The sequence below is a fragment of the Natronomonas sp. EA1 genome (assembly GCF_051195035.1).
In the GTDB taxonomy this organism is placed as follows: domain Archaea; phylum Halobacteriota; class Halobacteria; order Halobacteriales; family Haloarculaceae; genus JBNTJV01.
Genome location: NZ_JBNTJV010000003.1, coordinates 281,767 through 337,878 on the forward strand (window position 1 = coordinate 281,767; position 56,112 = coordinate 337,878).

At 67.7% G+C, this 56,112-nt stretch carries 52 protein-coding genes and 2 tRNA genes (1 of these 54 only partly in view); 36 read left to right on the top strand and 18 right to left on the bottom strand.

Annotation, left to right across the window (positions count from 1 at the left end; translation table 11 throughout):
- Positions 1-132: 132 nt before the first annotated feature.
- The 3 genes from ACQUQR_RS11065 to ACQUQR_RS11075 are packed head-to-tail and all read right to left on the bottom strand — an operon-like array spanning position 133 to position 3,244.
- Complete coding sequence (locus tag ACQUQR_RS11065; RefSeq protein WP_435196538.1) at positions 133-1,218, bottom strand: DUF373 family protein; 1,086 nt, start codon at positions 1,216-1,218, stop codon at positions 133-135.
- Positions 1,219-1,242: 24 nt separating this feature from the next.
- Positions 1,243-1,893: a DUF6517 family protein gene (locus ACQUQR_RS11070; RefSeq protein ID WP_435196539.1), complete on the bottom strand. Its 651-nt coding sequence runs from the start codon at positions 1,891-1,893 to the stop codon at positions 1,243-1,245.
- 49 nt (positions 1,894-1,942) lie between these two features.
- Positions 1,943-3,244: an MFS transporter gene (locus ACQUQR_RS11075; protein WP_435196540.1), complete on the bottom strand. Its 1,302-nt coding sequence runs from the start codon at positions 3,242-3,244 to the stop codon at positions 1,943-1,945.
- A gap of 81 nt (positions 3,245-3,325) precedes the next feature.
- Here ACQUQR_RS11075 and ACQUQR_RS11080 point away from each other — a divergent pair, with 81 nt between their 5' ends.
- On the top strand, positions 3,326-3,853 hold the full coding sequence (locus tag ACQUQR_RS11080; RefSeq protein WP_435196541.1) for a YbhB/YbcL family Raf kinase inhibitor-like protein: 528 nt from the start codon (positions 3,326-3,328) through the stop codon (positions 3,851-3,853).
- Between the two features lie 64 nt (positions 3,854-3,917).
- The gene (locus tag ACQUQR_RS11085) at positions 3,918-4,910 is read left to right on the top strand and encodes a radical SAM protein (protein ID WP_435196542.1); all 993 of its coding nucleotides are present in this window, start codon (positions 3,918-3,920) and stop codon (positions 4,908-4,910) included.
- A gap of 561 nt (positions 4,911-5,471) precedes the next feature.
- Here ACQUQR_RS11085 and ACQUQR_RS11090 read toward each other — a convergent pair.
- Complete coding sequence (locus ACQUQR_RS11090) at positions 5,472-6,140, bottom strand: hypothetical protein (RefSeq protein ID WP_435196543.1); 669 nt, start codon at positions 6,138-6,140, stop codon at positions 5,472-5,474.
- Positions 6,141-6,269: 129 nt separating this feature from the next.
- On the opposite strand from ACQUQR_RS11090, the gene ACQUQR_RS11095 reads away from it, so the two are divergent.
- From ACQUQR_RS11095 to ACQUQR_RS11105, 3 genes are read left to right on the top strand one after another with little or no spacing between them, the layout of a single operon-like run.
- Complete coding sequence (locus tag ACQUQR_RS11095; protein ID WP_435196544.1) at positions 6,270-6,731, top strand: TRAM domain-containing protein; 462 nt, start codon at positions 6,270-6,272, stop codon at positions 6,729-6,731.
- The gene (locus ACQUQR_RS11100; RefSeq protein WP_435196545.1) at positions 6,731-7,189 is read left to right on the top strand and encodes a Tfx family DNA-binding protein; all 459 of its coding nucleotides are present in this window, start codon (positions 6,731-6,733) and stop codon (positions 7,187-7,189) included. The genes ACQUQR_RS11095 and ACQUQR_RS11100 overlap by 1 nt, the downstream gene beginning before the upstream one ends.
- 29 nt (positions 7,190-7,218) lie before the next feature.
- On the top strand, positions 7,219-8,001 hold the full coding sequence (locus ACQUQR_RS11105; protein ID WP_435196546.1) for an SDR family oxidoreductase: 783 nt from the start codon (positions 7,219-7,221) through the stop codon (positions 7,999-8,001).
- Between the two features lie 5 nt (positions 8,002-8,006).
- Here ACQUQR_RS11105 and ACQUQR_RS11110 read toward each other — a convergent pair whose 3' ends face one another.
- Both ACQUQR_RS11110 and ACQUQR_RS11115 read right to left on the bottom strand, forming a co-directional pair.
- Positions 8,007-8,972, bottom strand: a complete 966-nt coding sequence (locus tag ACQUQR_RS11110) for a mannose-1-phosphate guanylyltransferase (RefSeq protein WP_435196547.1) — start codon at positions 8,970-8,972, stop codon at positions 8,007-8,009.
- Entirely contained in the window at positions 8,960-9,247 is a 288-nt protein-coding gene (locus ACQUQR_RS11115; RefSeq protein ID WP_435196548.1) for a DUF7091 family protein, read from the bottom strand. The genes ACQUQR_RS11110 and ACQUQR_RS11115 overlap by 13 nt, the downstream gene beginning before the upstream one ends.
- Positions 9,248-9,410: 163 nt before the next feature.
- Between ACQUQR_RS11115 and ACQUQR_RS11120 the strand changes: the two genes are divergently transcribed.
- The 3 genes from ACQUQR_RS11120 (at position 9,411) to ACQUQR_RS11130 (ending at position 11,588) form a co-directional block, all read left to right on the top strand.
- Positions 9,411-9,977: a GNAT family N-acetyltransferase gene (locus tag ACQUQR_RS11120; protein WP_435196549.1), complete on the top strand. Its 567-nt coding sequence runs from the start codon at positions 9,411-9,413 to the stop codon at positions 9,975-9,977.
- A gap of 91 nt (positions 9,978-10,068) precedes the next feature.
- Positions 10,069-11,001: a replication factor A gene (locus ACQUQR_RS11125; RefSeq protein ID WP_435196550.1), complete on the top strand. Its 933-nt coding sequence runs from the start codon at positions 10,069-10,071 to the stop codon at positions 10,999-11,001.
- Entirely contained in the window at positions 11,001-11,588 is a 588-nt protein-coding gene (locus ACQUQR_RS11130; RefSeq protein ID WP_435196551.1) for an RPA family protein, read from the top strand. The genes ACQUQR_RS11125 and ACQUQR_RS11130 overlap by 1 nt, the downstream gene beginning before the upstream one ends.
- On the opposite strand, the gene hutH is transcribed toward ACQUQR_RS11130, so the two are convergent.
- The 4 genes from hutH to hutU are packed head-to-tail and all read right to left on the bottom strand — an operon-like array spanning position 11,585 to position 16,888.
- The gene (gene hutH, locus ACQUQR_RS11135) at positions 11,585-13,123 is read right to left on the bottom strand and encodes a histidine ammonia-lyase (RefSeq protein WP_435196552.1); all 1,539 of its coding nucleotides are present in this window, start codon (positions 13,121-13,123) and stop codon (positions 11,585-11,587) included. The two genes, ACQUQR_RS11130 and hutH, sit on opposite strands and share 4 nt — an antisense overlap.
- Complete coding sequence (gene hutI, locus ACQUQR_RS11140) at positions 13,120-14,301, bottom strand: imidazolonepropionase (RefSeq protein WP_435196553.1); 1,182 nt, start codon at positions 14,299-14,301, stop codon at positions 13,120-13,122. Before hutI ends, hutH begins: the two co-directional genes overlap by 4 nt.
- Positions 14,298-15,158 carry a formimidoylglutamase gene (hutG, locus tag ACQUQR_RS11145; RefSeq protein WP_435196554.1) on the bottom strand — a complete coding sequence of 287 codons (861 nt, stop codon included), beginning with the start codon at positions 15,156-15,158 and terminating at the stop codon, positions 14,298-14,300. The genes hutI and hutG overlap by 4 nt, the downstream gene beginning before the upstream one ends.
- On the bottom strand, positions 15,155-16,888 hold the full coding sequence (gene hutU, locus ACQUQR_RS11150; protein ID WP_435196555.1) for a urocanate hydratase: 1,734 nt from the start codon (positions 16,886-16,888) through the stop codon (positions 15,155-15,157). The genes hutG and hutU overlap by 4 nt, the downstream gene beginning before the upstream one ends.
- Before the next feature lie 87 nt (positions 16,889-16,975).
- Between hutU and ACQUQR_RS11155 the strand changes: the two genes are divergently transcribed.
- Both ACQUQR_RS11155 and ACQUQR_RS11160 read left to right on the top strand, forming a co-directional pair.
- Positions 16,976-17,620, top strand: coding sequence for a helix-turn-helix domain-containing protein (locus ACQUQR_RS11155; RefSeq protein ID WP_435196556.1), 645 nt, complete (start codon positions 16,976-16,978; stop codon positions 17,618-17,620).
- Positions 17,621-17,700: 80 nt separating this feature from the next.
- On the top strand, positions 17,701-18,111 hold the full coding sequence (locus ACQUQR_RS11160; protein ID WP_435196557.1) for a ribbon-helix-helix protein, CopG family: 411 nt from the start codon (positions 17,701-17,703) through the stop codon (positions 18,109-18,111).
- On the opposite strand, the gene ACQUQR_RS11165 is transcribed toward ACQUQR_RS11160, so the two are convergent.
- Both ACQUQR_RS11165 and ACQUQR_RS11170 read right to left on the bottom strand, forming a co-directional pair.
- Positions 18,108-18,560, bottom strand: a complete 453-nt coding sequence (locus tag ACQUQR_RS11165) for a DUF5814 domain-containing protein (RefSeq protein ID WP_435196558.1) — start codon at positions 18,558-18,560, stop codon at positions 18,108-18,110. The two genes, ACQUQR_RS11160 and ACQUQR_RS11165, sit on opposite strands and share 4 nt — an antisense overlap.
- A 39-nt stretch (positions 18,561-18,599) precedes the next feature.
- Entirely contained in the window at positions 18,600-19,085 is a 486-nt protein-coding gene (locus ACQUQR_RS11170; protein ID WP_435196559.1) for a redoxin domain-containing protein, read from the bottom strand.
- Positions 19,086-19,216: 131 nt separating this feature from the next.
- On the opposite strand from ACQUQR_RS11170, the gene ACQUQR_RS11175 reads away from it, so the two are divergent.
- From ACQUQR_RS11175 to ACQUQR_RS11190, 4 genes are all read left to right on the top strand, one after another.
- Positions 19,217-19,289 (top strand) — tRNA-His (locus ACQUQR_RS11175).
- 124 nt (positions 19,290-19,413) lie between these two features.
- Positions 19,414-20,175: an HNH endonuclease gene (locus ACQUQR_RS11180; protein WP_435196560.1), complete on the top strand. Its 762-nt coding sequence runs from the start codon at positions 19,414-19,416 to the stop codon at positions 20,173-20,175.
- Positions 20,176-20,224: 49 nt separating this feature from the next.
- A complete protein-coding gene (locus ACQUQR_RS11185; protein WP_435196561.1) occupies positions 20,225-21,979 on the top strand; it encodes an alkaline phosphatase D family protein in 1,755 nt (584 codons plus the stop codon).
- A gap of 33 nt (positions 21,980-22,012) precedes the next feature.
- Positions 22,013-22,747 carry a competence/damage-inducible protein A gene (locus tag ACQUQR_RS11190; RefSeq protein ID WP_435196562.1) on the top strand — a complete coding sequence of 245 codons (735 nt, stop codon included), beginning with the start codon at positions 22,013-22,015 and terminating at the stop codon, positions 22,745-22,747.
- Position 22,748: 1 nt separating this feature from the next.
- Here ACQUQR_RS11190 and ACQUQR_RS11195 read toward each other — a convergent pair whose 3' ends face one another.
- Positions 22,749-23,942 (bottom strand): CBS domain-containing protein, encoded by a 1,194-nt coding sequence (locus tag ACQUQR_RS11195; RefSeq protein WP_435196563.1) that lies wholly within the window; start codon positions 23,940-23,942, stop codon positions 22,749-22,751.
- 103 nt (positions 23,943-24,045) lie between these two features.
- Here ACQUQR_RS11195 and ACQUQR_RS11200 point away from each other — a divergent pair, with 103 nt between their 5' ends.
- A complete protein-coding gene (locus tag ACQUQR_RS11200; RefSeq protein ID WP_435196564.1) occupies positions 24,046-24,408 on the top strand; it encodes a cupin domain-containing protein in 363 nt (120 codons plus the stop codon).
- Here ACQUQR_RS11200 and ACQUQR_RS11205 read toward each other — a convergent pair.
- Positions 24,405-29,507: a multicopper oxidase domain-containing protein gene (locus tag ACQUQR_RS11205; RefSeq protein WP_435196565.1), complete on the bottom strand. Its 5,103-nt coding sequence runs from the start codon at positions 29,505-29,507 to the stop codon at positions 24,405-24,407. The two genes, ACQUQR_RS11200 and ACQUQR_RS11205, sit on opposite strands and share 4 nt — an antisense overlap.
- A gap of 220 nt (positions 29,508-29,727) precedes the next feature.
- Between ACQUQR_RS11205 and ACQUQR_RS11210 the strand changes: the two genes are divergently transcribed.
- From ACQUQR_RS11210 to ACQUQR_RS11220, 3 genes are all read left to right on the top strand, one after another.
- The gene (locus ACQUQR_RS11210) at positions 29,728-31,767 is read left to right on the top strand and encodes a DEAD/DEAH box helicase (RefSeq protein WP_435196566.1); all 2,040 of its coding nucleotides are present in this window, start codon (positions 29,728-29,730) and stop codon (positions 31,765-31,767) included.
- 64 nt (positions 31,768-31,831) lie between these two features.
- Positions 31,832-33,664: an SLC13 family permease gene (locus ACQUQR_RS11215; RefSeq protein ID WP_435196976.1), complete on the top strand. Its 1,833-nt coding sequence runs from the start codon at positions 31,832-31,834 to the stop codon at positions 33,662-33,664.
- A 39-nt stretch (positions 33,665-33,703) separates the two neighbouring features.
- Positions 33,704-33,776: transfer RNA gene (locus ACQUQR_RS11220), tRNA-Pro, on the top strand.
- 185 nt (positions 33,777-33,961) lie between these two features.
- Here ACQUQR_RS11220 and ACQUQR_RS11225 read toward each other — a convergent pair.
- Positions 33,962-34,378: a hypothetical protein gene (locus ACQUQR_RS11225; protein ID WP_435196567.1), complete on the bottom strand. Its 417-nt coding sequence runs from the start codon at positions 34,376-34,378 to the stop codon at positions 33,962-33,964.
- A gap of 331 nt (positions 34,379-34,709) precedes the next feature.
- On the opposite strand from ACQUQR_RS11225, the gene ACQUQR_RS11230 reads away from it, so the two are divergent.
- The 7 genes from ACQUQR_RS11230 to ACQUQR_RS11260 all read left to right on the top strand — a co-directional run bounded on the left by ACQUQR_RS11230 (position 34,710) and on the right by ACQUQR_RS11260 (position 44,058).
- Entirely contained in the window at positions 34,710-34,868 is a 159-nt protein-coding gene (locus ACQUQR_RS11230) for a hypothetical protein (protein ID WP_435196568.1), read from the top strand.
- 140 nt (positions 34,869-35,008) lie between these two features.
- The gene (locus ACQUQR_RS11235) at positions 35,009-41,332 is read left to right on the top strand and encodes an LAGLIDADG family homing endonuclease (protein ID WP_435196569.1); all 6,324 of its coding nucleotides are present in this window, start codon (positions 35,009-35,011) and stop codon (positions 41,330-41,332) included.
- Positions 41,332-41,601: a hypothetical protein gene (locus tag ACQUQR_RS11240; protein WP_435196570.1), complete on the top strand. Its 270-nt coding sequence runs from the start codon at positions 41,332-41,334 to the stop codon at positions 41,599-41,601. Before ACQUQR_RS11235 ends, ACQUQR_RS11240 begins: the two co-directional genes overlap by 1 nt.
- 32 nt (positions 41,602-41,633) lie before the next feature.
- Positions 41,634-41,972 carry a hypothetical protein gene (locus ACQUQR_RS11245; protein WP_435196571.1) on the top strand — a complete coding sequence of 113 codons (339 nt, stop codon included), beginning with the start codon at positions 41,634-41,636 and terminating at the stop codon, positions 41,970-41,972.
- Positions 41,969-42,697 carry a hypothetical protein gene (locus ACQUQR_RS11250; protein WP_435196572.1) on the top strand — a complete coding sequence of 243 codons (729 nt, stop codon included), beginning with the start codon at positions 41,969-41,971 and terminating at the stop codon, positions 42,695-42,697. Before ACQUQR_RS11245 ends, ACQUQR_RS11250 begins: the two co-directional genes overlap by 4 nt.
- 21 nt (positions 42,698-42,718) lie before the next feature.
- Positions 42,719-43,429 (top strand): hypothetical protein, encoded by a 711-nt coding sequence (locus ACQUQR_RS11255; RefSeq protein ID WP_435196573.1) that lies wholly within the window; start codon positions 42,719-42,721, stop codon positions 43,427-43,429.
- Positions 43,426-44,058, top strand: a complete 633-nt coding sequence (locus ACQUQR_RS11260) for a MinD/ParA family ATP-binding protein (RefSeq protein ID WP_435196574.1) — start codon at positions 43,426-43,428, stop codon at positions 44,056-44,058. The genes ACQUQR_RS11255 and ACQUQR_RS11260 overlap by 4 nt, the downstream gene beginning before the upstream one ends.
- Here the strand turns inward: ACQUQR_RS11260 and ACQUQR_RS11265 are convergent.
- On the bottom strand, positions 44,053-44,910 hold the full coding sequence (locus tag ACQUQR_RS11265) for a transcription initiation factor IIB (protein ID WP_435196575.1): 858 nt from the start codon (positions 44,908-44,910) through the stop codon (positions 44,053-44,055). The two genes, ACQUQR_RS11260 and ACQUQR_RS11265, sit on opposite strands and share 6 nt — an antisense overlap.
- A gap of 145 nt (positions 44,911-45,055) precedes the next feature.
- On the opposite strand from ACQUQR_RS11265, the gene ACQUQR_RS11270 reads away from it, so the two are divergent.
- On the top strand, positions 45,056-45,544 hold the full coding sequence (locus ACQUQR_RS11270) for a hypothetical protein (RefSeq protein WP_435196576.1): 489 nt from the start codon (positions 45,056-45,058) through the stop codon (positions 45,542-45,544).
- Here ACQUQR_RS11270 and ACQUQR_RS11275 read toward each other — a convergent pair.
- Positions 45,539-46,210: a ParA family protein gene (locus ACQUQR_RS11275; protein WP_435196577.1), complete on the bottom strand. Its 672-nt coding sequence runs from the start codon at positions 46,208-46,210 to the stop codon at positions 45,539-45,541. The two genes, ACQUQR_RS11270 and ACQUQR_RS11275, sit on opposite strands and share 6 nt — an antisense overlap.
- 171 nt (positions 46,211-46,381) lie before the next feature.
- On the opposite strand from ACQUQR_RS11275, the gene ACQUQR_RS11280 reads away from it, so the two are divergent.
- Positions 46,382-47,659 (top strand): cyclase family protein, encoded by a 1,278-nt coding sequence (locus ACQUQR_RS11280; RefSeq protein ID WP_435196578.1) that lies wholly within the window; start codon positions 46,382-46,384, stop codon positions 47,657-47,659.
- On the opposite strand, the gene ACQUQR_RS11285 is transcribed toward ACQUQR_RS11280, so the two are convergent.
- Complete coding sequence (locus ACQUQR_RS11285; RefSeq protein WP_435196579.1) at positions 47,660-48,085, bottom strand: HIT family protein; 426 nt, start codon at positions 48,083-48,085, stop codon at positions 47,660-47,662. It abuts the gene before it with no gap.
- A gap of 162 nt (positions 48,086-48,247) precedes the next feature.
- Between ACQUQR_RS11285 and ACQUQR_RS11290 the strand changes: the two genes are divergently transcribed.
- The 9 genes in view from ACQUQR_RS11290 to ACQUQR_RS11330 are tightly spaced (at most 27 nt apart) and all read left to right on the top strand, a layout consistent with a single transcriptional unit that may run on beyond the window.
- On the top strand, positions 48,248-49,483 hold the full coding sequence (locus ACQUQR_RS11290; RefSeq protein ID WP_435196580.1) for an ABC transporter substrate-binding protein: 1,236 nt from the start codon (positions 48,248-48,250) through the stop codon (positions 49,481-49,483).
- A gap of 2 nt (positions 49,484-49,485) precedes the next feature.
- Positions 49,486-50,322: an ABC transporter ATP-binding protein gene (locus ACQUQR_RS11295; protein WP_435196581.1), complete on the top strand. Its 837-nt coding sequence runs from the start codon at positions 49,486-49,488 to the stop codon at positions 50,320-50,322.
- Positions 50,319-51,149: an ABC transporter ATP-binding protein gene (locus tag ACQUQR_RS11300; RefSeq protein ID WP_435196582.1), complete on the top strand. Its 831-nt coding sequence runs from the start codon at positions 50,319-50,321 to the stop codon at positions 51,147-51,149. Before ACQUQR_RS11295 ends, ACQUQR_RS11300 begins: the two co-directional genes overlap by 4 nt.
- Before the next feature lies 1 nt (position 51,150).
- Complete coding sequence (locus ACQUQR_RS11305; protein ID WP_435196583.1) at positions 51,151-53,205, top strand: AMP-binding protein; 2,055 nt, start codon at positions 51,151-51,153, stop codon at positions 53,203-53,205.
- Positions 53,205-54,137 (top strand): branched-chain amino acid ABC transporter permease, encoded by a 933-nt coding sequence (locus ACQUQR_RS11310; protein ID WP_435196584.1) that lies wholly within the window; start codon positions 53,205-53,207, stop codon positions 54,135-54,137. The genes ACQUQR_RS11305 and ACQUQR_RS11310 overlap by 1 nt, the downstream gene beginning before the upstream one ends.
- Before the next feature lie 27 nt (positions 54,138-54,164).
- Complete coding sequence (locus ACQUQR_RS11315; protein WP_435196585.1) at positions 54,165-55,196, top strand: branched-chain amino acid ABC transporter permease; 1,032 nt, start codon at positions 54,165-54,167, stop codon at positions 55,194-55,196.
- Positions 55,197-55,217: 21 nt separating this feature from the next.
- Positions 55,218-55,616, top strand: a complete 399-nt coding sequence (locus ACQUQR_RS11320; protein ID WP_435196586.1) for a PaaI family thioesterase — start codon at positions 55,218-55,220, stop codon at positions 55,614-55,616.
- Positions 55,606-56,013: a methylated-DNA--[protein]-cysteine S-methyltransferase gene (locus tag ACQUQR_RS11325; RefSeq protein WP_435196587.1), complete on the top strand. Its 408-nt coding sequence runs from the start codon at positions 55,606-55,608 to the stop codon at positions 56,011-56,013. The genes ACQUQR_RS11320 and ACQUQR_RS11325 overlap by 11 nt, the downstream gene beginning before the upstream one ends.
- On the top strand, positions 56,010-56,112 hold the 5' portion of the coding sequence (locus ACQUQR_RS11330; RefSeq protein WP_435196588.1) for an amidohydrolase family protein. The gene runs 734 nt beyond the window's last position; 103 of the gene's 837 nt are visible here — the first part of the coding sequence; it begins with the start codon at positions 56,010-56,012; its stop codon lies beyond the right edge, outside the window. Before ACQUQR_RS11325 ends, ACQUQR_RS11330 begins: the two co-directional genes overlap by 4 nt.

The following is a 56,112-nucleotide window of genomic DNA, read 5'->3' on the forward strand; positions in this document are numbered from 1 at the left end:
TATCAGGGGGAGGGTTACGATTCCATTCCGCAACATTCACGCTGTGTATCTCGCACGGCGTCAGAGACGTCCCTCGTATTTAGCAGGTGAATATCGGCGATCCAAACCCACAGTTTCAGGCTCGAAGAGACACTAGTTCGGGGCTTCCGAGTCCGGTTTGCGGGGCGAGCGCTGTTCCGCGACCGCGAACGCGAGGGTGCTGATGAGCCCCAGCAGGGTGCCGGCGGTGAGTGCCCCGGCGAGATACGAGAGCGTGGCGAACTGCAACTCGAGCAGATACGCCGAGAGCGCGTGGACGACGACGGCGATGGCCGTGACGTAAAAGGGCGCGTTCAGGTAGCGCCAGCGGAAGCTCCCGGCGAGATACTCGTCGGTGATCCGGCCGAGCGAGGCGACGATGCCGGCGAGGGCGAACCAGACGACCGCGCCGTAGCCGACCGCCGAGACCGTCCGGACCACGTCCGGGTCGGGAATCGATGCGAGCGTCTCCTGCCCCCCGGCGATCCCCACGGCCATGAGTGCGAGTGCGACGACGCTCGTGATGAGCGTCATCCGCCCCGTGTAGAGGGCGATGCGGGCGCGCTCGACGAGCCGATCGACGGTGCGTTCGAGCCCGAGCCCCTGAAAGAGGATGTAGAGCCCGAGCAGCCCGGAGATGATGCCGAGCGACGAGCCGGGGAGGCCGAACTGCTCGGCGAGCGTCGCCACCGGATAGATGAGAAGCAGGATGCCGATGGGGACGAGCACCGTGCCGCGCGTCTCGGGGTCGTCGAGCACCTGCTTGATGGTGTAGTACATCGACTCGAGGTTCTGCGCCTGCCGGACGATGACGCGGCGGACCCCGTCGATGGGGACCCGTGAGCGGATGACGGGAATCACCGACTCGTCCTGTGCGCCGTCGGTGACGACGAGCGCGCGGACGTCCTCACCCGTCTGGAGCGAGGCGAGCACGCGGTCGATCTCCTCGCCCACCTTGCGGTTGGCGGCCACGTCACCCGTCGCGGTGCCGGTGACGACGGCCACCTCGACGGCCTCGTCGACGATGCTGTCGTGGATGTGGATCCCCTCGAAGATGACGTTCACGTCGGAGTCCTCGGGGTCCGCGGTGGCGAGCGCGACCGCGGCGTCCTGGACCGACTCCCGACCGATGACCGGCGTCTCCATGCCGGTCTTCCGGCCGAGGTCGTCGTCTAAGTCCACGCACAGCACCAGCAGCATTGGTCGGGAGTATGCCGGCCGGGGTTAACTGCTTTCGGGCGCGTGGGTGACCCCACTCAAGAGCCGGTCGACGCGCGCGCGTTCGTCCACCTGTCGCGGGTGGACCGCGAGCCCGAGCACCAGGTCGTCGCCCGCCTCGACGGGGTCGGTGAGGTGGACCCGCACCTCGGCCTGGACCCCACCGAGCGTCGCCGTCCCCTCGTAGGTGACCACCGTCGCCGTCGTGCCGAGCATCGGAACCGACCGCTCGCCCGTCCGGGAGAGGTCCTGCACGTTCGCCTGCTCGGCGACCATGTTCGCGATCTCCTCGTTCGAGAGCTCCGCGAGCGGGTTGAGCGACTGGCCCGCCACCGAGAGCCGCGGCGTGGAGAACGCGACGAACGAGGCGAACCGCGTGCTCGTGACCGCGAGGTTCAGTTCCCGGTCGTACTGTGCCGCGTGGTTCGTCACCTCGACCTCCCGCGTCTGGCCGGCGACGGTGACCGTCTGGGTGGTGGTCTGGGGGCCGACCCGGACCTCGCGGTAGCCGGTCCCCGAACGGGCATCGGGGGAGACCGAGACGGGGGAGGCGGCGAACGTGAGCGGTTCCGTGCCGGTGAGGAAGCCGAGACAGCCGGCGAGCGAGGAGATGCCGGCGAGGCCCGTAGCCGCGAGGAAGCGACGACGTGTCTGCATACGGGAGGGAAGGCGACGCGAGGAGAAGGCCGTGTCGGTCGTCCGACAGTCACCGCACGTGGCCGGGGTCGGCCGGAACCGTCTCCCCACTCCCGGTGGAGAGCCGCGTCGCGAGCGCGAGCGTCGGCAAGAGGACGAGCGTCCCCAGGAGGAACGGCGCCCAGTAGTCGATCCCGGCGTACGCCGCACCCATCACGACGGGACCCACGGTGCGGGCGAGGCTCCCCGCCCCCTGCGTCAGGCCGAACGCGCTCCCCTGGCGGTCGCTGGAGGCCTTCGCCGAGACGAGCGCGGTCAGCGTGACGTTCACCACGCCGTTGCCGAGCGCGAGCAGCCCCAGCACGAACAACAGCGCGAGCAGCGCCGGGGTGAGAAAGCCGACGAGGCCCGTGAGATCCGGGAACAGCACGCCGAGCTCCGGCGTGAGCGGGATCCCCCCGAGCGCGAGCGCGAGCAGCCCCATGCTCGCGAGCGTGAGCGACTTCTCCGAGTATCGCCTCGTCAGGGGCCCGATGAGCACCCCCTGGACGATGACGGCGAGGACGCCGATATACGTCAGCAGGAGGGCGGATTGCGACTCCGTATACCCGTAGATGTCGGCGACGAACGGGATGAACATGATCTGGACGCCCGAGAAGGCAAAGGAGAGGAGGAAAAACGAGACCAGCAGGCCCCGAACGTCCGCGTTCCGGAGCGCCTCCACGAGCTGGGCCCACTGCGACTGGCGTGCGCCCTCGGCTTTCACGCGGGATTCGGGGAGCCGGAAGTAGGCGAGGATGACCGCGAACAGGGAGGCGAAGGCGGCCGCGAACGCCGGCAGCGAGAAGCGCGTGATGGGGACGATATCGGGGACGACCCCGTCGACGAAGGCGACGACGGCGTCGAACGAGAGCACCGCGCCGATGCCGGGCCCGAAGATGAAGCCGAGGCCGAACGCGGCGCCCAGCAGGCCGAGCGCCCTCGCCCGCTCCTCGGGTGGCGTGATGTCGGCGATGTAGGCCTGTGCGGTGGCGATGTTCCCGCCCATCGCGCCCGCCAGCCCGCGGGCGACGAACAGGAGCGTGAGGCCGTTCGCCAGCCCGAACAGCGTCCACGCGACGACGCTTCCCGAGACGGAGAGCATGAGAACGGGGCGGCGGCCGTACCTGTCGGAGAGCGACCCGAGCAGGGGGGCAAACAGGAACTGCATCAGCGAGTAGGTGGCCGCGAGCGCGCCGATGACGAGCTCGTTCCCCCCGAAAAAGCGCGTGTAAAACGGGAGGATGGGGATGACAATGGAGAAGCCCAGCAGGTCGATGAAGACGACGGCGAACACCACGGCGATGGCCCGCCGGCGGGCGAGGGCGTCCATACCCTGGCTGTGGACCGAACCCCTAAATAGCCGCCACCCTCGCCCGTGTGAGTCATTACCACCCACTGCGTATGGGAAGCTATGGGGACACACACCGACACCACCGACCTCGTGACCGGGTTCACCGTCCGCGTGCCCGCATTCGAGGACGAGGGGACCATCCCACCGGAGTACACCTGCGACGGCGTCGACGTGTCGCCGGCACTCGAGATCTCCGGAGTCCCCCCGCGCGCGCAGTCGCTCGCCGTGCTCGTCGACGACCCCGTGGCGCCGACCCCGAAACCGTTCGTCCACTGGGCCGTCTGGAACGTCCCGCCCGAGACGCGGAGGGTCGACCGGGGCATCGCGCCCGTCCCCCGCGTCGCCAGCCTCGCCAACGCCCCGCAGGGAACGAACGGCTTCGGCAAGACCGGCTACGGTGGGCCCTGCCCCCCGACAGCCGACGACCCGCACCGCTACCGTTTCCGGGTGTTCGCGCTCGATACGGTCCTCGACCTCGACGCGGGCGCCACCGGCGAGCAGCTCAACGCCGCGATGAAGGGCCACATCCTCACCGAAGCGACCTACGAGGGGCGCTACGCCCGGCAGGAACACCACGCGACCGCGTGAGGGCCACACACGCCCGGGCGTGGAACGCACGACTTTTCCCGCTCCCGGACAGAGAGGCAGACGAATGATTTCGAAGGGCTGTGAACAGTGCGCGGAAGGGGGGAAGATGGTGCTCTTCGTCTACGGTTACTGCGACCAGCGCGACTGTTTCTACTGCCCGCTCGGTGAGAACCGGAAGAACGTCACGCAGACGTACGCCAACGAGCGACCCATCGAGAACGACGAGGAGATCTTAGAGGAGGCAAAGCGCATGAGCGCGCTCGGCACCTCGATCACGGGCGGAGAACCGCAGGAAGCGATGGAGAAGACCTGTCGCTACCTTCGCCTGCTCAAAGACGAGTTCGGCGAGGACCACCACACCCACCTCTACACGGGCATCACGGGTGGCCGCGAGAACATGCGCCGGCTCGCGGAGGCCGGCCTCGACGAGATCCGCTTCCACCCGCCCTACGAGCTGTGGGGCGACCTCCACGGCACGGAGTGGGAGGAGATCCTCTACATCGCCCGCGAGGAGGGCCTGACCCCCGCCTTCGAGATTCCGGGCATCCGCGCGGAGCCGGAGTTCCTCGACTTTTTGGACGAGGGCGCCGCCGAGTTCTGCAACATCAACGAGTTCGAGATGTCCGACGGCAACTACGAGCGGATGCAGGCCGAGGGGTACGAGCTCCGCGAAGGCCACATGAGCGCCGTCGACGGGAGCCACAACATCCTGGAAGAGATGGCGGACCACGAGCGCGTCTACTTCTGTACCTCGGTGTTCAAAGACGCCGCCCAGCACCGCTCCCGGCTGAAGCGCATGGCGAAGAACATCCGCCGGGAGTTCGACGACATCACCGACGACGGGACCCTCGTCTACGGCAAGACCTGGGAGACGGAAGAACGCCTCCAGGAACTCGGCGTCCCCGAGGAGTTCTACACGGTGAAGACGAACCACGTCGAGTTGGCGTGGTGGCTCCTGGAGGAGATGGTCGAGGAGGGCGACGTCGAGAAAGGCGAAATCGTCGAGCAGTACCCGACGTACGACGGGACCATCGTCGAGCGGACGCCGCTGGCGTAATCCTATAGCGCCCGAAGGGCGCGGCAGCACCGGACGCGAGTACCACGAGCGTCCGGGCTTTTTTCGTCCAGGTTTTTGCGGTGAGTGGTGTGCGAAGCACACCCGAACCGGAAAAAGGTGGGATGCGGACCATCGTCGAGCGGACGCCGCTGGCGTAATCCTATAGCGCCCGAAGGGCGCGGCAGCACCGGACGCGAGTACCACGAGCGTCCGGGCTTTTTTCGTCCAGGTTTTTGCGGTGAGTGGTGTGCGAAGCACACCCGAACCGAAAAAAGGTGGGATGCGGACCATCGTCGAGCGGACGCCGCTGGCGTAGAATCTCGCTCTCACAGTTGACGCAAGGCCGGAAGCCCACGGCTTCAGCCGTGGGAGGAAGGCCGACACAGCAGCGATGGGTAATGGTTTTATTGGCGGCCCCTGGATAGATTGGGAGTTCCTGACAGCCAGATGTGTTGGCAGGAATGGGCTGTCCGTCAGCCAGCCCTGACATCGGGGGCCATCGCCCACCGATAATTAAATTGGCTCTGGGGACTCGGTGCGACCCCATCCAAGCCCACGACTTCAGTCGTGGGTAGCTGACTCCATCGCGAAGTACGCACCCACCACGAGCAGCGCGCCCGCCACGAGGATGCCGTCTTCCGGGCGGCCCGCGACGAGGACGAAGTAGAGGACCGCGAGCGCGGCCCCGCCGAAGCAGACGCTGACGGCGACGAACTCCACGAGTTCGTCGAGTTTCTCCCCCCGAGTGTCCTGATAGTCGGCCGTCGCGAGGGCGACGACGACCGCGTCCACCGCGCCGACGAGGGGGTCCTCGAGCGCCACGCCCGCGAGCAGGCAGGCGAGCGCGCCAACGCCCCCGAGCGCGAGCGTGGCGCGCACGGAGAGCGGATTCACGGGGTCGCCGTAGTGGGTGTGGTACATCGCGGGGGGCACGACGGCGACGAAGCCGACGAGGAGGCCGAACAGCGGCTGCCCGACGACGACACCGAGGACGACGAGCAGCAGCGCGAGGAGGGCCGCGGCGGCGAGCACGGGCGTGGGGAGCAGGACGGATGCGGGGTCGTCGTCGTGGACGACGGCGTAGGCGGCGAAGCCGTAGAGCAGCGCGAGGGCGATGAGCGCGGTGACGAGCGGCGGCCCGCCGAAGAGGAGGAAGAAGAGGACGACGGAGAAGGCGAGGACGAGGCCGACGAGGAGGGCGGCTTCGGGGACGCGGCGGGCCGTCGACATACCCGAGATGGGGGTGGCACCGCGGAAAGGGTTTCGCTCCCGGAACCGGCCTGAGTCGCCCGAAATCGGCCGTTTCGGGACAGATACGTACCCACAAGCGTTTAATCGTCCCGCCTGTAAGGGTCGGACATGCCGGACTGCCCACTTGCGGACGACTGCCCCAGCTTCACCGAACGAATCGAAGGGATGGGGTGTACACACTACGGCGACCGCGGGGGTGCCGAGTGGTGTAACCACTACAGCCAGCCCATTCGCGACCTGAAACAGCAGCCGGTGAAGCCCGGCGAGGAGGTCATCGTCACCGTCGAGGACATCCACGAGAGCGGTGCCGGCGTCGGCCGCACCGAGGACGGGTTCATCGTGATGGTCGACGGTATCCTGCCGGACGCCCGCGCGAAGGTGAAGATCACGCACGTGCGGTCGAACCACGCCCGCGCGGAGGAGGTCGAGCGGCTGGAGTGGGACCCCGACGGCGAGGACGAGACGGAGGCCGACGGCGAGGACGAGACGGACGACGACTCCGGGCGGGGAAGTCGCCGCCGGGAGCGCCGCGAGCGGCTGGGCAGCCGCGACAACTTCTGGGGCTCGTAATGACGCTCCCGGACGTGGACGCGCTCCTCTCGGAGTTGGGCTTCGACGCCGACGAGAGCGTGTTGACGCGCCGGCAGGCCGAGATCCTCGCGCTCCGCGAGCGGGGCATCCAGCAGCGGACCATCGCGGAGCATCTGGGCACGTCCCGGGCGAACGTCTCCAGCGTGGAGTCCAGCGCCCGCGAGAACGTGAAGAAGGCGAAGGAGACGCTGGCGTTCGCGGAGGCGCTCACCGCGCCCGTCCGGCTCACGGTGGAGGCGGGGACGGACCTGTATGCGGTCCCGAACAAGGTGTTCACCGCCTGCGACGAGGCCGGGGTGAAGGTGACCCACACCGCCCCCGAGCTCATGCAACTCGTGAGCGAGACGGCCGGCGACGCGGTCCACGGGCGCGAGGTGCGCCACGACATCGTCGTCGGCGTCACGAGCGACGGACGTGTCAACGTCCGGACGCCCTGATTTTTCAGCCTCGCCCGAGTGGGTGTCCCATGGACTTCCGAATCGACGGGCACGCAGCGCTCGTCACGGCAGGCAGCGACGGGCTCGGACTGGCCAGCGCAGCGGCGCTCGCCCGCGAGGGGTGTGACGTGGCGGTCTGTGGCCGCACGCAGGAGAAACTCGACGACGCGAAGGAGCGCCTCGAGGCCGCGGGCGACGGCGACGTGCTCACCGTCCGGGCGGACATCACCGACCGCGAGGCCGTGGAGGCGTTCGTCGACGAGACGGTCGACGCCTTCGGCCGGCTGGACCACGTCGTCACGAGCGCCGGTGGCCCCCCCTCCGGCCCGTTCCTCGAGACCACGGAACACGAGTGGTACACCGCCTACGACCTGCTCGTGATGAGCGTCGTCTGGACGACGAAGGCCGCCCACCCCCACCTGATGGAGAACGGCGGCACCATCGTCAACATCACCTCCGCCTCGGTGAAGGAGGTCATCGACGGACTCGTGCTCTCGAACTCCGTGCGTCGTGCCGTCATCGGCCTGATGAAGACTCAGGCCCGCGAGTTCGGTCCCGAGATCCGAGTGAACGCCGTCCTCCCTGCGGCCCACGAGACCGCTCGAATCCAGGAGCTGGTCGAACAGGCCGTCGACCGCGGCGAGTTCGACTCCTACGAGGAGGGCCTGGAAGCCTGGGGCGAGGACATCCCGCTCGAACGCATCGGCGATCCCACCGAACTCGGGGAGGCGGTCGCGTGGCTCTCCAGCGACCGCGCCTCGTACGTGAACGGGGTCGCACTCCCCCTCGACGGCGGGTCGATGCGCTCGTAGGAAGACTACCGCGACTCGACGATCTCTCGCACCCGCTGGGCCTCGCTCTTGGGAAGGACGACCACGTTCCCGTCGTAGGCCGCGACGACGAGGTCGGAGACGCCGAGTGCCGAGACCGACATCCCTTCGCCCGCAGCGAGGACGTTGTCGCTGGCGTCGATGGCGAGGGTGTCGCCGAGGGTGGCGTTCTCTCCCTCCAGAATCCGGGCGAGAGAATCCCACGCGCCCAGATCGTCCCAGTCGAACGTAGCGGGGACGACGAGCACCTCGTCAGAGGATTCGAGCACGGCGTAGTCGACGCTCACGGCCTCGGCCGCGGCGAACCCGTCCCGTGGGTCGTCGGCAGTCGCGATGGGCTCCAGTTCCGTGCCCTCACACGCTTCGAGGAACGCCTCGGGCGTCCACGCGAAGATGCCCGCGTTCCAGAGATACCCCTCCTCGCGGTAGCGCGCGGCGGTGTCAGCGTCGGGTTTCTCGTGGAACGCGCTTACCGAGAAGTACCGGCCGTGGTCCGCGCCGGGCTGGATGTAGCCGTAGCCCGTCGCGTCCCGGGTGGGTTCGACACCGAGGGTGACGAGCCCGTCCGTCTCCCGGGCCACCGCCGTCGCGCGGTCGAAGACGGGGGCGTAGTCGCCGGCGATGTGGTGGTCGGCGGGGAGACAGAGCATGACCGCGTCGTCGTGCAGCTCGTCGATTCGACGGGCCGCGTACGCCAATGCCGGCCCGGTGTCCTTCGGCTCCGGCTCGACGAGCACGCCCACGTCGGGAGCGTGCTCGTGGATCCGGTCGGCGAACGCCTCGCGAGTGAGGACGTACACCTCGTCCGCGCACGCACGGGCGCGGTCGACCGTCCGCGCGAGCAGCGAGTCGTCGAACCCGAACGCCCGGAACTGCTTGGGGGTCGCGTCGGTGCTCGCGGGGTAGAGCCGGGTGCCGGTCCCGCCAGCGAGGACGACGGCTACTCGCGCCACGTCTCGACCTCTCCGGACCGGATGTCCTCCACACAGCCCTCGCAGTCGGGGTGCCCGGCCTCGAAACACTCGGGGCGGGCCTTCGAGTCGAGCGCGACGGTCCGGCGCTCGGCGTAGCGCCGGCAGACGATGCGGGCGTCCCCGTCCGCGTCGGTGGGGAGCCCGAGCGAGGCCGCTTTCCCCTCGCGGTAGGCGCGGCGCGTCTCCTCGTAGCCCCGGCCCGCCTGCCGGAGCTTCTGCCGGAGGAGGGCGGCGAGGCGACGGCGGTTGCTCATATCGGGGAATCGAGAGCCGCGAGTAAAGACCCGTCGGCCGCGTGAATGAGTACCAGCCCCGCCGAACGCTTTTGTGCCAGCCCGCGGCAGGGCCGGTATGCCCGTTTTCGCCGTCTGAGTTCGCCCCGTATCGTCTTTCGACCGACCGCAGATTTCACAGAAGATGCCAGGACAGCTGTTCATCGACACGCCGCGACTCGAACTGAAGACCGCCGAGGAAGAGGACAAGGCGTTCCTCCGCACGGGGCTCAATCACCCCGATATCAGGAGGTATATCGACACCTTCCGGACACCCACCACCGCGGACGAGTACGACGACCTCTACGAGCAGTACGACGGAAACCCGGACAACGTCACGCTTCTGGTCGTGCCGAAGACGGGCGACCAGCAGGGTGAAGCCGTCGGGAGCGTCCAGCTCGCCCCCATCAACGACGCGCGAGGGTGGGCGAACCTCGGCGCGTGGCTCCACCCGAAGGCGTGGGGCGAGGGGTACGCCGCCGAGGCGTGCGCCCATCTCATCGACTACGGCTTTGCGGACCTCAGACTCCATCGCATCAGCGCGAGCATCGACTCGGCGAACGAGGCCTCCATCGCCCTCTGCGAGCGCCTCGGGTTCACCCACGAGGGGGTGAGCCGGGACGACGTGTTCGCCGACGGCGCGTACCGGAATCGGGAGCGCTACGGCCTCCTCGAGGGCGAATGGGACGGGCCCGCTGCCGTCCGCGAGTAACACTTTCACCCCGCTTGCGGAGATTTTTATATCATCCAGCACCAAGCGTCGTATGCCTCCCATTGAAAACGAAGCGGAGGCGTGAACACCAATGAACGTGCAACAGCACGCCCAAGAGATACACGAGCAGTTTTCAGATCGCCTCGACATCACCGTCGAGGACGTACAGGAGCGTCTCAAGACGCTCGTCAACGAGTACAAGGTGCCCGCCGACGAGGCGCGCCGCAGCGTCATCTCCCGCTACCTCGAAGAGGCCGGGATGGACCGCGACCAGCTGGGCGGTGGCTCCGGCGGTGGCAACGAGACGGTCCTCGCGAGCGAGATCGACCGGGACGAACAGTGGGTCGACCTCCGCGTGAAAGTGGCCCAGCTGTGGGACCCCAACTCCGAGTCCATCTCGCAGGTCGGCCTGCTCGGGGATGAATCCGGGACGGTGAAGTTCGTCTCGTTCGCCACCAGCGAGCTCCCCGAGCTGGAGGAGGGGAAGAGCTACTCCCTCCAGAACGTCGTCACCGACGAGTACCAGGGTCGCTACTCCGTGAAGCTGAACCGGACGACGACCATCACCGAGCTGGACGAGGAGATCGAGGTGGGCGACGACTCGACGGAGGTCGAGGGCGCGCTCGTCGACATCCAGTCCGGCTCCGGGCTCATCAAGCGCTGTCCCGAGGAGGGGTGTACCCGCGTCCTCCAGAACGGGCGGTGTAACGAACACGGCGAGGTCGACGGCGAGTTCGACCTCCGTATCAAGGGCGTGCTGGACGACGGCGAGGAGGTCCACGAGGTCATCTTCAACGAGGAGTCCACCGAGGAGCTCACCGGCATCACCCTCGCGGAGGCGAAGGAGATGGCGATGGACGCCCTCGACACCACCGTCGTCGCGGACGAGATGCGCACCAAGGTGCTGGGGCAGTACTACCGCGTGAGCGGCCCCACCCTCGGGCGCTACGTCCTCGCGAACGACATCGAGCGGCTCGGCGCACCGGACACCGAACAGATGCTGATCAAAGCGAGGTCCCAGTAATGAGTGCAGTTCCCACCCGAGAGGTCGCCCGGCGCGTCTTCGCCGCGGAGTTCAACGACGCCGGCTACACGTTCAAAGAGAGCGACGACGAGCGCGCGCCCGTCTACTCCCTGCTCCCCACGGGGGAGCGGGCGAACCGCGTGTTCCTCGTCGGCACGCTCACCGAGAAGGAGGACGTGGGCGACGACTCGGAGTACTGGCGCGCCCGCATCGTCGACCCGACGGGGACGTTCTTCGTCTACGCCGGGCAGTACCAGCCCGAAGCCACCTCGATGCTCCGCGAGCTCGAGCCGCCCGCATACGTCGCGGTCGTCGGCAAACCCCGCACCTTCGAGCGCGACGACGGCAGCGTGAACGTCTCCGTCCGGCCGGAGTCCATCACCGTCGTCGACGAGGACACGCGTGACCGGTGGGTCGTCGAGACGGCCCAGCGCACCCTCGACCGCATCGAGGCGTTCGACGAAACCGACGAGTACGCGAAGATGGCGTCAGAGCAGTACGAGAACCCGGCGGAGTTCTACCGCCAGCACGTGCTGACCGCCCTCGAGAGCCTCGACGGCGAGGAAACGGCGACGCCCGAGCCCTAATCCGCTATCCGATTTTCGATTTCTTCGGAGACGACGAGCGCCGCCAGCGTCTCGATATCGCCCGCGAGCGAGCGGTCACCCGAGAGCGGCGGGACCAGCTCCCGAACCGCCTCGTAGAGCGCGGTCGTCCCGGTTCCAAGCGACTCCTCGACGTACTCCGCGGCCTCCGCAGCACAGAGCAGTTCGACGGCGACGACCTGCCGGACGTTCTCCAGCACGCGGCGCGCCCCGTACGCCGCGGTCGCGGACATCGAGACGTGGTCCTCCTGCCCACCGGAGACGGGGGTCGAATCGGTCCCCGCACGGCCCGTCGCGCGACACTCCGCGAGCAGCGAGGCCGCGGTGTACTGCGCGATCATCAGGCCCGACTCCGTCCCCGCATTCCGCGCAAGGTAGGGAGGAAGGTGGGCCTCCTGGATGTGGGGATTGAGCAGGCGGTCCGTCCGGCGCTCCGAAATCGAGGCGAGGTCCGTGAGCGCCCCCGCGACGTAGTCGAGCCGGTGGGAAAGCGGCGCGCCGTGGAAGTTCCCGCCCGAGACGATGTCCGCGGCGTCGCCCCCGGAGGCGCGCGGGTCCACCTCCCCGTTCGGGAAGACGAGGGGGTTGTCCGTCGCCGAGTTGAGTTCGATCTCCACGGCTTCGCGGAGATGGGCCACCGCGTCCCGGACCGCGCCGTGGACCTGCGGGAGACACCGAATCGAGTAGGCGTCCTGCACGCGGTCGCAGTTGCGGTGGGATTCCACGACCGCGGAGTCGCGGGTGAACCGCTGGACGTTCGCGGCGCTCTCGGCCTGCCCCGAGTGCGGTCGGACGCGCTGAATCGCAGGGTCGCAGGCCACGACGCTCCCCATCGTCACCTCCGTGGTGAGCGCCCCGGCCGCGTCCGCCGTGAGGAGGAGTCGTTCGGCGTCGTGGACGAGGAGCGCGGCGAGTCCCACCGTCAGCTGGGTGCCGTTGATGAGCGCCAGCCCCTCTTTCGCCTGCAACGTGACCGGCTCGAAGCCAGCGCGGGCGAGCGCCTCCCCACCCGAGAGCCACTCTCCCTCGTAGTCGGCTTCGCCCTCCCCGATGAGAACGACGGCGACGTGCGCGAGCGGGGCGAGATCACCCGACGCCCCGAGGCTCCCCCGGGAGGGAACGACGGGGTGGACGCCCTCGTTCAGCATCGCAATGAGGAGGTCCACGACCGACTCGCGAATCCCCGAATACCCCTTCGAGAGGGCGTTCGCGCGGGTCAGAAGGAGGGCGCGGACCTCTTCTCGCTCCAGCGGCCGGCCCGCGCCCGTCGCGTGCGAGCGCACGAGGTTCGCCTGGAGCTCCTCGCGTTTGTCCCGAGGGATCCGGGTGTTCACCAGATCCCCGAACCCCGTCGTCACGCCGTAGACGGCCTCGTCCGTGTCGACCACCGACTCGACACGCTCGCGGGAGGCCCGCACGCGCTCGCGGGCGTCACTCGTGAGCGCGACCGGTTCGTCCTCGCGGGCGACCCGGACCACGTCGTCGATGGTCAGCGACTCGCCGTCGAGGCGGATCATCGAACCACCTCGCCGCCCTTCACGACGGCCTCGACGGGGGTCGCGCCGAAGCGGTAGGGGACGTGGTCGAGCGAGGGGCAGTCGAGGACGACGAAGTCCGCGGCCGCGCCCTCGCGGATGACGCCCCGGTCGTCCCTGTCGAGGGCGAGCGCTCCGCCCTCCGTCGCGGCCCGCACGGCGGCCTCGGGGGCCATTCGCATCCCGACGCAGGCGAGGGTGATGGCGAAGCCCATCGCGGGGGCGTAGCAGTTCGGATTGAAGTCGGAGGCGATGGCGACCGGGCCGCGTGCCGCGAATGGGCCGGGGTCGGCGTACGCGGCCCCCAGCCCGAACGCCGTGCCGGGGAGGAAGACCGGGACGACGCCCGCCTCTGCCATGGCGTCGGCGTCCTCGTCGGTGGCGTGGAGCAGGTGGTCCGCGCTCGCCGCACCGAGCTCGGCGGCGAGCTGTGCGCCACCGAGATGCGACAGCTCCTCCGCGTGAACCTTCGGCGTGAGCCCGTGTTCGATGCCGGCCCGGAGGATTCTTCGGGACTGTGCCACCGAGAACACCCCCTCCTCGCAGAACACGTCGCAGAACTCGGCGCGGTCGGCGCAGGCGGGGAGCTGTTCGTCGATGACTTCGGTGACGTAGTCGTCTGGGTCCGTTTCCTGGGGGATCGCGTGGGCACCCATGAACGTCGGGACCACGTCCACGGGGTGGCGCTCGTCCGCGAGTCCGAGGATTTCGAGCATCCGTGCCTCCGTCCGCGCGTCGAGGCCGTACCCCGATTTGATCTCGATGGTCGTGGTCCCGCCCGCGAGCACGGTGTCCAGTCGGTCCAGCAGCCCCGCGAGGAGTTCCTCGTCGCTGGCCTCGCGGACGGCGCGGACGGTGCGGAGAATCCCGCCACCCTTCGCGAGGATGTCCTGATAGCTCTCGCCCCGGAGTTTCGCGGCGAACTCGTCGCTCCGGTCGCCCGCGAACAGCGCGTGGGTGTGCGAATCCACGAAGCCGGGGAGGACCGTCTTCCCCGAGGCGTCGATGGCCCGGACGGCGTTCTCGGGCGGGTACGCCCGGGTGACGTCCGAGGAGGGGCCGACCGCCGCGATGGTCCCGTCCTCGACCGCGACCGCGCCGTCGCTGCGGCGTTCGTCGCCGAGCAGGTCGCGCGCGCCGTAAACCACGAGGTCGATCATCGGGACACCCCCGCGAGCACGTGGGCGACCGCACGCGCGGCGGCCCGGACGGTCATCTCCTCCCTGTCGAGCGGCGGGGCACACTCCACCACCTCGAACCCGGCGACGCGGGGGTCGCTCGCGGCCTCGTGGAGGAGCGAGAACAGCTCCCGCGTGGTGAGGCCCCCCGGCGTCGGCGCGGAGACGCCGGGCGCGGCGCTCGCGTCGAGCACGTCACAGTCGAGGCTGAGGAAGATCCGCTCGACGCCGTCGAGGGCGTCGAACGCCGTGTCGAGCGCGTCTTCCGAATCCCGGCCCACGGCCTCCGCGGTGACGACCGTTCCCCACTCGTCGAGGTACTCGGCGTAGGGCGTGGAGGTCTCGAAGTGCCGGGCGCCGACGACGGCGAGGGCGTCGAGCCCCCGGTCTCGAAGCTGACGATAGGGGGTCCCGCTGGAGGGCTCACCGGCGCGGCAGTCGAGATGCGCGTCGAAGGAGATCACCCCCGTCGCGTCGTCGAGGAGGGGGGTGACGTTGCCGACGGTACAGGCGTTGTCGCCCCCGAGGAAGACCGGGAACGAGGCGTAGAGCGGGGCCACCTGTTCGGCGATGGCGTCCTGTGTCTCGGCCACGGTCTCACGGGCGATAGGGAGGTTCCCCACGTCGGCGAGTCTCCCCACGGGACCGGCCTCGAAGTGGTGGGTCTTCACACTCGCCAGGGCCTGCCGGATCGCGTCCGGGGCCTCGGCTGCGCCGGGGCGGCCGATGACGGCGCCATCGTAGGGCTCCCCGACGACGACGGCGGGGTACTCGGCCGCGGCCTCGATGGAGCTGGTCTCCATAACGTCGCCGAACAGCTCGTCGTTCGGGTCCGTCATCGCTCCATCGGGATGTGGACCCCGTTCTCTCGCGCGGTTTCGAGCGCCTCCTCGTAGCCCGCGTCGGCGTGGCGAACCACGCCCATGCCGGGGTCGGTGGTGAACACCGCTCGGGCTTTCTCCGCGGCGAGCTCCGACCCGTCGAGGACGACGTGGTTGTTCGTGTGCAGGGCGTTCCCGATGCCGACGCCGCCGCCGTCGTGCACCGAGACGATATCCGCGCCCGCCGCGCAGTTGAGCAGCGCGTTGAGGATGGGCCAGTCGGCGACCGCATCGGAGCCGTCGCGCATCGCCTCCGTCTCGCGGTGTGGGGAGGCGACAGAGCCCGCGTCGAGGTGGTCGCGGGTGACGACCACCGGGGCGGAGATCTCCCCCTCACGGACGAGGTCGTTGATTTTCAGCGCGAACTTCGCGCGCTCGGTGAGTCCCTCCTCATCAGTCTCGTACCCGAGCCAGCACACCCGCGAGGGGAGTCCCTGGAACTGCACCTGCTCGTGGGCCAACTCGATCCAGCGTTCGAGATGCTCCTTCTCGGGGAACAGCTCGAGGACGGCCTCGTCCGTGCGGTGGATATCCTCAGGGTTCCCGGAGAGGGCGACCCAGCGGAAGGGGCCCTGTCCCTTACAAAAGAGGGGCCGGATGTACGCCGGGACGAACCCCGGGAAGTCGAACGCGTCCTCGACGTTCCGGTGGTCGGCGACCTGCCCCCGGATGTTGTTGCCGTACTCGAAGGCGACCGCACCCTGTCGGTCGAGCGCGACGATGGCCCGGACGTGCCGAACCATCGTGTCGAGCGAGGCCTCGACGTAGGCCTCGGGGTCCTCCTCCCTGAGGGCGTCGGCCTCCGCGACGGTGTAGCCGGAGGGGTAGTAGCCCTCCAACTCGTCGTGGGCGCTCGTCTGGTCGGTGACCAGGTCGGGGACGAACCCCCGCGCGAGCATCCCCTCCAGCATGTCCGCGGCGTTCATGTGAAGCGCGATACTGAGGGAGTCACCCGCCTCGGCGGCCTGCTTCGCGCGGACGATGGCGTCGTCGAGGTCCACAGCGCGCGCCTGACAGTAGCCGGTCTCGATGCGGCGCTCGATGCGGGTTTCGTCCACCTCCGCGGCGATGCAGACCCCGCCGTTCATCGTGACCGCGAGGGGCTGTGCGCCACCCATCCCGCCGAGGCCCGCGGTAACGGTGATGGTTCCCGAGAGCCCCTCGCGGTCCGGGAAATGCTGCCGGCCCGCTTCGGCGAGGGTCTCGTACGTTCCTTGGAGAATGCCCTGCGTGCCGATGTACGCCCACGAGCCCGCCGTCATCTGACCGTACATGATGAGCCCCTGTGCTTCGAGTTCGTGGAAGTGCTCCCAGGTGTCCCACTTCCCCACGAGATTCGAGTTCGCGATGAGGACGCGGGGAGCGCGTTCGTGGGTCCGGAACCGCCCGACGGGCTTACCGGACTGGACGAGCAGCGTCTCGTCGGCCTCCAGGTCGCGAAGCTCCTCGAGGATGGCGTCGTAGGCGTCCCACGAGCGCGCGGCGCGGCCCGTCCCCCCGTAGACGACGAGTCGCTCGGGCTTCTCGGCCACCTCGGGGTCGAGATTATTATTGAGCATCCGGAGCGCGGCCTCCTGTCGCCACCCCTTGCATTCGATATCCGTCCCCGTCGGTGCACCCTGATACCGTTTCCACTGGTCGGAGGGCTCACCGAGTCGATCCCGCTCGGTCGGTGTCTGGTGCGTCATAGATACCCATACATTCGCACCCGGAAAGGATAGCGTACCCTTTCCACGTGGTGAGTATTTTATATAGTAGTCGCAAATACTGCCCGCATGTACCAGGCGGTGTTCCGGGTCCACGGCGACGGCCCCTACGAGCGGGCGACCGCGACCGGCGACACCGAGATCGAGCTCTGGTGTAACGACCACTGTGACCTGCTCGCGGTGCGGGGCGACAGCGACGAGGCGGTCCTCGACCGGATCCGCGAAGCCGTCGGCGTCCGCCAGGAAGTCGCCCACGGTGACGACACGCTCGTCATCACCGACGCCTGCCTCAGAGAGCGCCTCGCCGACCCCATCGAGGGGTATCTCGCCGACCACGGCTGTCTCAGCCTCCCCCCGCTCAGATACGTCGAGGGGACGAAGGTCGTCCGCGTGCTGGCGCTCGACCCCGAGGCGCTCACCGCGTTCTACCGCGACCTCGCCACCGACGTGCACGTCACCGTCGAATCGAAGCGCCGGCTCACCGCCGCGACCCCGAGCACCCCGCTGCTCTCGCTGGAGGCGGTGTTGCCGCGGCTCTCCCCCCGCCAACACGAGGTGTTCACGGTCGCCCACGAACGGGGCTACTACGACCTCCCGCGGGGGACGACCACCGCCGAGATCGCCGAGGCCGTCGGCGTGGAGCGCCGCACCGCCGAACACCACCTCCGGCGCGCCGAGAAGAAACTCGCCGACGCGCTCGTCGAGTATCTCTGAGCACCGGGCGAGCGCGGACAGCCGGCGTGCGGGCGTCTGACAAACGCTTATAGGGCTCGGGGAACGACGCACACACAGAGATGGGCAACAAGAACAAGACGATCTCCTTCCGGGTCAACGAGGACGCGTTCGAGACCCTCCGCGAGATTGCCGAGCAGCGGGATATCTCGCTGTCGGCCGTCTTCCGCGACTACGTCCAGACGCTCGTTGCCCACGACGGACAGGTGAAGGTCGTCCCCGAACACGAGATCGACGAATCACCCTCCTCCAGCCCCGAGAGCTTCCCGCCGAAGGTGGAGGTGCCGAAGAGCTTCATCCGCGAGCACGAACGCCTCGAGTTGGAGGCCGAACACCTCCGCGAACAGCTCGACGAGTACAAACGCTACGTGACGAAGCTCTCCCAGCAGCTGGAAGAACAGGAAGCAGAGGACGTCATCCAGCTCGAGGATTTGGACGGCGAGCGCGAGGAAGAGCCGTTCCGGCTGGGCTAGGATAGCTCGCGTTTCGCGTCGGCCGCGCGCCGTGCGGCTTCGTTGTTGTTCTCCACGTGTGCCAGCTCCTCGACGGCCTCGAGCGTGCGGATCGAGTTGTCGAGGAAGGAGAGGACGTCACCCGGATACGCGTACAGCAGATAGTCGTCGCCCATCACGTCCACGATGGCGTCGGGGCCGAGCCCCTGTGCCCGCAACTCGAGGAGATACCGCATGAACTTCCGCTCCGGGTGCCCGCAGTGGGGGTTCGCCTCGCAGGTGCAGTCGAGGAAGTCGGAGGCGAAATCCAGCACCCGCTCCTGTGAGGCGTCGTCGAGTTTCGCGAGGTTCTCCCCCCGAAACAGCAAATCGAGCGTCGCGCCGGAGAAGGCGCTCTTGGGGATGTTCACCTCCAGCTGGGAGGCGAGCTGGCGGTGGTTCTTCACGTAGATCTTGTCCGTAATCGCCACGGTTACCCCCGCTACCGCCCGCTCGCGGAAAAGGGTGTCCTATTCCGCGGTCCGGACGCCAACGGCCTCCCGGAGCGCGTCGAGATCGGGTTCATCACGCGGCATCTCCGCGACCCACGTGTACCGGATCACCCCGTCCGGCGCCACCACGACCACCGCCATCCGCGGGGTGTCGGGGTGACCCTCCACCTCCTCGGTGGGGATCCCGTACGCCCGGGCCACCGCCCCGTCGAAATCCGACAGGAGCGGGAACTCAAGCAGCGCCTTCTGGGCGAACGCGCTGTGCGCGTAGACGCTGTCCCGCCCGATACCCAGGACGGCCACGTCCGGCAGGATGGTCAGCCACTCCGCGTCGCGGAGGGTACACCACCGCGTCTCACACGCCTCGTGGAAGTCGAACGGGTAGAACACCAGGATGGTGGTCCACCCCCGGTCCGTGTACTCCGAGAGCGCGTGTGTGTCGAACTCCCCGACCGATGCACCCGGAAGCGAAAACTCCGGTGCGGTGTCACCTACAGAGAGCATGGTACTAACTAGCACGTAACCGAACAAGTAGCCTGCAGTACCCCATGGAAACCGTGTGGAACCGACGCACGGAACGGGGAGAGTCGTAACGTATTTCTGCCGCGCCGGGATACTGATGGGTGCACGCAGTGTCCGGGTTGGGGTAGTGGACTATCCTTCAGCCTTGTGGAGGCTGAGACGCGGGTTCAATTCTCGCACCTGGACCTACACTTTCTAAACCGTCGAAATCCTGCATCTCAGGACCTCTTGTAGGTCTTTTTGAACACCAATAAAATAATTTTGGCATATCAGACGAACGTTCTTATACCGGGAGGGTACCAGCCCCCGCATGCCGACGTGTCCGACCTGTGGAATCGAGCGAGACTCGTGGCAGAAGCTTCGCTTACATCACCTCTCAGCACACGACGAGTCGCTCCCGAACCGGGAGTGTACGGCCTGTAGTACGGCCTTCTACAGCGAGACCGGGCGGAAGTACTGCTCCGAGGCGTGTCGGAACGCGAATCGTCGTGATGTCTCCGGGCAGAACAACCCCAACTACACCGGCGCCAAGACGGAGACCCAGTGCGTCACCTGCGGTGCGACGTTCGCGTACTACCCCTCGGAGAAGGAGGGCCTGTACTGTCCGGCGTGCGTGGCATCGGGCGAGTGGCAGACACCGCCGCGGCTCGAGGGGAAGGCGAACCCCCGGTGGAGAGGTGGGAAAGTCGAGGTCGGCTGTGCCGTCTGTGACGCGCCGGTCGAGCGCTATCCGAGCGAAATCGAGGGGGAGGTCGTCTGTGGCGAGGCCTGTCGGCGTGAGTGGCTCTCCGAGGCGTTCACGGGGGAGGGGCACCCGAACTGGAAGGGTGGGCCGGTCGGGTCCTATGGCGGGTCGTGGGCGCGTGCCCGCAGGCGGGCACTCGAACGCGACGGGTACGCCTGCACGCGCTGTGGTCGCTCGCGCGAGGACCTGGGTCGCAATCCCGACGTGCACCACGTCGTCCCGGTCCGGCGGTTTCTGGAGCACTCCGTGACCACCGTCGCGGACGCCCACACCCTCGACAACCTCGTAACGCTCTGTCCCGCGTGTCACCGTCGGGTGGAGTCCTGACGGCCGAACGGCCGAAAACCCCCTATGTGCTCGCATCCCAGAGCGAGTGATGACCGACGATTCGGGGCTGAACGGCCGTGATGAGCCCGCACGGGGGCCGGACGACCACGCGGAGTTGCTCTCGGAGTTGGACTCACACGACCTCGCGCTGGCGCTGGAGACCGACAAGACGAGCAGGACGGACGCGTTCGCGGTCGATCCCGAGGCAGACCCGGACGCGGTGTTTCCCCAGTCAGTCGCCAGCGGGGGGCCGACACCCTCCGGCGTCATCCTCTGGACACGGGTCGACCCCGAGGCGTTCGACCCCGAGACACCGCTGGCGGTGCAGGTGGCCACGGACGAGGCTTTCGAGGGCGTCGTCTACGACGGAGTCGTCACCGAGGGGGCGCACGTCGCGGCCCACGACTATACGGTGAAGGTCGATTTGGACGGGCATCTCGACCCGGACAGCGAGTACCACTATCGGTTCATCTACGACGGGACCGCCTCCCGGACGGGGCGGTGTCGGACCCTGCCGCACCCCGAGGAGTCGCCCGACTCCATCTCGTTTGCGGTCCTCGCGTGTCAGAACTTCCTGAACGGCTACTACCCGGCGTATCACTACGTCGCCGAGGAGGACGTGGACTTCCTCGTCCACGTCGGGGACTTCATCTACGAGTCCGACGCGGGCGATTTCAAGGGGCTCGGCTCGCGAGCGTACGCGGGCCGCGAAAAGCGGCTTCCGAGCGGGCACGACCGGGTGTGGAGCCTCGCCGACTACCGCTATCTGTACCGGACCTACCGCGAGGACCGGTTCCTGCAGGAGGCCCTCGAACGGCACACCCTCATCGCGGGCTGGGACGACCACGAGCTCGTCAACGACGTCTACTGGGACGCGCAGACGGACGCGCCCGCCGGCGATCACCCGCGGGGCGACGACCCCGAATTCATGACCGGCCTCATCGCGGACGGGATGCACGCGTGGTGGGAGTACATGCCCGCGCGGGTGGAGTACGACCCCGCCGGGGAGTCCTTACAGGAGCGGTTCCGGCTCTGGCGTGCCTTCGAGTTCGGCGATTTGGTAACGCTCGCGATGACCGACGAGCGGCTGTTCCGCGACCCACCGCGGGAGGCCATCCCCACGCCGGACAACGTCGGCCCGCAGTACGAGCCACCGGGGCGAACCATGTTGGGAGCCGAACAGCGCGACTGGCTCGTCGAGACCATCGCCGAGTCGGAGACGACGTGGTCGGTATGGGCCGACGAGGTGCTCACCGTCCCCTTCCGGCTCGGGTCCGGGCCGCTCTCCGTGTACCCGGTGCAGGGTGGGTGGGACGGCTACACCCGCGAACGCCAGAAGCTCACGGAGGCTATCGCCGCCGCGGACGTGGAGAACTACGTCACCCTCACGGGCGACATGCACTGCTACGTCGCGGCCTACCAGCAGACCTCCTATCCGGGTCGCGTCTCGGGTGGTGAGGGCGTGGCGACGGGCGACCGCATCGGCGTGGAGTTCATGACCCCCGCCATCACCTCGCTGAACGTCGCGGAGGCGCTCCACCTGACCGAAGGCTGGCGAAAGCGCCTCACTGAGCCGCTGCTCTCGTGGCTGGTTCCGGCGATGAACCCGCACATCGAGTTCTTCGACAGCCACAACTGGGGCTACTCGGTCGTGGAGTTCACCCCCGAGGACTGCACGTACGTCGGGTACGCCGTGGACAAGACCGTCGACAGCCCCGATGCGGACCGGGAAGTCGTGGCCGCCTACCGCGTCCCCGAGGGCGTCGTGGAGTTGGAGGACGTGACCGACCGCTACCGGGATTGAAAACGGCTTAGGTGCGCCCCCCGATGTGGGGGTATGCACGCGGCCATCCTCACCGTCGGCGACGAACTGCTCGCCGGTGACACCGAGAACACGAACGCGACGTGGCTCTGTCGCCAGCTCGCCGACCGAGGGGTGTCGGTGAAACGCGTCCTGACCGTGCCCGACGAGCTCGATGCCATCGCCGACGCCGTCCGGGTGTTCTCCGCGAACTACGACGCCGTCATCGTCACCGGCGGGCTCGGTGGGACGCCCGACGACATCACGATGGACGGGGTGGCCGCGGGGTTCGACAGGGAGCTGGAGGCGAACGACCTCGCCCGCGAGGACGTCGAACGCACCCTCGCGGCCATCGCCGACGACTACCCCGACCTGAACGTCGACATCGCCGCGGAGGCGACACTGCCCGCCGGGGCGCGACCACTCCTGAACAGGGAGGGACTCTCACCCGGCTGTGTCGTGGAGAACGTCTACGTCCTCCCCGGTATCCCCGGCGAGATGAAAGCGATGTTCGGGGACATCGAGTCGGAGTTCGCCGGGAGCGTGGTCTCGGCGTTCCTCTACACCGAGGAGCCGGAGGCGAACCTCATCGACCGGCTCCGGGAGGCTGGATCGAAGTTCGACGTGCAGGTGGGGTGTTACCCCGATAGAGAACAGGAACACAACCGGCTGAAGGTGAGCGGGGAGGACGCGGCGGCCGTGGAGGAGGCGAAGAACTGGCTGGCGGCGAACGTGGAGACGGTCGCGGGGGAGAACGCGGACGACGCGTAGCTCAGTACGCCGGCGACTCCTCGCGCTCGTCGGGCTCGACGGCGCGCGAGCCGAGCGAGCCGCTCGTCTTGATGATGTCGAGGGCGGTCATCAGATCGGTCCGGGAGATGAGCCCCACGAGCTCGTCGTCCTCCATGACGAGCAGGCGGCCGACGCCCGCCTTCTGGATCTGGGAGATGGCGTCCATCGCGTCGGCGTCCGGCCCGATGGTGTGGAGGTCCGTACTCATCACCTCCTCCACCTGGAAGGCGTCGCGTTCCACCTCGTTGACCCCCTGGGCGTCCGCGAGGGTGACCATCCCGACGGGCCGGCCGTTCTCGACGACCGGGTAGCCGGTGTGGCGCTCGCGGAACATCCGGTTCATCAGGTCCGCGACGCTCGTCTCGGGGGTGACGGTCTTCAGGTCGGCAGCGGGCGTCATGATATCCCGCACCGTCACGCCCTCGAAGGCGGCTTTCATCATCGTCTGCTGGGCCTCCGAGGAGGCGCCGATGTAGATGAAGAAGGCGATGGCGACGAGGAACAGGCCGCCGCCACCGAGCAAGCCGAAGATGCCAAGCAGGATGGCGAACCCCTTGCCCACCTCCGCCGCGATCTGCGTGGCTCGCGCGTACGGGCGGTCGCGGGCGAGCAGCGCGCGCAGGACCCGGCCCCCGTCCATCGGGAAGCCGGGGAGCATGTTGAAGACGGCGAGCGCGATGTTCATGAGCGCGAGGTAGCCCAGCACGAACTTCGTGGCCGCGAGCACGGTGCCGCCGGCCGGGACGGCGAGGAAGGCCGCATACGAGACGACGCCGAGCGCGACGCTCACGACGGGCCCCGCGACGGCGATGTAGAGCTCCTGTTTCCAGTCCTCCGGCATCTCCGAGAGCTGTGCGACCCCGCCGAACAGCCAGAGCGTGATGGAGGCGATGGGGAATCCGAACCGCATCGCCACGAGCGAGTGGCCGAGTTCGTGGAGCACCACCCCGACGAACAGCCCCACCGCGGCCAGCGCCCCGAGGGTGAACGTGAGCGTGGCGTCACCGGTCAGGACCCCGACCGGAATCTCCGCGGCGAACTGCTCGTTTAAGAGGTCGACGTAGATGCCGACCTGCGACCCGATGAGATACGCGAACAGCGGGAGGACGATCAGGAACGTCAGGTCCAACTTGATCGGGATACCGAACGCGCTGCCGATCCGAAAACTCCTCATACACGAGCGTAGTCGCGGGAGCCTCTTAAGCCCCGCCACGGTTTCGCACACGACCGGGGGCCGAGCGCACCCATTGAAATGGGTCGCCGCCCTCTCCTCGTGTATGACCGATCCGATCGTGCGGCGAGGTGCGGACGTGGACTACGAGCGCGTCGGGGCGGCCGAGGGCCTCGGAAAGGGCGTCCTCCTCGGGCCGGACGTGACCCCGAACCTCTCGCTCCGGCGGTTCACCCTCGCGCCGGGCGCGGCGGTGCCGAAGCACACCAACGAGATCGAACACGAGCAGTACGTGCTCGAAGGCGAGTACGTCGTCGGCCTCGACGACGAGGAGTACACGGTGCGCGCGGGTGACTCGATCCACATCCCCGCGGGCGTCGTCCACTGGTATCGCAACGAGGGCGAAACGGAGGGGGCGTTCATCTGTGCCGTCCCGAACGGGGACGACAGCATCGAACTCGTCGACTAGCGCCGGAGGAGGACCACCATCGCGGCCAGCAAGCCGACGATGAGCAGCACCACCGCGTACGAGAGCCCAACGGGGATGTCTGGCACCGGTGTCTCCGTCGCGATGGGGGCTGGCGGGGGGGTCGGCTCGGGCGTCGGAGTGGGCGTCGCCGGGCTGTCGGGGTCGGGCGTCACGGCAGGGGTGGAGACGGGTGTCGGACTCGGCTCCGGCGTCGGCGTCCGCGCGGGAAGCACCGTGAGCGTGCCCGCCGTCAGCCCCTCGACGCCGACGGTGTACTCGCCGGGCGGGAACGCGAAGTCGAAGGTCACCGTGACGGTCTCCCCGGCGGGGACCTCGACGATGCGGCTCTCGCCGGCGAACGCGCCGTCGACGAACAGCCGGACCTCGAACCGGTCGCTCGCGTTCCCGGTGTTCTCGAGCGTGGCCGTCAGGGTCGCGGGCTCCTCGGTCGTCGTCTCGGTCACGGAGAGCGACACGTCGGTGACGGAGACGTTCGCGACGCCGACGGGGGATGCCGGGGGCGCGCCACCGCCACCGGTGCTCGGCTGCGGCGCGGGGGGCTCCTCGCTCTCCTCGTCCGGGTCGTCCGCCGGAGGCTCGGGGGGGTCCGGTGGCTCGGGCGCTTCCGGCGGTTCCTGGAACGACTCGAAGTGCGCGAGCGGGAGGAGGTCGGTCTCCTCGCCGTGGACGCGCAGGAGCCCCCACTGGCCCATCTCGGCGTAGGGCATGCGGTGGTTCAGCCACAGGTAGTCGCCGGCGGGACCCGCCCCGTCGATGAGCGGCGCGGTGAACCGGACGTGTGGGGCGTACCCCATCGCGGAGACCGCGGATGACTCCGGGATGCCGGGGGTGCGCTGCCAGGCGTGGCCGTGGAGCGCGAACACCCCGCGTTGCATGCCGTAGCCGCCGATGACGTTGATGCGGACGGCGTCGTGCGGGTACGCCTCGAGCAGGGGGGTGGTCGGCGTCCCCTCGAACGACTCGAAGCGGTCGGGGGCGCGGTTCCCGGAGAGCTCGGTCGCGCGGTAGTTCACCATCGACAGCCCGTCCGGGTGCTGCGGGTACGGCATGACCGGCCCGCCGAACAGGGCGTCCTCCTCGTGGAAGACGAGCGTGTAGTCGCGGTAGAGTTCGTCGTCCGTCACGACGACGACGCCCCAGCCGGTGTCGGTCTCGTTGCCCGTCACCGGGTCGAAGAACCGCGCACCCGCCTCGTGGACCACGATGGTGCCGTAGAGGCCGGCTGCCTGCCCTTCGAGGTCGTCGTCCAGCTGGGCGAAGTCGGCGAGGATGCCGGTCCCGGGTTCGTCCACGTAGCTGTAGTAGGTCCGGCGGTCACCGGGCACGACCGACTGGTCGGTGTTGTACCCGACGGTGATCCCCGAGGAGTGCGGGCCGGTGACCCCCCAGCCGATGTGCATCGAGACGCGCTCGTCGAGCCCGTTCGTGAGATTGACCGCGACACACTCGCCCGCGGCGGCGTGGATGACGAGCGGCGTGAGCCGACCCTCCGCGTCGACCTCGCGGAACACCTTCGCCGACAGGGTGGTGCCGGCGACGGGGTCGACGGTGATCTCGCGTTCCACGGCGCGCACGTCGAACGTGTGGACGGGGGCGTCCGCGGGGCAGGCCGACCGGGCCTGCGCGTCGGTCGGCGCTGGGGGGCGAGCGCCGGTCACCTCGCGGGGGAGGTCGTCACCCGCGTCCGGCGGGTCGTTCTCCGGGAGGGGGAGCAGGTCGGGCTGCTCGGAGCCGTAGACGCGCATGATCCCCCACATCCCGTCGGCGAAGTGGTTGGCCTGCGGGTTGTAGTAGAGGTAGTCGCCCGCGGGGCCGACGCCGCCGCGGACGTTCTCCTCGCTGTGGAGCCACAGGTCGAACCGCTCGGAGAAGTCGACGACGACCGCGTCCTGTGCGGTCGCCCCGTCGATGTCCTCGAGCTGGAACCGGTGGCCCGTCACCCGTATCGGGAACCGGCCCCACGTCCCGGCGTTCTGTGCGTGGATGAAGACGGCGTCACCCTCGTAGGCCCTGATGAGCGGGGTCGAGGGGTCGCCGTGGACCGTCGAGGAGAGCGCGAGGTCCGGGGGGTCCGTCTCCGTGCGGTGGCCGAACGGCTCGGCGCGGAGGCTGATGGTGCCCGTCACGTCGCCCGCGAGCGGGTCCTTGTCGGGCGCGTCGCTGAACTGCAACACCACCTCGCGGAAGCTCCGGGTCGGTCGGTGGTGGAGCTCGCGTTCCCCGGTGATGATGTCGGCGATGGGGCCGGCGCGAACCTCCTCACCCGTCACGGGGTGGCGGTAGACCGCATCCGATGGCTCGACGATGAGCGCGCCGAACAGCCCGCGGGGCCAGTGGAGGCCGGCGTCCACGTGGTCGTGGAAGTAGACCGTCCCGAGGTTCACGTCGAGGTAGTAGGCGTAGCGGACGAACTCCACGCCGAAGGCGCTCTCCGCGGGGTGGTCGCGTACGAGGGGTTCGGCGAGGATTACGGTACCGTTGGCCTCGTCCAGCCGCTCGATGCGGTGGAGTTCGATGTCGTTCGTGCCGAGACCGATGCCGACCCAGATACCCTCGTGGAGGCCCTCGAACGGGTCGTCGCCGGGGCGGCGGGGCTCGATGGGGACGACGGTGTCACCCGCCGAGACGGCCGCCGCGGTCTCGCGGGGCTCGGTGTCGTACGGGCGGACCGACTGCTCGAAGGCGCCCCCGGTGATGGCGCCGTCGGACGCCTGCACGTCGAACTGCACGAAGTGCGGGTGGAGATTCACCTTCGAGAAGCCGCCAGCCGTCTCGTCCTCCAGCTCGGAGACGAGCGTCACCTGGATGCAGTCGCCGACGTTGCCGCGATAGACCAGCGGCTCGAAGGGCCGGTCGCCGCTCCGGATGGCGGGGACGTGTTCGGCGAGCGCGTAGGCCATCGCGTCCGGGATGGCGTCGCCGTGGTCGTTGAACGCGACCCCGTCCTGGATGGCGACGATGTTGAATCGCTGGACGCGCGAGCCCGGGGGACACAGCGCGTCGTCGGGGCGCTGGGGGTCCTCGGGGGTAGCGGTGAAGTCGCTGTTCGTCGGCAGGTCGTTCGCCGCGACGGGCGTCGTCAGATACGGCGCGGGGCCGTGGGCACCGGGCGCGAACGGCGGGCGCTGGGCGAGATGTGGCGAGAGCCACGGCCACGCGAGCCGACCCGTGTTCGGGTCGAACGTGAGTGGCTGGCGTTCGCCTGGAGTAACGGGCCGGAAGTTCTCCCAGCCGCGGGTCGTCTCGGGCTCTTTCAGGTAGAGCGGGGCTCCATCGGCGGTCTCGGTGCGCACCCAGTCGTAGACGGTGGCGTCGTACCCGTCGGGGACGCCCTGCGGCGGGAGCTGTGACTGGACCCACGCGTCCACCTGGGAGGCGTTTTCCAGCCGGTCACCGGACGGGAGTCGCGCTCCCACGAGGTCCGCGGAGGTGACGGCCGCGGCCACGTCGCCCTCGCGGTCCGGGAGTTCGGCGAGGTCCGACTGGAGGGTGTTGTGGACCCGCCAGAACGCCCACATCCCCGAGAGGTAGTGCTCGGGGACGTGGCAGTGGAAGAGGAAGTCGCCGACGGCGCGCTGACAGCCGCCGGCCCCACAGGCGATCTCGGTGGTGTACGTCTCCCCGGGGCCGATGGACTGCGCGTCCAGCCGCTGGCTCGCGGAGAGCTCGTCGTTACCGGGCGCGACCTTCGTCAGCCCGCGCTCGATGAGTTCGTGGCCCGCGTGGTTGTCCGCGTGGGGTTCGAATCGCCAGCGGATGCCGCCGCCGTGGAGGTGGTGGCTGTGGAACTGCTCGACGCCCGCGTGGGCGACGAGCACCTTGGAGGGGTCGCCGACGTAGGCTCTCGGAATCGGGGTCGCGGGGTCACCGAACGCGTACGAGGAGTAGGCGAGCGACTTGTCGATGGTCCCCGCCGTCCGCGGGTGGCTCGTCGTCTCCTGCAGCTCGAAGCGGTTGTAGAAACACTCCGAGCGGTAGTTCAACGCGAAGCCGCAGGGGCGATAGGCGTCGGTGTGGGGGTCGATGAGGGGGATCTTCCCGCCGTCGGCCTCCCGCACCTGGTAGGTCTCGTTACCCACCTCGTGATAGAGGATGACGTACTCGCGGTAGGCGAGCCCCTCCTGTCCGTCGACGACGATGGCCTCCCAGCCGGAGTCGAGCGGCTCCATCGTCTCCGGGTGGAACCACTCGCTGCCCTCGTGTTCGACGACGAGCGCGCCGAACAGGCCGTGGTTCGTCTGCGTGCGAGCGTTCCCGTGCGAGTGGAAGTACCAGATACCCTCGAAGCGCTCGTCGGCGGGGATCGACAGCGTGTAGGTGCGGCTGTCACCGGGGTCGACGAGCGAGTTCTCGTTCTCGCCGACGAACGAGCCGTCGTGGTCGGGCGTGACGAGCCCACGGTGGACGTGGATGGAAGCGGGCTGCTCCAGCTCGTTCCGGAGCGTGAACTCCACGCAGTCACCGAGGTTCGCCCGCACCACGAGCGGCTGGATGGGGTCGTCGCGCAGGCCGATCGAGACGCGGGTCTCGTCGGTTCGGGGAACGGCCTCCTGTTCGCGCACCGCGTCGATGTTGTCGGTGAGGACGTACATCCGGCCCTCCGGGTCGTGGGTCCCGAAGCGGTTGAGCGGGATCTCGACGGGAATCGCGCTCACGTCGTACGCGCGCACCTCGGCGTCCGGGTCACACGACCGGGTGTCCGGCAGGGACAGCGCCGTGTTCAGGTGCTCGTGGAGCGGCCCGAGCGCGGGCGTTCCGGAGTACGGCACCTCGAGGAACCGCTCCTCGGGGCCGCCGGAGAGCTCCGGATACTCGTTGCGGGAGAGCTTCACGCGCGGGTCGAACTCCCCCGGCGGTCGGTCGACGACGACCGGCTCGACCGGCTGGCTGACGCGCCAGTGCTCGCCGAGCGCCGGGGCGTTCTCGTTCGCATCTCCCGTGAGAACGACGGCCGGTGCCGGCGCCGTCGGTACCGCGGTCACGAAGCCGCTGAAGGAGCTCGACACCACCAGCGCCACGAACAGTACGACGACTATCTGGAGGTAGACACGACGGGACTCCCCGGACCCACTGGTCATACGTTGAGATAGCCGTTCGAGAGCTTAAGGCGGTTTGAGCGATGGTTGACCAAACGGTCAGTAATCGGATAGAAACGCAGAGAATCGGCGTGAAACGCCGAGAATCGCGGAGGGAATTCCCGGCACCGATTGCCGCCTCTCGCAGGCAGCGCGACGACGCGCGCGACCGGCTCGCCGGTGGTCCGAGCGACTGAAGTAGCCCCGCAGGATATCCCTACGCGTGTCTCAGCAGGTCGCCGAGGTCGATACGCTGTTCCTCCACGAGAAGCGCGACGGGGACTACACCGTCGCCGTCTACCGGGGCGGGGACCGGATGCTCCGTGGCCGGCTCGAGGTGAAGGAGACCAGCGCCGGCCCTCGACCTGCCCGCCTCCGCGTGAAGGACGACGCCGACGAGACCCTCCACCCACCCGACAAGTTCGTCGAGCTCGCCCGCCGTGCCCGGCGCATCCGCATCTCCGAACAGACCTCCCGGGAGGGGCGCGGCGAACTCCGCAATCTGCTCGCGGGCTACCAGCTCGACGAGAAGACCAAGGCCGTCCGGACCTGCCGGCTCTGTTCCGGGGCCGGTCGCTACTCGCCGCTCACCTCCGAGACGGCGATCAAGGCCGACGGGGAGCAGATCTGTCCCGACTGCGCGATGCGCGAACTCGAACGGGAGGCCGAGTTCCGCGGGCTTCGGTCGGGGGCCCGCGACCGCCTCGAAGAGCTCCTGCTCGAGGTCGGCGACCTCGAACGCATCAAGAACCTGCTCTCCGGCCAGCTCGACCCCGACCTCACCCGGTTCGACACCATCTCCGCGACCGTGGAGGACGTCGATCCCGTCCGCGTCGAGGATTTGGGACTGCATCCGGGCATCCAGACCAAACTCGAAGGGAAGTTCGAGACGCTGCTCCCGGTCCAGAGTCTGGCCGTCCGCAACGGCGCGACGGCGGGCGACGACCAGCTCGTCGTCTCGGCGACGGCGACGGGGAAGACCCTCATCGGCGAGATGGCCGGGGTCGACCGCGCGCTCAACGGGAAGGGGAAGATGCTGTTTCTCGTCCCCCTCGTCGCGCTGGCGAACCAGAAGTACGACGACTTCCAGGAGCGCTACGGCGACGTGTGTGACGTCTCCCTGCGCGTGGGCGCGTCGCGCGTCGCCGGCAACGGCCAGCGATTCGACCCCAGCGCCGACATCATCGTCGGCACCTACGAGGGAATCGACCACTCCCTGCGCGTGGGGAAGGACCTCGGCGACATCGGCACCGTCGTCATCGACGAGGTCCACACCCTCGGCGAGGAGGAGCGCGGCCACCGGCTCGACGGGCTCATCTCTCGGCTCAAACACTACGAGGAGACGAACGAGTGTGACACCCAGTACGTCTACCTCTCCGCGACGGTCGGGAATCCCGAGGAGCTCGCACAGAAGCTCCGCGCGAAACTCATCGAGTTCGAGGAGCGACCGGTCCCCATCGAGCGCCACGTCACCTTCGCCGACGGAGACGAGAAACCCCGCATCGAGAATAGACTGGTGAAACGGGCGTTCGACACGAAATCCTCGAAGGGGTATCGCGGGCAGACCATCATCTTCACCAACTCCAGACGGCGGTGTCACGAGATCTCCCGTCGGTTAGAGTACGACGCCGCACCCTACCACGCGGGGCTCGACTATGGACGACGAAAGAAGGTCGAGCGGATGTTCGGCGACCAGAAGCTCGCCGCGGTGGTGACGACCGCCGCGCTCGCCGCCGGGGTCGACTTCCCCGCCTCGCAGGTCATCTTCGACTCGCTGGCGATGGGGATCGAGTGGCTCTCCGTCCAGGAGTTCTCCCAGATGCTCGGCCGCGCGGGACGCCCGGACTACCACGACAAGGGGATCGTCTACATGCTCGTCGAACCCGAGGGGAGCTACCACGGGAGCCAGGAGATGACGGAGGACGAGGTGGCGTTCAAACTGCTGAAGGGGGAGATGGAGTCGGTGCGGACGACCTACGACGAGGGCGCCGCCGTCGAGGAGACGCTCGCCAACATCACCATCGCCGGCAAGAAGGCGAAGAAGCTGAACGACCGGATGGTCGGGGAGGTGCCCACCAAGCACGCCCTCGGGAAGCTCCTCGAGTACGGCTTCATCGACGGGCTGAAACCGACACCGCTCGGCCGTGCGGTGACGAAACACTTCCTCGAACCCAAGCAGGCGTTCGTCATGCTCGACGGCATCCGGAAGGGGAGCCACCCGTACGACATCGTGGCCGACATCGAACTGCTGGACCAGCACTGAACCCTCACGCTTTTTCTTGCCCCCGCGGCTCTCCGTGAGTGTGCTCCCGGAGATCACCGTCGGGATGGTGCTCGTGTTCGGCATCATCCTCGCGGCCCTGGCGCTGTTCGCCACGGAGCCCGTCCCGGTCGACATCACCGCCATCGGCGTGATGGTGACCCTGATGCTCGTCGGGCCGGTGACCGGGCTGCTCGCCGACGCGGGGCTCATCGCGGGCGCCGTGGAGCTCATCACCCCCGAAGAGGGGGTCTCGGGCTTCTCCAACACCGCGACGCTCACCGTCCTCGCGATGTTCATCCTCTCGGACGGCGTCCAGCGGACGGGCGTCATCCAGCTGCTCGGGGCGAAGGTCGCGGCCTACACCCAGACCTCCGAGACGCGCCAGCTCGGCGCGACCATCGGCATCGTCGGCCCCATCTCCGGGTTCATCAACAACACCGCGGCGGTCGCCATCCTCCTCCCGATGGTGACCGACCTCGCCCACGAGGGGCGCACCTCGCCCTCGAAGCTCCTCATCCCCCTGTCGTACGCCTCGATGTTCGGCGGGATGCTCACGGTGATCGGTACTTCGACGAACATCCTCGCGTCGGCCATCGCCGCCGACCTGGGCCTCGAACAGGCCCCGTTCTCGATGTTCGAGTTCACGGCACTCGGGCTGCTCGTGAGCGTCTTCGGTGCGGCCTACCTGCTCACCGTCGGCCGGTATCTCCTCCCCGAGCGCATCCGCCCGCGCGACGACCTCACCCAGGAGTTCGAGATGGCGGAGTACCTCACCGAGGTCGTCGTGCGCGAGGACTCGCCCATCATCGGCCAGACGATCCGTGAAGCGCTGGAGGAGACCGAATTCGACGTGGACCTCCTCCAGCTCATCCGGGACGACGAAGTCTTCTTAGAGCCCCTCGCGCCGAAGACGATCCAGGCCGGGGACGTGTTCGCCGTCCGCACCGACCGGAACACGCTCGTCGACCTCCTCGACGCGGAGGGGCTGGACCTCGTCCCCGAGGTCGAGGTGGACGAGGCCGAACTCGAACAGGCCGAGGGCGGGCAGAACCTCGTCGAACTCGTCGTCGCCCCCGGCTCGTTCCTCGCCGGCGAGACGCTCACCTCAGTCAACTTCCGCCAGCGGTACGACGCGACCGTGCTTGCCCTCCGGCGTGGCGGCGAACTGTTCCGCCAGCGACTCGACAACACCCAGCTCCGCGTCGGTGACACCCTGCTCGTGCAGGCGACCGGGGAGTCCATCGACCGGTTCTCCAACAACCGAAACTTCATCGTCGCCCAGGAGGTCGAGCGCCCCGACTTCCGGGAGGACAAGATCCTGCTGTCGGTCGGCATCGTCGCCGCCGTCGTCGGTGCGGCCGCCCTCACCCCGATTCCCATCGTCGTCGCCGCGCTCGCCGGCGCGCTCGCGATGGTCGTCACCCGATGTCTGAAGCCCACCGAGGTGTACGACGCCGTCCAGTGGGACGTGGTCTTCCTGCTCGCCGGCGTCATCCCGCTCGGCATCGCCATGGAGCAGACCGGCGGTGCCCGCTTCCTCGCCGAGTTGGTCATCATGGCCTCGGGGGCGCTCCCCGCCGTCGCCGTCCTCGGCCTGATGTATCTCGTCACCGCCGCACTCACCAACGTCATCTCGAACAACGCCAGCGTCGTGCTCATGCTCCCCGTCGCCTTCCGCGTCGCTCAGGACCTCGGCGTCAGCGCCTACGCGTTCGTCCTCGCGGTCACCTTCGCGGCCTCCACCGCGTTCATGACCCCCGTCGGCTACCAGACGAACCTCTTCGTCTACGGTCCCGGTGGCTACCGCTTCACCGACTACGTGAAGGTCGGGACGCCACTCCAGCTCCTGTTCGCCGTGGTCACGACTGGCGGTATCATGCTGCTGTACGGTCTATAGCGAATCCCTTTTATTCGGCGATTGGGTTTGTGGGGATACGGGACCGTGGGTTAGCCTGGTATACTTCAAGCCTTGGGTGCTTGTGACCTCGGTTCAAATCCGAGCGGTCCCATTTTCGACGCGAGCCACAACGAACACCGCCGAGCGATAGCGAGGCGTGTGTGAGTAATTCCCAGCTCGCGTCGAAATGGACGACGCGGATTTGAATCAGGGAGCGACTGTAAGGAGCGACTGTGGTTCACAATCCGAGCGGTCCCACGTTCTGCGGAGGCTGGCGAGTGGCTGGTTCGACTCAGGTCAATCTGTGGCTCGATGTTCCCGACGATACTCCAGTCCACCGGTCACCCCCACGAGGGCGACGATGCCAACCCAGAAGAGGAGATACAGCGCGAATGGTGTCGGCACAGCAGACGGGGCACGAACTGGGCCCGCCAGCCACGAGCCGAATGCTGAAAGGAGCAGGAAGACAGAGACGATGATAGCGGGTGAGATGACCTTCGCACTGACGTAGAACAGAACTGGGACGAATCCGAGGAGGAACGTTCCAAGGATGATATAGGCTCCGTTAAGCGGTTTACTCGTGATGATTTCCCCCAGATTGTCGAGCCAGTAATTCCAGAGAAACGCTGCCACACCTGCGTGGACGATCCCCCCAATCACCCCACCGATAATCGACTCCCGTGAGACCAGGGGTCGCGTTGAATCTACGCCCATATAATATGACTGTCGTTCGTCTCCCATAGCACTTGGGCGGTGCTGAACGTACGCTCTGTATCTCCCACCGCGGGGAGACATCTGTCGCCATCTGCCGATCTACCGGGTCGAGCGGTCGGTACCGACCCGACTACCGGTGGTCGTCTATCCACCGGCACCACTCCCGGAAATCGTTCGCACCACACTGCTCAGCGACGCTCTGCAGTCATCACTCGCCTCTTGTCAGCCACCGAAGATCACAACAGCGCCGACTAGACCGGACGCGCGGAGCGAGTCTCCAGCGGTCCCAGCCATGAACTTTTATGACACACCGTGCCATACTACCACACACATGAGTTATCGGAAACGACCGACCGGTGGGTCCCGTCGTGGGCCGGTCGCGACGCTCGTAGGGGTGTGGCACAGCGCCACGGAACGACTGCATCGGTTCTCGCTCCGCTGGTCGCGGCGGTATATCGAGATGCAGGCGCGGGCGTTCGAGGAGCCGTAGGGACCCGTGGGGTAGCGACAGCTGAAGTATTCCGGGGAGAGATGGGTCCGGAGCCGACCGCGACACGCCGTCCGTGGGGGTGCACTTCCACCCCGCTTTGCGAACCTTCTTAGGAGAGTACGCGCAATCCCCGTCAGCAGATGGCCACCCCCGAGAACGCCGAGATCATCGACCGATTCGAGGAGTTCTATCGTACCTACTATCGGAACGAGATCGGCGAGCTGGCGCAAAAATACCCCAACGAGCAGCGGTCGCTCTACGTCGACTGGCAGGACCTCTACCGGTTCGACCCGGACATGGCCGACGACTTCATCGCGCAGCCGGAGCAGATGCGCGACTACGCGGAGGAGGCGCTCCGGCTCTACGACCTGCCGGTGGACGTGAAACTGGGGCAGGCCCACGTCCGCATCCAGAACATCGGTTCGTCGACGGGAATCCGGAACATCCGCGCGGACCACGTCGGCGACCTCATCGCCGTGCAGGGCATCGTCCGGAAGGCGACGGGGGTACGCCCGAAGATCAAGGAGGCGGCCTTCGAGTGCCAGCGCTGTGGCACCCAGACGTACGTCCCGCAGGTGGACGGCGACTTCCAGGAGCCCCACCAGTGTAACGGCTGTGAGCGACAGGGGCCGTTCAAGATAAATTTCGACCAGTCGAAGTTCGTCGACGCACAGAAGCTCCGGGTCCAGGAGTCCCCGGAAGGACTGTCGGGCGGGGAGACGCCCGAGAGCATCGACATCCACATCGAGGACGACATCACCGGGCGTGTCACCGCGGGCGACCACGTCACCGTCACGGGCATCCTGAACCTCGAACAGCAGGGCTCGAAACAGGAGAAGTCCACGTTCTTCGACTTCCACATGGAGGGCTCCTCCATCGTCATCGAGGACGAGGAGTTCGAGGAGATGGACATCACCGAGGAGGACAAACGCGAGATCATCGAGCTCTCGAACGACCCCGACATCTACGAGAAGATGGTCGGCTCGATGGCCCCCTCCATCTTCGGCTACGAACAGCAGAAGATGGCCATCATCCTCCAGCTCTTCTCCGGCGTCACGAAGAACCTCCCCGACGGCTCCCGGATTCGGGGGGACCTGCACATGCTCCTGATAGGGGACCCCGGTACCGGGAAGTGCGTTCGCGGTGATACGAGAGTGACGCTCGCGGATGGCTCGGAGGTCGAAATCCGCAACCTCGTGGAGTCGAACCTGACCGACCCGACACCGATAGACGACGGCGTGTACGACGAGGTCGATTTCGAGGTTCCGTCGATGGAATCGGATGGGACCCTTTCGATGCGACGAGCGACGAAGGTGTGGAAGCGTGAAGCTCCAGAGCGGATGTATCGGATTCGAACCGAGACGGGGTACGAGATCGAAGTGACGCCATCGCATCCGCTATTCGTGGAAACGCCAAGCGGTCCCCGTGCAATTCGTGCTGAGAATCTCGATGTTGGTCGGGGCGTTCTCGTGAGTGACCCACGGCCAGCTGTAACGGATGGTGGGACAATCAGCGGTGTGCAACCGGTCCGTTCAACGCAGAACGGTAGTGTTCGAGGTGTCCGTTCAGACGGTATCGAGGACATCGAACCCGTCACACCCGAGTACGACTGGGTGTACGACCTCGAAATCGAGGGAACGCACAACTACCTCTCGAACAACGTCGTCTCACACAACTCCCAGCTCCTTCAGTACGTCCGGAAACTCGCCCCCCGGTCGGTGTACACCTCCGGGAAGGGGTCGTCGAGTGCCGGGCTCTGCGTCACCGGCGATACCCTGATACACACGGAAGACGGCTTCCAAGAGATTCGGGAGCTCGCACGGCAGAGACACCCCAACCCCGTTACTGAGGATACGAAAGCGGATTTCGAACTCGGGATACACACGTTCGACCGAGAAGCCGGGACGGTCGTCCAGCGGGGTTCGTCGCACGTCTGGCGAATGCCGAAGAAGCCGTGTCGGCGCATCGAGACGAGCCACGGGAAGGAGCTGGAGGCGTCGGTCAATACCCCGGTTCTCACCTGCGGTGACGGGGGGATCGAGTGGAAGGCGATCTCCGAGGTCGAATCGGGTGAGTACGTCGCAGTCCCTCGATACGGGAAGCTCGACCGATCGGCCGCCCGGGTCCGTGACTACCTCGAGTTGACCACCGAGAAGGTGCAGCTCGCCGACGAATCCGTCGAGTTCCTCCGTGAGGGCCTCTATCGCGAGTTCGGGACGCTCCGTGATGCGGCCGCAGCCCTCGCCCTCTCCGAGGACTTCATCTACGATTCGCTCGCGAACCGGCACGTACCTCTCGAAAAGCTCGATCGGATACTCGAGGCAATCGGGGCTGTCCGCGACGACCTGCAGTTCGACCGGCTCATGCTCCGTCACGGCGACAGCATCACGCTCCCCGAGACGTTCGACGACGAGCTCATGTATCTGCTCGGGCTCGTGTTCGGAGACGGCGATATCTCGCTCGACGAACGGGACGGCAACCGTGGCTGTGTCCGTATTTCGAACGGCGACGAGACGTTGCTCAAGCGCGCCGCGGACATCGTCGCTCGTACGTTCGACAAACAGGTCGACATCGAGTATCAGGACGACCGAGTGCCGTGTATCCGGATTCACAGCGCCACCATCGCGCGACTGTTCGCCAACGCGGGGATGCAGTCACCGAAGGCAGATCTCGCACTCGACCCATCGTTGACCACGGCCGAACACGCCGACGCGTTCCTGCGCGGACTGATGGACGCCGACGGGGCCGTCTCGGCCCGCACGAACGGCGGGTCGAGCGTCCTGTTCTCGACGATCAGCGAGGAACTCGCCCGGCAGGTCCAGTTGATGCTCGAAACGTACGGAGTTCGCGCACGGACGCGTGAACGCGACCGGCGCGGGACGTACGAACTAGCGAACGGGCAGACGATCGAGTCGAAACACGTCCAGCACTTCGTCGAGTGCTACGGAGCAGATATCGACCGGTACGCCGACGCAATCGGCTTCGAGCTCCCCGAAAAACGGGCCGCACTCGACACCATCGTCGGCGATGCCGAACGACGAGCGGACAAGATTCCCGTGGGGAGTGCGCTGGCAGCTGTCGATGGGCCGGGCGGACCGTACTATCAGAACATCAACCGAGGCGACGATCCGGGCCGTGGACGGGCCCGCGCGATGCTGGAAGACCGCGATCTGGGTGCCGTCGAATCGCTGGTGGAGGAGGCAGTAGACGCCGACCTTCGCTGGGACGAGGTCGTCGCGGCCGTGGATACGGGCGAGAAGGAGGTCTTCGACCTGACGGTGCCGGAGACCCACAACTTCGTCGGCAACGGCGTCGTGACACACAATACGGCCGCGGCCGTTCGCGACGATTTCGGCGACGGCCAGCAGTGGACGCTCGAAGCCGGGGCGCTCGTGCTCGCCGACCGGGGGATTGCGGCAGTGGACGAGCTGGACAAGATGCGCTGTGTGACCGGAGATACGCGAATCCAGCTCGGGGACCGAACGATGCGGATCCGTGACTTCGCCGCGGAAGCCGCGGCGAGCGGGAGTATCGAACACCTCCCGAACGGCCGGACAATTCGGGATGTCGATGCCGAGGCGTGGACGATGACCGACGACGGACGGCTCGTCAAACGGTCGGTGACGGCCGTTCACGAGTACGACGCCCCCGAGACGCTCACGGAGGTGACGTTGCAGACCGGCGAGGTGGTGACCTCGACGGCAGACCACCCGTACTTCGTCTTCGAGGGCGGCGAGCGAGTGGAGAAGCCCGCGGAGGTACTCACGCCCGGTGACCAAGTGTACGTGCCGTCTTCGGACTGGAACCGCGCGGCGGATGGGGGGACGGCACTGACAGACACTGATGAATACGTGAATGACAACGGAGATATCGACCTGGGACGTGTCGAGCGGGTCACGCAAGTCCAAGATACTGCGTATGACCGGGTGTACGACATCACGGTTGAAGATACACACAACTTCGTCGCAAACGGCATGATCGTCCACAACTCCGAGGACCGCTCGGCGATGCATGAAGCGCTCGAACAGCAGTCGTACCACCCGAATTCGGAGGTGTTGCTCGCGGACGGTCGCCGTGTCGAAATCGGGGACTTCGTCGACGGCGCGATGGCCGAGCGGCCGGACGAAGTTGTCGACGGGGTGAACTGCGAAATCCTCCCACTCAACGACGTACGGATCCACTCGGTCGACCTGGAGACGAACGAGACGACCAAGCAACCGGTCGACCGTGTGAGCCGACACGAGGCCCCCGACGAGTTCGTTCGGGTGACGTTCTCCAACGGCCGTGATGTCCTCGTCACGCCGGAACACCCGATGTTCGCGGATGTGGGAGGAGAGGTCGGAACGGCCGAAGCGCGAAACATCGAGGAGGGCGCGTTCGTTCCGGCACCACGGAAGCTCCCGAACTCGGCAGCTGGCGTCGAACTCGATGGGGAGCCTCACATCGGCAAGGAACAGGATGTTGACCTCCCCGACGAGCTGAGCGAAGACCTCGCGGAGATTCTCGGCTTCCTCACCGCGGAAGGCCACTCCTACGCCGGGTCGTCACACGAGATCGGGTTCTCGAATCAGGACGAGCGGCTGCTCGCGCGGATGGACGACCTGATGACCCGGGAGTTCGGGCTGTCGAGCACCGACGCAACGAACGCGGCCGGGACGGTGACCCAGCGCTGGGTCTCGACCAAGCTCTACCGGTGGTTCGAGTCGAACTTCCCCGAGTTCATGCACACCGCACGGGACAAACGCATTCCATCTCGTGTTCTCGGAGCCTCGGAAGAACACATCCGACGGTTCCTCGTCGGTGCCTTCGCGGGGGACGGTGGGGTCGAAAGCGAGGCGATGTCGTTCTCGACCGCCTCTGAAGGGCTGGCCGAGGATTACGCCGATGCACTCTCGAAGATCGGTGTCGCGTCACGAATTCACCATGACACGGCGGGGGATTCGTGGAAAGTGTACGTGATGGGGGATTCGACCGAACGGTTCGTCGAGACCGTCGTCGAGCCAGCCGACGACCGGCACGAGCAGGCGCAGGCGTTCGTCGAACGGAGCAACGCGATTCCACGCCACCACGACGTGCTACCGACGAGTGCAGCCCGGGAAATCAGGGATCTCCGGTCGCTGGTCGGGCTTTCGCTGACCGGTCAGTTCCGCTCGACTCTGGACGAGGGGTTCGGTGTGCAGGTCGAGACGGTCTCGAACCAGCTCGAGGAGATCAGAGCACGGGTGACCGAGGTACGGGAGGCCATCACGGATGCCGACGACCTCACGTCGATTCGTAACGCGGTGGACTGGTCCGGACGCGAGCTCGCCGAGCGACTGGACGGCGTGACGACGAGTCGCGTCCACTACGCCGAGGACGGTGGCTACGACGCGGAGACCCGACGGGAGCTGGCCAACAGGGCGAGAGCGGCCGTTCTCGATGCACTCAAGGAAGCAGAACGGCGGTGTGACGCGCTCGAAGCGCGGTGTGACCTCCGGTACTACCGGGTCACGGACGTGGAGACGGTTCCCAACGAGGGCGAGTACGCGACCGAGTGGGTCTACGACGTGACCGTGGAGCCGACGAACACGTTCGTCAGTCAGGGCGTCGTCCTCCACAACTCGATTTCGGTGTCCAAGGCAGGCATCAACGCCACCCTCAAGAGCAGATGCTCGCTTCTGGGCGCGGCGAACCCCAAGTATGGGAGATTCGACCAGTACGAGCCCATCGGCGAGCAGATCGACCTGGAGCCGGCGCTCATCTCGCGGTTCGACCTCATCTTCACGGTGACGGACGACCCGAACGAGGAGGAGGACAGGGCGCTCGCCGAGCACATCATCAACACGAACTACGCGGGGGAGCTGTTCACCCACCGGGAGAACAACGCGACCTCGAACATCACCCAGGAGCAGGTCGACGACGTGAGCCAGGACGTGACGCCGGTCATCGACGCCGACCTCCTGAGAAAGTACATCGCCTACGCCAAGCGGCACTGCTACCCGACGATGACGCCGGAGGCGAAGGAGGCCATCCGCGATTTCTACGTCGACCTCCGGGCGCGGGGACAGGACGAGGACTCCCCCGTGCCCGTGACGGCCCGGAAGCTGGAGGCGCTGGTGCGGCTCGCGGAGGCCTCCGCGCGGGTTCGGCTCTCCGACACCGTCGAGAAGCGGGACGCCGAGGAGGTCATCCGCATCGTCCGCGACTCGCTGGAGGCGATCGGCGTCGACCCCGAGACCGGGGAGTTCGACGCGGACATCGTGGAGGCCGGGACCTCGAAGAGCCAGCGCGACCGCATCAAGAACATCAAGGGCATCATCAAGGAGCTGGAGGAGGAGTACGAGGACGGCGCGCCCATCGACAAGGTCATCGAGCGGGCGCAGGCCATCGGGATGGACGAGTCGAAGGCCGAACACGAGATCCAGAAGCTCAAGAACAAAGGCGACATCTACGAGCCGAACATGGACCACCTCCGGGCCGTCTGATGGACCGCATCAGTGCCCTCCGAAACATCGAGGACGCGCTCGCCGCCTTCGAGAACGGTGAGACCGACCTCGCGGGGCTCGAGCGCGAGGTCCGAGGGACCCTCCGCACCTACGCGACCGACTTCGACGGGGAGCTCTACGCCTACCGCGCGACGGGCGACGACATCGACACCACCGTCGTGCTCGCCCCCTCGATGGCGAGCGCCCGGGAGCGGGTCCGTGGCCTTCTCGATGGCGGCCCTGATTTCGATATCGAACGCGTGGAATAAACTTTATTTCCGTCGGGTGAGCGAGAAGGGATGTGCTGCTCGTCGTCACGTACTCGCGAAGCGCGCGGACCACCCTCCGGAACGCCTGTCGCAGCCACGAGGAGACCGTCGTCCGGCGGTTCGGGCGCGCTGCCCTCTTGGAGGAGACGGAACACGGCGCGTTCCTGGCGTGTCGGCTCCGCGAGAAGCACCCGGACGACGTGCAGGTCGAGCGCACCGAACCGTTCAACGAGTACGCCGACGCGCCCGAGTCGGTGCGGGAAGCCGCCGCGGCCTACGAGTCCCGTGACGCGGCGAGCACCTCCTACCGGCTGTTCGCCCGGGGGACCGACCACCCCGACCCGGCGCGGCTGAAAGAGCGGGAGCTGTGAGACCGCGAGCGGTCGCAGAGCTAGTACGTGAGTGGTACGAACCCGGTGCGTGTCACGAACGGATCGGGCTCGTCGCGGCCCGGCCGCTCGACCGCCGTGTCGCCATCGCCACCGTCGCACGGGCGCGGGGACACACCTCACCGCACGACGACGCGCTCCGGGAGTGCCGGGAGGCGTTGGCGACGACAGAGGCAGCGGGGACGAACCTCCGGGCGGCACGCCGGGCCGTCGCCGAGGCCGGCACGGACGTCGCCCGGCTGCGCGAACGCGCCGCGACCCTTCGCGGGCGGGTACAGGCACGCCGAGAGGCCGGGCTCGACGCCGACGAACCCCGCACGGCGCTCCGTGAGGTGGCCCGCGAACTTTCGGAGGCCGAGACGGACCGCACCGCCGCGGAACAGACCCTCGCCCGCGAACGGGAGCGCGCCCGCGACGGGTACGACGCGCGGGCGCGGCGGCTCGAACTCGAGGATAGAATCGGGAACCTCGAGCGCGAGGCGCGGGCCTCGCTGGAGCGGGAGTTCCGACCACGGGTGGACGCGGCCGTCGCCCGCGCGCCGGGCCCTGCGGCCGCGGACAGCCTCGCCGACGCGACCGACGCGACGGCCCGGCTCGCGCTCGCGCGGCTCGCCCCCCTCGACGCCCCGGTCGTGCTCGCGACGGACCACTTCGATTCGCCCACCGCGGCCCGCGACTGGCTCGGCTCCCCGGTCATCCTTTTGTAGGAGGGCGGGACCAGCGTCCCCATGCCCGACCTCACCACCGAGACGCGACGTATCGACGGCGTCACCTACGTGGAGTGCCGGCTCCGCGCGAGCGAGCCCCACCGTATCGTCCTCGAGAACCGGCTCGACGGGACCGTGCTCCCACCCCGTTCGAGAGGCGTCCCCGAGCGCGGCTGGGACGAGACGGGGTTCGCGGGCCACGTCGAGGCCGGCGTGACGGGACTGGGGTACGCGACGCGTGCTTCACCGAGGGAGGAACCCGTGGAACTCGTGTCGGCAGAGCCGGCCTCAGAGCAGAAGCAGGAGATCGAACGGAGCCCCGAGGGGGTCGTCCGGGCGCTGGGTGACCCCCGGCCACCGCGGGACGCGGTGCCGGTGGCTGGCACGCCGAGCGACGGTGGGGAACCGACGACCACCCCAGCGGAGGATGAGCCACCGACGACCACGCCAGCGGAGGATGAGCCACCGACCCGGGGCGTCACGGACGTCGAATCGTGGCTCTCGGCGCTCGAGACACGTGGCGAGCAGGTCGAGGCGCTGGCCGCCGTCGAGACGCTGCCGGAGGCGACCGATGCCGTCCGGGAGGCGGGAGGGCTGGCCGGGGTCGAACGGCTGGTCGAGCAGGCCGAGCGGGACCGCGAGAAGGTTGCTGCGCTCCGCGACCGGCTGGCAGCCGTCGAGACGAAACTGGGGCGGGAGGTCCCCATCGAGACCCTCCGACGGCTGGCGTGATCGCGGCCGTCGTCGGGGGGAAAGGCGGCGTGGGCAAGAGCACCGTCGCGCTGAACGTCGCCGCGGAGCTCGGTGGGGTGGTCGTCGACGCGGACCTGGGGATGGCCGACCTGCCCGAATCCCGGGGGCCGGACCTCCACGACGTGCTCGCGGGGCGCGCGTGTGCGGTCGAGGCCGTCGACGAGTCCGGTGCAGTCGACATCCTCCCGTGCGGGCGGGCGCTCGCGGGCGCCCGGGCGGCCGACCCCCGGCGGCTGGTCGGGGCGCTGGCGGCGGTCGAACGCGAGTACGGCGACGTGCTCGTGGACTGCGCGGCGGGGCTGAGCGCCGACGTGGGGCTCCCGCTCTTCGCGGCCGACCGGTGTCTCGTCGTCACCCGCCCCACGCGGGTCGCGGGGGCGGACGCCCTGCGCGCACGGGCACTCGCCAGGGAGCTCGACTGTGGGCTCGCCGCGGTGGCCGTGAACCGCGCGAACGGGGTCGGAAACGCCGAATGGGCCTTCGGCGCACCCGCGGTGGCGATTCCCGAGTCCGAGCGGGTGCGGGAGGCGACGAGCCACGGGCTCCCCGTTCGGGAGCTCGATGGAGAAGAGAGCGAACCGTTCGCGCGACTCGCGGCGCGACTATAGCTTCTTGAACGTCGACCGCAGCGTCACGGGCGTCACGTCGGCCACGTCGGCTGCTTCCTGCTGGGTGAGCGGGTAGTCCTCGCGGCGCGCCGCGGCGTAGAGACACGCGGCCGCGACGCCACAAGGGTTCTTCCCGACGACGAGCCCGTCGTCGTGCGCCTGCTCCGCGAGCGCCTTCGCACGGCGCTCCACCGCACGCGGGCAGTCGAGTTTCGAGGCGAACCGGGGGAGGTACTCCCGCGGGTCGATGGGACCCGTCGGGAGCCCGAGCTCCTGGTTCAGCGCGTCGTAGGCGGCTTTCAGCTCGGCCTCGTCGCTGCGGGCCACCTCGATGACCTCGCCCAGCGTGCGCGACACCTCCGCCGTCCGGCAGACCGCGTAGACGACGGCGGCGGCGAACCCCTCCAGCGACCGGCCGCGGACGAGATCTTCCTTCTGGGCCGACTCGAACAGCACGCACGCGCGGTCGCGGACGAAGTCGGGGAGGTCGAGCCGTCCCTGCAGCCGGCGAACCTCGGTGAAGGCGTACACCTGGTTGCGCTCGCGCTTCGAGCCGATCTTCGAGCGGTTGTGCTGGCGGCGCATCCGGGCGACGCGGCGGCGCTTGCGGCCCTTCAGCCGCGAGGAGTAGCCGATCTCAGTGGAGAGCCCACGGTCGTGCCGCGAGCGGGAGAGGGGCGCACCCGTCCGCTTGGGGTTGGTGTCGTCGTCCGCGAACGACCGCCACTCCGGGCCGCGGTCGATGGCGTCCTCGGCGACGACGAGGCCACACTGGCTGCACACGGTTTCGGTCTGCTGGGTCCGCAGACGGCCGTCACATTCGGGGCAATCGCGAGCTGCGTTCGCGCTCATAGCTGAACGTTGTCGCGGAACCCTCCTTAAAGAGCCGACGCAACAGGTGAAACGAAGCCGATTTCGGCCGCCACACGTACCGGTGACCGGTACGTGACGCTCGCGCCCCCAAACATTTTTTACAGAGGCCGGAGCGAGAAAACACGTGACGCTCGACGACATCGCCGCCGGGCTGGAGGTGACGACGCGCCAGCGTGACCGCGGGGTCGCGGCCGTGGACGATACGGACGCCCCGCTCGCGACCCGGCTGGCCGACCACGAACTCCCCTGCTCGCCGGAGGCCGCCGCGGCGCTCGTGGAGGCCTACGCCGACGGGCGCTCTGTCGGTGACGCCGCGCGCGTGGGCGGGGTCGCCCCCGCGACGGCCGCGAAGACCCTCCACCTGCTGGGCGAGTCCGTGAACCCCCTCTCACCCACCGCTCGGGCGATCGTTCGCGACTGGCTCGACGCCGACCTCTCCAGAGCCGACGCGCTCGCGCTGACGGGCGCGAACGAACGGGAGTTCGCCCTCGCGGTGTTCTGTGAGACCCACGACCCGATTCCCGGGGCCTGCGACGCGGTGGAGGGAGCGCTGACGGTGCGCCCGGTGGACCCCCTCGCCGACGCGCGAAGCGACCTCGGGGAGCTCTTATAAAATCGAGAAGCCGTCCGACGACTCGACCGTGAACTCGGTGCCGAACAGCTCGTTCGTCAGTTTCCGGAGGGCCGTCGCGAACGCTCCCGTCTCGGCGGGCACCTCGCTCGGCGCCTCGGGGAGCGTAACGTCGGCTGGCCCTTCGTCAGTGCGCGTGAGCACCGTGTGGGCCGCGTAGGCCTCGATGTCCGCGAGTCGGTCGCGGGTCCGGGCGAGCGCCTCGGGAGCGCGGGCCGGAGCCACGATGGCCCGGGCCGCCACCGCATCGAGCGCGCCGAACGCGGGGTTGCTGGCGACCGGCGGAACGTCGACGAGCACGAAGTCGTACGCGTCGGCCGCACCCTCGATGATCCGGCCGTAGCGTTCGCCCGCCTCGGGCGTCTTCGCGCGGGCGAGCCGTTCGACGGGCGCCCGGGCCGCACAGACGTCCACACCCTCGAACGCCACGAGCGCCTCCTCCAGCGACGCCTCCCCGAGCGCGACCTGCGTGGCATCCGGGTCGAGCCGGTCGGGGAGATACCGCGCCATCCCCTGCGTGTCGAAGGCCGCGTCGACGACGCAGACATCCCCGACCTCCGAGAGCAGGCTGGCGGTTTCGAGGGTGAGTCGCGTGGTGCCCGCGCCGCCGGTCGCGCCGACGAACGCGAGCGTCCGGTGTGTGCTCATACCCGAGGCTGGTTCCCAGTCCATTAAAAACATCACGTTGTGAGTCGAAATTTGTCGTTTCCAGGATCGAGAGAATTCCTCTCTGCTGGATCGAGAGGTAATTTTATTTCGCTGACAGTCAAAATAGCGGTGTGTGCTGTCACATCACACGGCAGTCCACGACCGACGACCATGACTCACGAACACGACCACGACTGTGGCTGTGGCATCGACGACGGACGACGGCGGTTTCTGGGCGGGTGTGGCGCGGCCATCGCCTTCGCCGCAGCGGGGACGACTGTCGGGTCGGTCGCCGCCGAGACCTCCGGCGACATCGAAACCCTGTTCGCCGACTTGCCGACGAACTGGGACCGGTGGGGCGACGACGACGAGCTCGGTGCGTTGAACCTCCTCGGGAGCGAGGAGATGTTCGCCGGGATGCGCGCTGCTACCAAGCGTGGGGCGAAACGCATCGAACGGTTCTCGCTGCAGCTCTCGATGACCGGCGAGGTGATCAACCCCGACCCCGACCAGCCCGAGGTCGTCTTCCCGAACGGGGCGGTGGACTGGCCGAGCACGGACACCGGCGACCCGGCGTTCCCACCCCGGACGCCGGCTCGGCGGACGAACACGACACCCACGGGGGGCTCTCCGCTCGCCGGAGGGATGGCCTTCGTCGACGACAAGTTCGTCACGAGCGCCTTCCTGCAGGGGACGACACATCTCGATGCGCTGGGCCACGCGTGGTACGGTGACGAGATCTACAACGGGTATCCCGCTTCCTCGACCGAGGAGACCAAGACGTTCGAGACGACGCTCCTCGGCACGGACGGCCGCGACGCCCTCCCCGACAACGGCGACCCCGAGGAGCTCGTCCCCGTCTCCGAGACGCAGGGGCTCGGAAAGGCCGCGGTGTCCGCCCCCGCCGAGTCCGGCCTCTTCGGCCGCGCCGTGCTGCTGGACGTCGGTCGACACCTCGACGTCGCCGACGAGAACGACCGCCTCCCGCTCGGGTACGGCATCACCATCGACGACCTCCAGGCGACCGCCGAGGCGCAGGGGACCGACATTCGAGAACGTGATCTGCTCGTGATTCGAACGGGTGCGGTCGAACGCACCCGCGACCCCGGTGCGGAGTGGGCTCCCCTGAACGAACCGGGAATCGTCTTCAGCGAGGAGCTGGTCGAGTGGGTCGCCGAGTTGGATATCCCCTACATCGGTGCGGACAACCTCGCGGTCGAGAAGGTCGTGCAGGTCATCGACGGCGACACCTACGTCATCCCGTTACACGGCGCGTTCCTGCGGAACCTCGGTGTCTACCTCAACGAGATCCTCTGGCTGGAGGACCTCGCGGCGGCCTGCGCCGAGGACGGGATCTACGAGTTCCTGTTGACGGGCGCACCGCTCAACGTCGAGCGCGCGTCGGGCGCTCCCATCAACCCCGTCGCGGTGAAGGCGACCGAGCGATAGCTACTGCGCCTCGCGGATGGCCGCGGCGACCTCGTCGAACTCCTCGTCGGAGAGCTCCGGGTAGGTCTGGACGATGGAGTGGACCGCCCCGCCGCCGTCACCCTCGAACCGGGGGATGATGTGCCCGTGGGTGTGCATGACCTCCTGACCGGCCGCCTCCCCGTCGTTCATGCCGATGTTGACACCGTCGGCGTCGACCGCGGCCTCCACCGCCGGGGCGAGCTTGCCGAGCGTCGTGAACACGGCCGCCCGCTGGTCCTCGGGGAGCTCCTCGATCCGCTGGGCGTGGTCCTTCGGGATGACGAGCGTGTGCCCCCGCGACATCGGGTTCACGTCGAGGAACGCGAACACGTCGTCGTCCTCGTAGACGGTTCGGGAGGGGATCTCCCCCGCGATGATCTGACAGAAGATACAGTCGTCGGACATACGCGGGGGGTCGATGGCCAGGAGGTTAAGGGTTACCGCGAGGGGTGGGCTCCCGGGCGTCGGCCGGGGTATGCGGCGACAAGGGCGTGAAAGCAAGGAGGGTTCCGGGGCAGAGCGGGGAAATAGATAAATGCAGTGACGGTAATTTTGGCCCGTAGCAAAATGAACCACGACAACAAACCACACACGCGACGGGCGTTTCTCCAGGGGACAGCAGGGCTGGCCGCGACGGCCACGCTCGCGGGCTGTCTGGGCGGGGGTGGCGGGGGCGGGGGCTCGAACTCCATCCGCGTGCCGGGCCTGTACGACATCTCCGGGGGCACGTCCGACGTCGGCCGGCCCACCGCGGTCGGGTCCCGTGACGCCATCACGTGGCTGAACGAGAACGACGAGCTCGAGCAGACCATCAACCATCCGAACAACGACTACGCCTACGACGTGGCGCAGGCGTCCCAGTACTACGACCAGTACACCTCCGACAGCATCCCGCCCGCGATGATCGGCTGGGGGACGGCCGACACGGAGGCGCTCTCCGCGAAGGTCGCACAGGACGAGATCGTCTACGTGTCGGCGTCGTACAGTGACAAACTCCTCTCGGAGGAGTCGCCGTACAACTTCTTCGGCAACCTCGACTACACCAGCCAGGCTCGCGCCCACCTGAAGTGGATTGCGGACAACGACGGCGAGGCCACCGTTGCGTTCATCTACTCGAACAACGCCTTCGGGAAGTCACCCGTCGAAGGGGGCCGTGCCTACGCCGAGGAACTCGGCCTGAACCTGGCCGACGACATCAACCTCCCGCTGGACGCGAACTCCGCGCAGACCCAGCTGAAGAAGGCGAAGGACGCCGACGTGGACTATCTCATCCACCAGAACACCGCCGCGCCGATGCAGGTGCTGATGAACGACCGGCAGTCGGTCTACCCCGAGGTGACCGTCTGTGGGCTCACCTACACCGTCGACGAACTGCGCGTCCAGCAGTCCCCCGAGACGTTCGAGGGGGCACGCTACGTGAACGCGTTCAAGACGTTCGGCGACGCGCTCGAATCGGGGAAGGGCGCGACCGTCATCAACGAGTCGTTCGAGCGCGAGGGCCGCTCGAAGGAGAACTACGAGGTGGCGAACCTCAACTACGTCCGTGGGGTCATCCACGCCCTGCTCGTCATGAAGGGGATCAAGGGCGCGGTCGAAGCCGGCACCGACCCGACCAAGGGCCAGAACGTCCGACAGGGGATGTTCGCCATCGACGACTGGGACGTGTGGGGGCTCGCCGAGCCCTTCACCTACGCCGAGGACGACCGGCGACCGACCATGACGGGCCGGCTCTACGAGGTCACCGACGGCTCGCTCTCGTTCGACACGACCGTCGACCTCCCGCGCCGCGACGACTGGATCTAGCGATGACGGTCTCGGAATCCGAGACGGCCGCCCGCGAGGGTGAACCCCCCGTCGTCGAGCTCGACAACGTCGAGATCGTCTACGACCGGCACTTCCTCGCCGTCCAGGGCTTCTCGATGGAGGCCCACGAGGGGGATATCGTCGCGCTGCTCGGCCCGAACGGGGCCGGGAAGTCCACGGTCCTGAAGATGATCTCGGGCATCGGCCGCACGGAGCGGGGCGAGGTCTCACGTGGCCACATCCGCTATGACGGCGAGGACACCACCAACTTCGGCGCGAACGAGATGGTGGACCGAGGGGTGACCCACATCCTCGAAGGCCGCCGGGTGTTCGAGGACCTCACCGTCGAGGAGAACCTCCGGTGTGGTCTCTACCGGGGCGGCGACCGCTTCCGCTTCGACGAGGACGACTACGAGATCGCGTTCGAGTACTTCCCGCAGTTGGAGGAGATCATGAACCTCAAGGCGGGGTACGCGAGCGGCGGCCAACAGCAGATGCTCGTCATCGCGCGGGCGCTCATCCACCGGCCGCGACTCCTGTTGCTCGACGAGCCGTCGCTGGGACTGGCACCGATGCTGGTGCAGGACATCTTCGAGACGCTCGTCGAGATCAACGAGCAAGAGGATATCACCATGCTCATCGCGGACCAGAACGCCAAACGCACCCTCGACATCGCGGACTACGGCTACGTCATGGAGAACGGGCAGGTGGAGCTGCACGACCCCGCGGACGTGCTCAAAGAGCGCGAGGAGATCAAGGAGTTCTACCTCGGCACCTCGCGCGAGGAGGGTCGCTACACGGACATCAGACACTACAAGATACGCAAACGGTGGACATGAGCACACAGAAACGACAGGAACCGGACCCCTCGCTCAGAGGGGGGCCGCACGTCGACCCCGAGGAGGCCATCCTCGGCTGTCGGGGCGTCTCGAAGACCTTCGGGGCCGTCACGGCCGTCGACGACGTGACGCTCGGCATCGAGAAGGGGGAGTGGATCTCCATCGTCGGCCCGAACGGGGCCGGCAAGACCACGCTCCTCAACATGATGAACGGCTTCTACACGCCTGACGCTGGCGGACAGATATTCTTCAAGGGCGAGGACGTGACGGGGCTCCCCGAACACAAGCGCGCGCGGCGGGGGCTCGGGCGCACCTTCCAGGGGCTCGAACTGTTCGAGTCCGAGGACGTCATCGAGAACATCATGACCGTCCGCGCGGTCCACGAGCGCCCCAATCTCCTGGAGGCGCTGCTGTTCTACGGCTCCGGGCGGAAGACGGAGGCCCGGAACATGCGCCGGGTCGAGGAGATCATCGACTACCTCGAGCTGTGGGAGTACCGCCACGCGAAGATCTCGGCGCTCCCCCTCGGCATCCGTCGGCGGGTCGACCTCGCACGCTCGCTCGCGCTCGAACCGGACGTGCTCCTCTTAGACGAGGCGATGTCCGGGCTCACCTTCGACGAGAAGTACGACATGGTCCGGTTTCTGACGGACCTCCACGAGCAGGAGAACCTGACGCTCGTGATGATCGAACACGACCTCGAGGTGGTGACGGACGTCTCCGACCGGATGATCGTCCTCCAGGAGGGCGGGCTGCTCGCGCGGGGGCCGCCCGAGCAGGTGGCCGCCGACCCGGAGGTCATCAGCGTCTACACGGGGGTGGACTGAGATGGCGATGGAGGACCCGGACGTACTGGAGGTCGAACGCGTCGTCAGCGCCCCCGAGGGCGACATCGACATCGTGGAGAAGGCGCTCCCGAGCATCCTCACGGAGCACGTCGCCGAACACGGCGACGACACCGCCCTGCGCTGGAAACGCTACGGCGTCTGGCAGGAGTTCACGTGGACGGAGTACTACGAGCGCGTCGAGGCGTTCGCGCTCGGCTTAGAGGAGTACGGCTTCGGCGACGGTGACGTGCTGTTCACCATCGGCTACAACCGCCCCCACCAGCTGTGGGCGTGGATGGCCGCCCAGTCGCTGGGCGGGATGGCCGCGCCGAACTACGAGGACATGCTCCCCGACGACATCCGCGACCAGCTCCAGCTCATGGAGCCGCACGTCGTCTACGCGGAGGACCAGGAGATGGTCGACAAGCTCCTGCTCATCGCCGACGACGTACCCTCGCTGGAGACCATCGTCTACCGCGACCCCAAGGGGATGTTCCGGTACGACGACCACGAGGACCCGGAAATCGTCGATTACGCGGACGTGGAGGCCCGCGGCCGCGAGCGCCGGGAGGAGCTCGGCGAGGCGTATCTCCAGGAGAAGATCGAGGCCATCGACCCGAACAGCCCCGCGATGCTCCCCCCGACCTCGGGGACGACCGGGATGCCCAAACGGGTGAAGCTGAGCCACTTCAACTTCGTCAACCTCGCCAACGCGGCCATCGAGATCGACCCGCTCCCGAAGGAGTCGGACTACTTCTCGTACCTGCCGATGGCGTGGGTCGGCGAGCAGATGATACTCATCGCCGCGGCGTTCGTCGGCGGCTGGACCGCGAACTTCCCGGAACAGCCCGCGACGGAGCAGGAGGACCTCCGGGAGATCGGCCCGGAGATAATCTTCTCCTCACCCCGAACCTACGAGGCGTGGGTCGCCGACATCAAGGCGAAGATCGAGAACACGACGCGCCTGAAGAAGTTCGTCTACGAGAAAGCCATGCAGGTCGGCCACGAGTACGCCGACTACGTCTCCGGCGACAACGCCGACGAGGAGATGCCCACGAGCCTGAAGGCGAAACACTGGCTCTACTACTGGATTGCCTACCGGCCCATCCTCGACAAGGTCGGGCTGAAGCGAGCCAAGAACGTCTACACCGGCGGTGGCCCGCTGGGAGAGGAACACTTCTCCTTCTACCACGCGCTCGGCGTCCCCCTCAAGCAGATCTGGGGGCAGTCGGAGGTGTGTGGCTTCGTCACGATGCACCGCGACGACGACATCCAGGTCGACACCGTCGGACAGGTGTTCCCGAACGTCGAGGTCGGCATCACGCCGAAAGGCGAGCTCGTCGTCCGCGGGCCCGTCGTCACCTCGGGCTACTACAACATGCCCGAGAAGACCGAGGAGGCCCTCGTGGACGTCCCCGCGAGCGAAGCGAGCGGGGAGTCGGGAGAGCTTGACTCTCCCGGAAGGTGGCTCCACACCGACGACTTCGGGGCCATCACGGAGGACGGCCACATCAAGATCTTCGACCGGATGGACGACGTGCTCGAACTCACGGACGGCACCGCGATTGCCCCCGTGAGCGTGGAGGCGAAACTGAAGTTCAACCCCTACGTGAAGGAGGCGCTCGTCGTCGGCGACGGGCGCGAGTCGCTCGCGGCCGTGCTCAACATCCGCTACGACAACGTCGCGGAGTGGGCCGACCAGCGCGACATCCAGTACGCGGGCTACCGGGATTTGACGCAGAAACCGCCCGTGCTGGAACTCCTTCGGGAGGTCGTCGCGGAGACCAACGCGGACCTCGACGACCCCATCGAGCGGTTCCTCATCCTGTTCAAGGAGTTCGACGCGGACGACGGGGAGATGACGAGGACTGGAAAGATCCGGCGTGAGGTCGTCACGAACCGGTACCAACAGCTCATCGACGGCATCTACGCCGGCGAGAGCGAAATCGAGATGGACGTTACGATCACCTATCAGGACGGGCGAGAATCGACCGAATACGGCCGGATGGCGGTCGTGGACGTGGCAGAGCCGCTGGAGCCGGAGGTGGAACAGTAATGGTGGACATCGCCACGCTGTTCGACATCACCGTCTCCGGCGTCGGGCTGGGCGCGCTGTACGCCCTCGTCGCGATGGGCTTCTCGCTCATCTACAAGGTGACGGGCGTGCTCAACTTCGCGCAGGGCCAGCTCGCGCTCGTGGGCGCGTACGGGGTCGTCATCTTCTCGGCCCCGACGGTCATCGGCCTCGGCCTGCCCGCGTGGGTGGCCGTCCTGTTGACCATCGTGCTCGGGGTCGTGCTCGGATACCTCTTGGAGCGAGTCGTCCTGCGGCAGTTCATCGGGGAGCCGATTCTCTCGGTCATCATCGTCACCCTCGCGTTGGGTGGCATCTTCTCCGGGCTGTTGCGCTTCCTCGCGGGCCCGAACTTCATCGGCTATCCCGCGGCGCTTCGCCCGGATTGGTCGGTGTCGCTCCCGCTCGGCGCGGAGATGAGCGCCGCGTTCGCGCTCGGCGTCCTGCTCTCGCTCGTCGTCGTCGTCGCGCTGATGGTGTTCTTCCGGTACACCGTGTCCGGGAGCATCCTCCGCGCCTCGGCGTCCGACCAGCAGGCCGCGATGGTGCTCGGCGTGAGCATCGAACGGACCATCGTCGTCGCGTGGACCATCTCCATCGCCATCACGGCCGTCGGCGGGATGCTGCTCGCCATGGCCGCCGGTGGCGCGGGGTTCACCATCGAGACGGTCGGCATCATCATCTTCGCCGCGGTCGTCTTCGGCGGCCTGGACAGCGTGCCGGGGGCGTTCATCGGCTCCATCGTCGTCGGGCTCTTACAGGAGCTCGGCACGTTCTATCTGGAAGGTGGCGAGTCGGGGCTCGTGAACTTCGGGCCCGGCTTCGGGGAGATCCTCCCGCTCATCTTCCTGTTGTTCGTCATCGTCGTCGCACCGTACGGCCTGTTCGGCACGGAACGAATCGAGAGATTATGAATCACGAAAGCAATCCCGAGGTGAACCATGCCCTGCGGTGAGTACTTCACCTCCTACGAGTCCAGAATGGGGCTGTTCCGCTGGCGCATCCAGCGGATCGCCCTCGTCGCAGCACTGCCCATCCCGTTTCTCCTGCCGTTCGTGCTGGGGGGCGGGACGACATCACTCCTGACACAGATGTACATCATCGCCGTCGCGGTGCTGGGCCTGAACGTCATCCTCGGCTACGCCGGGGAGATCGTCCTCGCGCAGGGGGCGTTCATGGCCATCGGCGCGTACACCACGAGCCGGATGCTCACGACGGGCGCGGGGCTCGTCCCCTCGCTCATCGTCGCGGGCCTGATGGCCTCGCTCGTCGCCGTGCTGTTCGGGCTCCCCTCGTTCCGCGTGAAGGGCTTCTACGTCGCCATCTCGACGCTCGCACTCCAGTTCATCTCGGAGTGGTTCTTTACGAACGACCGCGCCGAGTTCATCCACGGCGGCACCCAGCAGACGCTTCCCACCGAGATCGGGCTCGTGGGCGACATCGCCCCCGTCGGCGGTGGACAGAGCGTCTACTTCCTCGCGCTCGTCGCGATGCTGGTGTTCGTGATGCTCTCGCTCAACCTCTCGCGGTCGGGCATCGGTCGGACGTTCCGTGCGGTCCATGAGAACGACCTCGCCGCGGCCGTGCTCGGCATCAACGTCTTCAAGAACAAGCTGTTCGCGTTCGCCATCGGCGGCTTCATGATCGGCGTTTCGGGTGGGCTGTTCGGGTTCGAAATCGGCTTTATCAGCCCCGACTTCTTCACCCTGAGTCTCACCCTCGAACACTACGTCATGCTGCTGTTCGGTGGCCTCGGGCGCGTCTGGGGCGCCCTGCTCGGTGTGGGGGTGGTGGACCTGCTCAACGACTTCCTCCGGGATGTCTTCTCCGCGGTCGCGAGCGACGCAACCGCGCTCATCCCCGTCGTCTTCGGCGTCATCATCATCGTGGTGCTGGCCGTCGAGCCGAAGGGGGTGCTCGCCGCGCTCGGACAGGTGAAGGAGTACCTGCGAAAGTGGCCGTACGCCTATTAGCCCGGCCATCTTTCCCGAGTTATGGACCACACCGCCGCCGCGCGCGAACTGTACGACGACCTCCCCTTCCACCGGGAAAACGACATCGAGGTGCTGGAGGCCACGAGCGAGGGGGCCCGCACGCGCTGGCCCTTTCAGGAATCGCTCGTCGGCAACCCCGAGGTGCCCGCCATCCACGGCGGCGTGCTCTCCGCGCTCGCGGACCTCACCGGCGCGGCCCCGTTCTGTGGGGCGCTCGGTCGCTACACGCCGACCATCGACCTGCGGGTGGACTACCTCACCCACGCGGGCGAGGCCGACCTCGAAGGAGAGGCCACCGTCGTCCGCCGGGGGAACACCGTCGGCGTCGCCGACGTGCAGGTCACGTCCGACGGCCGGACCGTCGCCACGGCAAAGGGGGTGTACAAGCTTGACCGCTGAGAAACTGCACCGCTTCACCGTCCTCGGCGAGCGCGTCGACATCGACACGGACGCCATCGACGCCACGCCCGAGGAGATACAGGCCCAGTTGGACGAGTACACACGAGGAGAACGGACGACCTTCGACCTTCCCATCGAGTACCCCGACACGTTCACGGGGCGCGTGATGCGCGCCATGTCGGCGATTCCGTACGGGGAGACACGAACGTACGGCGAACTCGCGGCCGAACTGGACACCGCGGCCGTCGCCGTCGGCGGTGGCTGCGGTCGCAACACCGTCCCGATTATCGTGCCCTGCCACCGCGTCGTCGCCGCGGACGGGAGCCTCCGGGGCTACTCCGGCCACGGCGGCCTCGACCAGAAACGCGACCTACTCCAGCACGAGGGAGCGAAATGAGCTTCGCACCCGCCATCGACTGCCACGTCCACCTGATGCCCGACCGCCTGATGCGCGCCATCCGGAGGGCGCTCAACGACGCGGCCGGGTGGGAGTTCC

Excerpts from the sequence above, each read along its gene's own strand:
- ACQUQR_RS11290 (WP_435196580.1), top strand. The coding sequence starts at position 48,248 with ATGAACCACGACAACAAACCACACACGCGACGGGCGTTTCTCCAGGGG.
- ACQUQR_RS11065 (WP_435196538.1), bottom strand. The coding sequence starts at position 1,218 with ATGCTGCTGGTGCTGTGCGTGGACTTAGACGACGACCTCGGCCGGAAG.
- hutI (WP_435196553.1), bottom strand. The coding sequence starts at position 14,301 with ATGATCGACCTCGTGGTTTACGGCGCGCGCGACCTGCTCGGCGACGAA.
- ACQUQR_RS11090 (WP_435196543.1), bottom strand. The coding sequence starts at position 6,140 with ATGTCGACGGCCCGCCGCGTCCCCGAAGCCGCCCTCCTCGTCGGCCTC.
- ACQUQR_RS11285 (WP_435196579.1), bottom strand. The coding sequence starts at position 48,085 with ATGTCCGACGACTGTATCTTCTGTCAGATCATCGCGGGGGAGATCCCC.
- ACQUQR_RS11095 (WP_435196544.1), top strand. The coding sequence starts at position 6,270 with ATGCCGGACTGCCCACTTGCGGACGACTGCCCCAGCTTCACCGAACGA.
- hutH (WP_435196552.1), bottom strand. The coding sequence starts at position 13,123 with ATGATCCGCCTCGACGGCGAGTCGCTGACCATCGACGACGTGGTCCGG.
- ACQUQR_RS11170 (WP_435196559.1), bottom strand. The coding sequence starts at position 19,085 with ATGCTCTCTGTAGGTGACACCGCACCGGAGTTTTCGCTTCCGGGTGCA.
- ACQUQR_RS11160 (WP_435196557.1), top strand. The coding sequence starts at position 17,701 with ATGGGCAACAAGAACAAGACGATCTCCTTCCGGGTCAACGAGGACGCG.
- ACQUQR_RS11085 (WP_435196542.1), top strand. The coding sequence starts at position 3,918 with ATGATTTCGAAGGGCTGTGAACAGTGCGCGGAAGGGGGGAAGATGGTG.
- ACQUQR_RS11310 (WP_435196584.1), top strand. The coding sequence starts at position 53,205 with ATGGTGGACATCGCCACGCTGTTCGACATCACCGTCTCCGGCGTCGGG.
- ACQUQR_RS11125 (WP_435196550.1), top strand. The coding sequence starts at position 10,069 with ATGAACGTGCAACAGCACGCCCAAGAGATACACGAGCAGTTTTCAGAT.
- ACQUQR_RS11070 (WP_435196539.1), bottom strand. The coding sequence starts at position 1,893 with ATGCAGACACGTCGTCGCTTCCTCGCGGCTACGGGCCTCGCCGGCATC.
- ACQUQR_RS11195 (WP_435196563.1), bottom strand. The coding sequence starts at position 23,942 with ATGAGGAGTTTTCGGATCGGCAGCGCGTTCGGTATCCCGATCAAGTTG.
- ACQUQR_RS11130 (WP_435196551.1), top strand. The coding sequence starts at position 11,001 with ATGAGTGCAGTTCCCACCCGAGAGGTCGCCCGGCGCGTCTTCGCCGCG.
- ACQUQR_RS11265 (WP_435196575.1), bottom strand. The coding sequence starts at position 44,910 with ATGAGCGCGAACGCAGCTCGCGATTGCCCCGAATGTGACGGCCGTCTG.
- ACQUQR_RS11115 (WP_435196548.1), bottom strand. The coding sequence starts at position 9,247 with ATGAGCAACCGCCGTCGCCTCGCCGCCCTCCTCCGGCAGAAGCTCCGG.
- ACQUQR_RS11190 (WP_435196562.1), top strand. The coding sequence starts at position 22,013 with ATGCACGCGGCCATCCTCACCGTCGGCGACGAACTGCTCGCCGGTGAC.
- ACQUQR_RS11225 (WP_435196567.1), bottom strand. The coding sequence starts at position 34,378 with ATGGGCGTAGATTCAACGCGACCCCTGGTCTCACGGGAGTCGATTATC.
- ACQUQR_RS11205 (WP_435196565.1), bottom strand. The coding sequence starts at position 29,507 with ATGACCAGTGGGTCCGGGGAGTCCCGTCGTGTCTACCTCCAGATAGTC.
- ACQUQR_RS11235 (WP_435196569.1), top strand. The coding sequence starts at position 35,009 with ATGGCCACCCCCGAGAACGCCGAGATCATCGACCGATTCGAGGAGTTC.
- ACQUQR_RS11100 (WP_435196545.1), top strand. The coding sequence starts at position 6,731 with ATGACGCTCCCGGACGTGGACGCGCTCCTCTCGGAGTTGGGCTTCGAC.
- ACQUQR_RS11295 (WP_435196581.1), top strand. The coding sequence starts at position 49,486 with ATGACGGTCTCGGAATCCGAGACGGCCGCCCGCGAGGGTGAACCCCCC.
- ACQUQR_RS11240 (WP_435196570.1), top strand. The coding sequence starts at position 41,332 with ATGGACCGCATCAGTGCCCTCCGAAACATCGAGGACGCGCTCGCCGCC.
- ACQUQR_RS11275 (WP_435196577.1), bottom strand. The coding sequence starts at position 46,210 with ATGAGCACACACCGGACGCTCGCGTTCGTCGGCGCGACCGGCGGCGCG.
- ACQUQR_RS11305 (WP_435196583.1), top strand. The coding sequence starts at position 51,151 with ATGGCGATGGAGGACCCGGACGTACTGGAGGTCGAACGCGTCGTCAGC.
- ACQUQR_RS11200 (WP_435196564.1), top strand. The coding sequence starts at position 24,046 with ATGACCGATCCGATCGTGCGGCGAGGTGCGGACGTGGACTACGAGCGC.
- ACQUQR_RS11185 (WP_435196561.1), top strand. The coding sequence starts at position 20,225 with ATGACCGACGATTCGGGGCTGAACGGCCGTGATGAGCCCGCACGGGGG.
- ACQUQR_RS11120 (WP_435196549.1), top strand. The coding sequence starts at position 9,411 with ATGCCAGGACAGCTGTTCATCGACACGCCGCGACTCGAACTGAAGACC.
- ACQUQR_RS11280 (WP_435196578.1), top strand. The coding sequence starts at position 46,382 with ATGACTCACGAACACGACCACGACTGTGGCTGTGGCATCGACGACGGA.
- ACQUQR_RS11215 (WP_435196976.1), top strand. The coding sequence starts at position 31,832 with ATGGTGCTCGTGTTCGGCATCATCCTCGCGGCCCTGGCGCTGTTCGCC.
- ACQUQR_RS11230 (WP_435196568.1), top strand. The coding sequence starts at position 34,710 with ATGAGTTATCGGAAACGACCGACCGGTGGGTCCCGTCGTGGGCCGGTC.
- ACQUQR_RS11255 (WP_435196573.1), top strand. The coding sequence starts at position 42,719 with ATGCCCGACCTCACCACCGAGACGCGACGTATCGACGGCGTCACCTAC.
- ACQUQR_RS11315 (WP_435196585.1), top strand. The coding sequence starts at position 54,165 with ATGCCCTGCGGTGAGTACTTCACCTCCTACGAGTCCAGAATGGGGCTG.
- ACQUQR_RS11320 (WP_435196586.1), top strand. The coding sequence starts at position 55,218 with ATGGACCACACCGCCGCCGCGCGCGAACTGTACGACGACCTCCCCTTC.
- hutU (WP_435196555.1), bottom strand. The coding sequence starts at position 16,888 with ATGACGCACCAGACACCGACCGAGCGGGATCGACTCGGTGAGCCCTCC.
- ACQUQR_RS11180 (WP_435196560.1), top strand. The coding sequence starts at position 19,414 with ATGCCGACGTGTCCGACCTGTGGAATCGAGCGAGACTCGTGGCAGAAG.
- ACQUQR_RS11300 (WP_435196582.1), top strand. The coding sequence starts at position 50,319 with ATGAGCACACAGAAACGACAGGAACCGGACCCCTCGCTCAGAGGGGGG.
- ACQUQR_RS11155 (WP_435196556.1), top strand. The coding sequence starts at position 16,976 with ATGTACCAGGCGGTGTTCCGGGTCCACGGCGACGGCCCCTACGAGCGG.
- ACQUQR_RS11105 (WP_435196546.1), top strand. The coding sequence starts at position 7,219 with ATGGACTTCCGAATCGACGGGCACGCAGCGCTCGTCACGGCAGGCAGC.
- hutG (WP_435196554.1), bottom strand. The coding sequence starts at position 15,158 with ATGACGGACCCGAACGACGAGCTGTTCGGCGACGTTATGGAGACCAGC.
- ACQUQR_RS11080 (WP_435196541.1), top strand. The coding sequence starts at position 3,326 with ATGGGGACACACACCGACACCACCGACCTCGTGACCGGGTTCACCGTC.
- ACQUQR_RS11075 (WP_435196540.1), bottom strand. The coding sequence starts at position 3,244 with ATGGACGCCCTCGCCCGCCGGCGGGCCATCGCCGTGGTGTTCGCCGTC.